Below are 57,671 nucleotides of genomic sequence, written 5' to 3'. Positions count from 1 at the left end.
GAGGAAACGCGCGATCGCTACAATGTAGAAACCTGCGATCGCATGGCTCCCTTACCTGTACTACAAGCTTTACGCTCAAGTGATGCCTTGATTTGGGGCGGCGGGAGTCTCATTCAAGATGTTACCAGCACTATCAGCCCATTATATTATGGGGGACTGATGGCATTGGCGCAAAAAATGGGTTTGAAAACTGTTGCTTGGGCGCAGGGTATTGGCCCGTTAGTGCGTCCGCAAACTCGTTGGTTGGCACGGCAAACCTTTGGTAATTGTACCAAAATTAGTGTCCGCGATCGCGCCAGTGCTGCTTTATTATTTGATTGGCAAATTCCTTGTATTATAGCTCCTGACCCGGTTTGGGCGTTGGAATCTAAACCAGTTCCAGGACTTTGGGATTTACCTGCGCCGAGAGTTGCACTAACGTTGCGATCGCATCCCCAACTTACAGAAACACGTTTAGCAAACTTAACTCGTGCTTTGGTTGACTTTCAAAAAGCTACGCGGGCTTTTATTTTACTACTGCCATTTCAAAAAAGTGAAGATTTAAGTATTGCCGAAGCCATCCAACCACACCTTAAAGATGTCAGCAAGATTTTATGTCTGGAAGATCCGCAACTTTTGAAAGGTGTGTTTCGCGGCGTGGAGATGGCAATTGGGATGCGCCTGCACAGCTTGATTATGGCAGCATCTGTTGGTTGTCGCTGCTTTGCTCTCAGTTATGATCCTAAGGTAAATCGTCTCATGGAAGACTTGGAAATGCCTGGATGGGATTTAGCTAGTTTACCAGATGACCCCAATTTGATTAGTCTGACTTGGATGGAGCATTACGCTAATGGTGATCCCTTATCACCAGAGCAAATACTATCTTTAGTAGATAGAGCATTAATGCACCGCGAGTTATTGAGCCAAGCTTTTTATAATAATTAAGACTAAAACCCCAATAAGCGGACGGATTGCACGCAACCGATAACCGCTATGGTAATCAATGGAAGCGGGGTTTTTGGTCAAAATTTTGTAAATTGATTCCGGTAAAAAATCAGTAATTTTCACAAGTTAATATACCAGTAAGATTGTGTAAAATATACAGACATAAATCTTGAGATTATTCCGATGATAAGCTTTGGCTTTTGGAACCTAATTATAGTAATCTTAGTTGCTTTAGTTCTCAAAAATAATTGGCGATTAGATGAAGAAAAGGCAGCCTGGAAAAATTCTTTATTCTTAAAATCTTCACTGATGCAACGGTTGATACAATTTTTTCGTCAACCAATTATTAACTTCCTCCTCCAAGCAGGTGTTGTATTAGTCGTTACAAGATTCCTCTGTTATACAGGTTGGCTAGTTTATTTTCTAAACCAGCCAGATCCACCTTTATGGGATTTTAAATGGTATTATGTGGCGAGTAAATTGGCTCATCAGCATTTGAGTCCTTTTAATTTAGAGATTTTTAATCAAAGTTTTTGTACCATAACTAAGGTGTGTGACTTTATTCCGCCGTTTGTCTATCCACCTAATGTTATTCCTCTCATCTGGTTTCTCGCTTATTTTTCGATCAATACTGCATTTACAATCTGGCTTGTAATGCATATATTAGCAATCGGTTTGGCTTTATGGGGGGCGAATATCCTGCTGGAGTCGAATTCGCTAGCTTTGAGAACTATTTGCACAATCTCGGTTGTCTTGATTTATGGCGTAGTTCGCGATCTTCAAGTTGGTAATGTTGCAATTTTTATTGCAGTTCTGATCTTATGGATGTTTATCTGGGCTAGAAAACATCAGGATATTCCAGCAGGAGTTTGCTTGGGGCTTGCCCTTTGTAAACCAACATTAGCTGCATTATTCGTTTTATATTTTCTACTTAAAAGACGGTTTTATCTAGTTTTTGTATCTGTTGTCACAGTAACTGTTCTAGCATTTTTAGGTCTAGCCTTGACAGGTAATTCTTTGACACAATTCCTGTCGGATGCATCTCGTGGATTTTCACTCTGGCAAAACGATCCCTCAGTTAGCCCTTATATTTCGATTAGTCGCCTGGATTTGATGGTTGTGGGCCCGAGATTACTTCCCAATAACCCATTCTTTGCCAAGCTTTTTTCAAACTTAATTGTTCTGATACTTGTTGGTTTTGCCGGTTGGTACTGGTATCTACAACAATCTCTCGCCGACTGGTCAAAAAATATATATTTAGCAGAAATGGTACTAGTTTGTTGCTTGAGTATTGGCATTAACTATTCACAGGAAACTAGTTCTGTGATGTTAATACCTGCTGTTATTTTTTTGCTAAATGATTTGCTCTATCAGATCAGGCATTGTAAATTCTCTAGGAGAAGAATGTCTATTTGGTTAGCAGGGGTTTGCTGTCTTGCAGTGCAAACAGCAGTTATTCATGGCTGGCTCATCGGCTCTCTAGCAAATCGCTGGAACGTGAAAGCAGGGGAATTGCCATACATTATGAAAGTAACTATTTTCGCCCTACCGAGTTATGCAGTTTTAGGTATCACCCTGAGTATTTTAGTCTTAGCAATTAGTTCCCTTCGTCAAAAACAGGTTATGAAATATGATTAGAGAAAATGCAATCTTTGGTGGATGGTGCTTTAATGCACTGTGAGTTGTTGAGTGAAGCCTTGAGTTAAGTTTTTGTCTAGATATGAACAGGGAAAATGGCATATAAAATATATGTGGATGGCTAACAGCTAAAAGTCTATTACCTTACTCAAACACAGCGCTAATGGTTTGAGTCATTAACAAACCGAAATGTTTATTAACCCTTAAGATATTGGTGAGCAGTTAAGTTCCCTAAACCAATTCAGTCAAGATTTAGCAAGAATATTTTCCATTCTCCAAGTTCCGATCTTAGATGAGAATCTAATTTGAAAATAGGGGTTACTGATTCGTTTTACCGCTAACAATTCCTGACCATTGAACTTTTTTCTCTTTCTCCCGGCGGTAAGAAAAGAAATGCTCTGGAGTTTGGAAAGTACAATAAGGTGCGATCGCAATTTGTTCTGCACTAATTCCCATGTTTTCCAGTTGTAAGGTATTCACTCGCCGCACATCAAGCCGTACCTTTCCAGGATTGGGATCTTCTAGTAAGGGTGAATTTGGTAGCTCATGTAATGCTTGAACAATTTTTTCTTCGTCGTTATATGGTATAATACTAGCTCCGATTTCAGCAGCCACTTCGATAGAGACTTGGTAAACCTCACCAGCGATCGCTGGCCCCATCGCAATACGTAAATTATCGAGTTTGCTGCCTTGAGATTGTAATCGAGCGATCGCCAATGGGACAATCTTCTTGGCAGTCCCTCGCCAGCCTGCGTGTAATGCTGCCACCCGTCCAGTTTGCACATCCCCAATCAACACGGGTGTACAATCTGCACTAGCTACCCAAACGGCTTGTAGAGACTGTTCGCTAACTAAACCATCTGCCGATGCTAAATCTTCCTCAACAGTGCCCAAGAAGCTTTCAACTTCTTGGGGGGTGAGAACAGTATTGCCATGAACCTGCTTTAAGCGATAGACTAATGCCTCTGGTTGCAATACTTCTGTGATAACTTGTGGCGATCGCGGCCAAAACTGCTGGGTAAAGAAGCCGTGATGCCAACGTTCCAGAAGACTACAAGTTAGATAGGGCAGTCCTTCCCAATTGCGCCAGTGCCAAGTGTGCATCTTCAACCAAACCTAAACAGAAATCACTCATTAGCCAATCAATGCTAACTTGAACAACGGAATTTGGGTTAACTGCTGTGGGATTTAATTTGCAAAACTTGGAAGCAGCCTTGAAAGCAGGGCGTAAGTATACATATTTACCATTTTCCCTCCACTTTTTTGAAAGTGTCTCTTCAACAAATCAAACCCTCTGGAACTTACTCAACCAAGGGGCCATTTCAGGAACAGTAGTAATCGCAACTGTGCAATCTGCTGGGCGGGGACAATGGGGACGCCAGTGGATTTCTCCTGTTGGCGGATTATATGTTTCCGTGGCGATTTCTTTAGACCACAAAATAGAGGCTACTGACAGCTACCAGCTAACTTTTGCTACTGCTTGGGGAATTGCGTCTCAATTGCGCCAATGCGGTGTAGATGTTGGGATAAAATGGCCCAATGATTTAGTTTTAAATGGTCGCAAACTAGGCGGCATTTTGACAGAAACCAAAGTAAACAAAGGACAAATCACCCAAGCAGTAATTGGTGTTGGTATTAACTGGACAAACCCAGTACCCGAAACTGGAATAAATCTGGAATCGTGGCAAGCTTCCCAAGATTTCAGACCAATTTCTTGTCTGGAAATGCTAACCTCTACAGTCTTGCTGGGAATAGAATCCGGTATGGAGTGCCTTTGCCGAGAAGGAGTAAAGGTACTCTTGTCTCGCTATTTAGATTTGCTTATAAATATGGGCGATCGCGTCTACGTCAACAATCTTTCAGGTAAAGTAGTTGGGGTGACTCTTCAAGGAAATTTACGAGTTGATTTAGAAACACATGAGACAAAGGAACTAATTACACCGGAAATTTATATTGAACCCGGTACAATCAGTTTGGGGTACCATAAATCTTCCGTTTAAATTTGAGGTTTGTTCAAAATTCCGCTCTTTGGGCAAGACAAACCACTAGCATCATCTCTTTAGGCTAATTACACACAACTGAGAGAACAAATGACGCAGCGCAATAATTCTGCCCCTCATCGTTTGCATTACTTATGGCAGCAAGGTTTGACGAAAAAACGCTTTGCCTCGACGCTACCAGCCCAGAGCCTCTGTTGGCTGAGTAGCGTTAGCCTCCTTAGCGGCGGCTTTGTGTTTGCCCAAACGGAAACACAAATAGACAACATAGTTCCCACAGTTGAAAGTTCCCAGCCAACAGCAGTTACAAATCCAGTTAAAGCCTCTCTGCCAGACGCTACGCGTAGCTTGCTTCCACGAAGTGGTACGACTCCGCTCGGCTTGAAAAAGCAGGCTGTTGCACCCGAAGCCGCTCAAGCGCAACCGGAATTTTCCCAACGGCGAGCCAGACTCAGAAAGAGATTAGGCAAGCCAGAGGTTGCTCAATCAAAAGAGCCAGTTAGGCAGTCTACACCCAAAATCGAAGCTGCCCAACCTGTTGTGATTATTAGACAGTCAAAACCCAAGGTAGAAGCCTCCCAGGTTACTCCTGCACGGGTAAGACAGGAAAAACCCAATACCCCTTTCCGCTCTTTACCTGAAAAACTTCCAGAAGTTGCTCAACCATCAAATAACTCGAACAGCCCTGTCAGTGCAACGGCGGAAAAAACCAAGGATTATAATAACGCCTATATTGATCCTAATAGTTATGACAGTGGTGCGACAGGTACTTATCAAGCACCAAATTCTGTAATTGTCACAGAACGCTCCAGTGGTTGTCGAGCCATTTTGCCATCAGGGCAAAGTGTATTAGGCGGCGTTTGCGCCAAAGTACCGCAAAGGAGTGTAGCTGATTCTAATAGGAAACCAGCACCTACTTGGCTTAGAAGAAGTCAAAATGCACAATTACCAGTAGTTCCACCTGTGCGGCAGATTGCATCTTCTACTGGCAACACTAGCAGATGGCGTGGTACTCCAACTCAAAGTGGTTCTAGCGGTGTCACCAAAAGCGGATTTAGCCCTAATCGGTTTATTCCGAGTCCTGCCGAGTTCAGCCCCACGAGAGTGAGTGCAACTCCCATCGCACCCAGTGGCGGTACTTTACCTCCACCAATGGCAGATGGCAACATTGCACCCCGTCCCAGCAACGTAGCTTACGACTTCTCACTAGCATCAGTATTGCCACAAATCCCCTACACGGGGAGAGTTGCATATAGTGGTACGGGAATGATGTATCCATTGTCTATACCCGCTACCATTACTTCTGTATTTGGTTGGCGAGTTCATCCAATCACAGGTAATCAACGTTTCCATGCTGGTACAGACATAGGTGCGCCTACGGGTACGCCAGTTTTGGCCGCCGCCGCCGGTCAAGTGGAAACTGCTAACTGGTTGGGCGGTTATGGTTTAACGGTTACCCTGAATCACAAATCGGCTGAACAAACTCTCTATGGTCACATGTCAGAAATCTTTGTTCAACCTGGTCAGTGGGTACAACCTGGAACTGTCATCGGGAGAGTTGGTAGTACCGGGAACTCCACAGGCCCTCATCTGCACTTTGAAGTTCGCCATTTGACACCGAGCGGGTGGGTTGCTACTGACCCAGGCGTGCAATTACAAAGCGCCCTCAGCCAGGTAGTACGAGGCTTGCAAACTGCTCAGGTAAGCCAGGAACCAGGAAGCTAGAAGAAAGTTAGGAGTGAGGAGTGAAGAGTTATGAATTTAAAATTCCTAACTTCTGTACAGACGCGATTAATCGCGTCTCTACTTCTAACTTCTAACTTTTTTAGTTACAAATACCCGTGTTCTGCTAGGAATGCGGGTGTAATGCCATCCATACTAATTTCATCAGGGGCTGTGGTCTGTGAGTTTCCAGGGTAAACGAATTTTTCGACGTATTTGCCGAGAATATCCCCTTCTAGATTCACCAAACTTCCAGAAACCAAATAGCGAAGATTTGTATCGGTGTATGTGAGGGGAATTACTGCCACCTTGAACTGGGAGATTTCTGGCTCATAAGCGGCTACTGTGAGACTGATGCCATTAACAGCTATGCTACCTTTGGGGACAATATACCGTGCGATCGCCTCGGATGCAATAAAGGTCATTTCCCAAGAACTAGCAGTTTGTTCTGCCACTAGCAATCGACCAATGCCGTCTACATGACCCATCACAAAATGACCGCCAACTTTACTGCCCACCCTTAGCGACGCTTCTAAATTGACATATCTCTGTTGCCTTCGCTCACCTCCCAAAGTTGTGCGGCGTAGCGTTTCCGGTGAAGCCGTGGCAATAAACCCATCTTTTAAAACTTTTTCTACTGTCAAGCAAACGCCATCTACTGCAACACTGTCACCATAAGCCAAATCTTGCATAATTACTTCACCCGAATGGCTTACACAAGTAATTTGCCAAGAATCGCCCCCTAAGGGTTCCATCGTTCCTAATGCCTGGATTAATCCTGTAAACACGGCTTTTTTGTCAAACTAACTCTATTTATTGCCTACTTTTGCTTGAAATCAATTGGTAATTGTCACATAAATCTTGAACGTCCAAGTATATTTTTTGACTTTTTTTGGTATAGGGATATTAACACATTAGCATCCTTCACAAGGCATACTTGGGTAAGAAGGTTATTGTCGAAGAAGACCAATTTGACTTACTCTGGTTTTCACCACAAGTTCGGAGTTTAATAGAAGCAATTATAGAGAACGAATGCTTATGTTTATTACTGTCGCAAAACCGCCAAAAAAGGGGTACTATTTGTTACACGGCATCCAAGGCTATCGAAGCATTGTAGAGGCTTAGGCAATGATTGAAATGAAAGTCGCTGGCATAGCATTAGATGCCATAACCCGCAGCCCGATCGTACTTTTGAAAGATTCTTCAGATCGGCGGGCTTTGCCAATTTACATCGGTCAGGAACAGGCTAGGGCAATTATGGGTGCGCTGGAGAATCAGAAGCCTCCCAGACCCTTAACCCACGACCTGATTGTGAATCTTCTAGAGACTTGGAATATGACTCTAGAAAAGGTAATTATTCATTCCCTGCAAAAGGATACATTTTATGCGGCTTTAATTGTCCAGCAAGGCGAGGTCAAAAAAGAAATTGATGCGCGTCCTAGCGATGCGATCGCCATTGCCCTCCGTACAAATACCCCCATTTGGGTAATGGAAGAAGTTATTGCCGATGCTTCTATCCCTGTTGATCGTGATGCAGATGAAGCCGAACAGCAAGCCTTCCGTGAATTTATTTCCAATCTCCGTCCTGAAGATTTGATTAAGCGCTTTGGTAATGGCGACAGTTAAAAAAGTTATGAGTTATGAGTTATGAGTTATGAGTTAGGAATTATGAGTGATTTTGCTTCAACTCCTAACTCCTAAGCAAAAAAAGCTAGGAGTTAAGAGTTATGAATTACTTCCTTCAACTCCTAACTCCTGTACAGACGCGATTAATCGCGTCTCTCCTAACTCCTGTACAGACGCGATTAATCGCGTCTCCTAACTCTTTGTTAAAGATGCAATACCGACGCTTTGGGAAAACGAATCTGCGCCTCTCGGTTTTTTCTCTGGGAACAATGCGCTACTTGGCTTCTTTTGAAAATGCTCACCAGACCATTGAACAAGCCTTAGCGCTAGGAATTAATCATCTAGAAACCGCCAGAGGTTACGGCAAAAGTGAGGAGTATCTTGGTAGGGCGCTAAAAGCTGGGTTGTCAGTACCCCGAACGAGGCTTTATATCACTACCAAAATCTCAGCCACAGCAGATGCTGATACCATGCGTCGGTGCATCGACGAATCCCTAGAACGATTACAGCTAGATTATTTAGATTGCTTAGGCGTTCATGGCTTGAACACTTGGCAACATTTAGAGTGGGTGCAAGCCAAAAATGGCTGTATGCAAGCCGTAGAAGAAGCTGTTGCTGATGGTCGAGTCCGACACGTTGGTTTTTCCAGCCACGGGTCATTAGAGGTAATTCAGGCAGCAATTAATACAGATTTTTTTGATTTTGTCAATCTGCATTATTACTATTTTTTCCAACGGCACGCACCAGCGATTCAACTAGCTGCCGAAAAGAACATGGGCATTTTCATTATTTCCCCTGCCGATAAGGGAGGACGCCTCTACACACCACCCCAAACTCTAAAAGACCTGTGTTCTCCGTATTTACCTTTAGAATTAAACTATCGCTTTTTACTTTCTGATAGCCGTATTACTACTTTGAGTATCGGCCCAGCGAACCCAGATGAATTAAGGGAACCTTTGCGAATCGCTGACGATGATGGAGAGTTAACATCAGCAGAAATTTCTGTTTTTGAGCGGTTAGAAAATCACCAAAAAGTTGCTTTAAAAACTGATAAGTGTAGCCAATGTTATGCTTGTTTGCCCTGTCCAGAAAATATCAATATTCCAGAAGTATTGCGGTTACGAAATCTTGCAGTGGCATACGATATGACTGACTATGGGCAATATCGTTACGGAATGTTTGAAAATGCCGGTCATTGGTTCCCTGGAATGAAAGGCAACCGTTGTACAGAATGCGGTGACTGTTTGCCTCGGTGTCCAGAAAAGTTAGATATTCCAGCTTTGTTGGAAGATGCTCACCAAAAATTAAGTGGGAAAGCAGGTAGAAGATTGTGGGGATAGGAATGTAAACAGAAATCAGGAGTCAGAATTCAGTAGTCAGAATATCCGTTAACCTCAGTATAGGATTCACCACCCAGTCGCACACTCGTCATTCTAGCTCCTGAGTTGTTTGTTGTTAAAATTATATAAAGATTAAAAGAATTAGAAAGATCCGCCCAAGCTGGGGTATCTCGCCCAACAAAAGATGAAGATTAAAAAAAAAGAAATATCCTGCGCCAATCACTGACGGTTTTCCGCTACAGTGGACGGGCTGTAAGCCTAGTATGGACTACTAGCCGATCGCTTACTATTCTTCTGGCTAGTTTAACTTTAGTGGCTGGTCTTTTACCGGCGGCAATATCCTACATCAGTAAGTTAATTGTTGATGCAGTGGTATTTGCCTCTCAAGTTAACTCAGAAAGCAATGGTTTTGTCAATATTTATCCCTCCCTATTTTATGTAGGATTAGAAGCGATCGCTGTAATTTTACTAGCAGGCAGTCAACGGGGAATCATCATTTGTCAGTCGTTATTGCGAGCGCTAATGGGTCAGCGAGTGAATGTACTCATCTTAGAAAAGGCGCTGACACTGGATCTTAGGCAGTTTGAAGACTCAGAATTTTATGACAAATTGACCAATGCCCGACGAGAAGCATCAGTTCGTCCCCTTTCCTTAGTAAACCGCACCTTTGGGTTAGTGCAAAATGCTCTTTCCCTGTTCACCTACGGTATTTTGCTAGTAAATTTCTCAGGTTGGGCGGTGGTGGTGTTGATTTTGGCAGCTATGCCTGTATTTATTGCCGAAACAAAGTTTGCTGGAGAAGGCTTTCGCTTGTTTAGTTGGCGTGCGGCAGAAACTCGTCAACAGCACTACTTAGAAAATCTGCTAGCAAGAGAAGATTTTGTCACAGAAGTCAAACTCTACCAACTGGGAGAGATGTTGCTAGGGCGTTACCGCAACCTATTCGATCAACTCTATGGCGAAGACCGCGATTTGACTCTGCGGCGAGGACTGTGGGGGTATCTCCTGGGTTTAGTCAGTACGGGTGCTTTTTACTTAGCTTATGCTTGGATTGTACTGGAAACAGTGCGAGGTAAGATTTCCTTGGGAGATATGACAATGTATCTCACTGTGTTTCGCCAAGGACAGTCTACTTTCTCCAATGCCCTCACTTCTATTGGAGGAATGTATGAAGACAACCTATATCTATCAAATCTTTATGATTTTCTGGAAGAAGAAGTACCAACATCTTGGGGTAAAGCAACCATTGGGTTAAATCCTCAAGATGGTATTCGTTTTGAGAACGTATCATTTACTTATCCAGGAAGTTCTAAGCCAGCGTTGACAAACATTTCGCTGCATTTAAAACCCAGAGAGAAACTGGCAATTGTCGGTGAAAACGGTTCTGGTAAGACTACCTTAATCAAACTACTTACCCGACTCTACACCCCTGACTCTGGGCGAATTTTCTTAGATGGCTTGGACTTGCAGGAATGGGATGTGGATGTGCTGCGGCGTCGCATTGGTGTAATTTTTCAGAACTTTGTCCGCTACCAGTTTAGTGTGGGTGAGAATATTGGCGTAGGTGATGTAGAACATCTCGAAAATAAAACCCGTTGGCAAACTGCTGCCCAAAAAGGCATGGCCCAATCTTTTATTAACCAATTACCCCAAAGCTTCCAGACTCAGCTTGGTCGTTGGTTTAAGGGAGGACAGGAACTTTCTGGGGGACAGTGGCAGAAAATTGCCCTCTCTCGTGCTTTTATGCGATCGCAAGCAGATATCTTGGTGTTAGATGAACCAACATCAGCAATAGATGCCCAAGCTGAGTTTGAGATTTTCAATCATTTTCGCGCTATTACTCAAAATCAGATGGTACTTTTGATTTCCCATCGCTTCTCAACGGTACGAATGGCTGACAAAATCGTAGTTATAGAAAACGGGGAAGTTATAGAACAGGGAACTCACGAAGAGTTGTTACAGCTAAAAGGACGTTATGCCAAGTTGTTTATGTTGCAAGCAGCCGGTTATCAATAGGAAAGGAAGCTAACAGATTTTGTGAATTGAGATAGCGATGCCTACGGCGGGCTGCGCCTACGCTCACTTTCTACAAAGCACATAGCACCTCTATCAAACCATGTTAACCTGTTCGGTAAACATGGGTCACTAGACGCTCCGTATCGTTAAACATTGCTACCTGATAAAATTATGCAAATCACAAAACAGCGATACTATACCCCAGAGGAATATTTAGAGCTAGAAGAAGCTGCTGACTACAAAAGTGAATACATTGATGGGCAAATAATTCCTATGGCGGGTGGAACAGTAAATCACAATCGGATAGCTGGTAATTTCTATGCTATGTTAAACTTCGCGTTCAGACAAGAAGAATACGAAGTGTTTAATAGCGATATGCGTCTGTGGATACATCAAAAGCGTATCTACACGTATCCAGATGTGACAGTAATAGCTGGTGAACCAGAATTTTTCAACAACCGTACAGATATTATTACAAATCCCCAAGTTATTGTTGAGGTTTTGTCTAAATCTACTAAAAACTACGATCGCGAAGATAAATTTCAGGCTTACCGAACAATTTCTACTTTCCAAGAATATTTATTAATTGACCAAACTCGGATTCATGTAGAGCAATTTTCCAAAACTGGGAAAAAGCAATGGGCGTTTCGTGAATATGACGAAGAAGATGAAGCGATCGCACTTGTAACCGTACCCTTTGAGATTTCACTACAGGATTTATACAACAAAGTGAAGTTTGAGCCGGTTGAGTCGGAAGGGGAAAGTGCTGATGTTGAGGGATTGGGGTAAGGTGCGTAGGCGTAGCCCGCCGTAGGCATCGCAATTTAACGTAAAGTAAATAAAGTAAATTATTCAGTATGTGTTTTCTGAAGACAGAACAGCAGTACTATAATTAAAACAAAATCATGCCTACAGGTAAGGAGTATGAAGCTAAAATTGCAAAATATAACTGGGATGATTTAATCCAACTGTGGTCAGAAATTGAGTCAGGTGATACTCCTGGTTGGGGTGCAGGTAAAGCATTAGAATATCTAGTTTTACGAGCCTTTGAACTGGATGCCGCTGAAGTAACCTGGCCTTATAGCGTAAGAGTCGATGGAGACGAATTAGAACAAATTGATGGGGTAGTTTATTCAGAAGGATTAGCTTATATTATAGAATGCAAAGATGAATGTGAACCGATTGATATTTCACCAATTGCAAAGCTAAGAAATCAACTACTACGCAGACCTGCAACAATTACTGATATTGTATTTAGTCGTAAGGGATTTACACCAAATGCTGTGAAGTTAGCGAGATTGGTTTCACCCCAAACTATACTTTTATGGGAAGGAGAATAAATTAAGTATTCGCTCCAAAATAAATGTATAAGTAGGTCGCTAGTCAAAAAATATCGACATTGTATTGAACATGGTTTTCCCGATTACAATATTAGAATTGAGGCTAAAATATGACACAAGCTTATATATTTACAGAAGGAAATCAAGACATACTAATTTTAAACCGATTGCTACCACAACGTATTATTCAAGAAATTAAATTTGTAAATGGTTCGGGTAAGTATGGAGCGCAATCACTAGCGAGTACACTTTTGGTTACTAGAGCAATTCCTGTTGCTTTGGTGACGGATGCAGATACAGAAGATGATTCACTTGTTAGCGAACAATTAGACACACTCAATTATTTACTCCGTCAAGCATCTCCTGGTATTCCTTTTAAAGTTTTACTGGCAGTTCCAGAAATAGAGATAGTCTTAGTACAAAATCGTCCGTTGATTGAAAAATTAGCTGAACGTAGCTTTACTGATTTAGAATGGCAACTTGCTCAGAGCAAGCCAAAAAGATTTTTAGAAGCAGTTTTCGGCAAAGATACGCCAGTTATTCAGAAAATACTAACTAGTGCTAGTGATGATGAAATACAGACATTGCAACAACATCCATTAATACAAGACCTGATTAATTTTTTATCATCAGTTGCTGCTACACCTACAGTTTAAATTGATTAATAAATAATCAAAGCGAAGATTTAAGCCACTTTTAACGGTTTCTGAGGAAAAGTAATTGGCTCTGGCAAAGGTTTTCCTTGCTCTTCATACCATTCAATCAGAGATTCAATCACCTCTTGTCCGTGTTTAGCGGCTTCTTCATAACTCTTACCATGAGTGTGGAATTGCTGCCAAGGGAATTCCGGTAAGTGTACTAAGTAGCAATTATCCTCATCTGACCATTGAATTACCATACTGTAGCGATCGCTCATTATTCTTCCTCTATTTCTCCTAGTTGTTTCAAAACACGATTGACTTGCTTTTCCAAGTATCGGGGTGCATCGTCTCCATCTTTTCCCGCAATGGTAACTGGTTCATCAGGTATCAATGGGTGAGTCCAGAAGGTATGACTACCTTTTGCAGGACGATACACAAACCCAGTTTTCAACAAAATAGCTTTTAACTCTCTAATTTTCTTGGGCATCTACCCTAAATTTAAATCCTTTGATATTTCCCTAATTAAGTTAACCAAACTCTCTAACTATCGTTGCTATCGGCAGAAATAGTGAGAGTTCATTGTCTTGAAAAGGAATAAACTCATACTTGAGATAAAATTCCTTTGCTTGCAAATCGATAGCATCAACTCTCACGGCGTACATACCAATTTCTTGAGAAACACGAACAGCACGATAGAGAGCATCAACTAACAATTCGCCTCCCAAACCTTGTCCTTTAACCGAATTATCTACAGCTAATCTCCCAATCAGCATTGCTGGAATTGGATAGGCTGGCATTCCACTCTGATAAGATTCTGGTAAGGATTCATACTCAATAACGCTACCACTGACAATATAATAGCCATCAATATTCAAGCTTCCTGATGCTGGAATTGCTACAAATGTTTTAGCAATTCCCCTATTATGATTTTGCCGTGCATATTTCTTAAGATAATCATTCAAAATTGCATAACCGCAATCAAAAGAATCTCTTTGATGCTTTTTATCAATTGGTACAAAATTCCATCTTGCCTCGCTATCACTTGTCATACTTCTGTCTATATTTGTGAATAGCAGATTTGAGTTTTCCCTTCAGTTCTGGCGGATTTTCCATTACTGACATAAACAAATCTCTATCAAGATTAGACAGCACCAGCCTTTCATTTGCATCTATATCTTGCTTGGCAACTGGCAAAACATGAAAAAGTGTATAAGCACTCAAAGAAATTCCTTTAAGACTCGCAGCCCGTTCTAATAGTTCTTTTTGCTCTTGCGTAACTCGTAAATCGATGCGGCAATCTTTTGCAGATGATGTTTCTGACATGGCTAATTCCCACCTTTAGCTGAGTCTCTATTTACAGCATAACTAATATTGGTGGACAATGTACACACACTATTTGGAAACAGGATCATTTTTCATCACCTCAAGGTGAATTAAAACACTAGCGTAGACGCGTTGGCGTAGCCTAAGAAGAGAAGCGGCTTGTCGTTAGACATCGCGCCATCCCCAACCATTCCCCACCAACTTAGATAAAATCACTATGGTGCTACTTAACCCTCCCTAAATCTGATGAAAAGCGATCGCTCCCCTTCCCAACCCTCCCTTCAACGTCCTGAAGTACTCGCGCCAGCAGGTAATTGGGACTGTGCTAAAGCTGCTGTGGAAAATGGGGCAGATGCGATTTACTTCGGTTTGGATCGCTTCAACGCCAGAATGCGGGCACAAAACTTTACTGAGGCAGACTTACCGCAATTGATGACATTCTTGCATCGTCGCGGCGTAAAGGGTTATGTCACTGTCAACACACTAATCTTTCCCAAAGAACTGGCAGAAGCACAGCAATATCTCCGCACAATTATTGCAGCAGGTGTGGATGCGGTGATTGTCCAGGATGTGGGTATATGCCGTCTCATCCGTCACCTCTCGCCCGATTTTCCCATCCATGCTTCCACGCAAATGACCATCACCAGTGCGGCTGGAGTGGAATTTGCCAAGTCCCTCGGTTGTCAGTTAGTGGTGCTGGCGCGTGAATGTTCTCTTCAGGAAATCAATAAAATTCAGCAGCAGATTGCCCAACAAGAAACTTCACTACCCTTGGAAGTCTTTGTTCACGGTGCTTTGTGCGTAGCGTATTCTGGTCAATGTTTGACTAGCGAGGCTTTAGGCGGACGTTCTGCCAACCGAGGTGAATGTGCCCAAGCTTGCCGGATGCCCTACGATTTAATCGCTGATGGGGAAGTTGTGAATTTAAAAGAACGCAAATATTTACTCAGTCCTCAAGACCTAGCAGGGTTAGATGTTTTGCCAGATTTGGTGAAATCTGGAGTAACTTGTCTCAAGATTGAAGGTCGTTTGAAAGCCCCAGAATATGTTGCTAATGTCACCCGTGTTTATCGACAAGCGCTAGATCGGGTGATGGAGGAGATCCCCTCTAGACCCCCTTCAAAAGGGGAGAACATAGCCCCCCTTTTGAAGGGGGGTTGGGGGGATCTTCCGCTTAATCAACAACGGGCAACAGATCAAGAACACTACAACCTAGAAATGGCATTTTCTCGCGGACTCTACACGGGTTGGTTTAGCGGAATTAATAATCAGGAACTAGTTCACGCCCGCTTTGGTAAAAAACGTGGGGTTTATTTAGGTGAAGTCAGTCGCATTCACAACGAACAAATAACAGTCAGACTGGAAGCGCCTGTAAAACCGGGAGATGGAATTGTATTTGACTGCGGACATCCAGAGGCGAAGGAAGAAGGCGGTCGGGTTTATGCTGTGGTGTCCAAAGGTAAAGAAACTTTGCTTACCTTTGGGCGAAATGACTTGAACCTGCGCCGAGTGCATATAGGCGATCGCATTTGGAAAACCAGCGATCCAGAATTAGATAAGCAAGTGCGTCAGAGTTTTGCTGGCGAGAACCCACAATTTCAGCGTCCGATTGACTTGGAGGTTTATGGAGAAGTTGGTCAGCCATTGATTGCGATCGCCCGCGATCGACTCGGTAATATTGTACAGGTAGAGTCAGCAATTTCACTAGTAGAAGCGCACACCAAACCCCTAGATACAGACCGTTTACAAGAACAATTCGGTCGTCTCGGCAACACACCTTTCTGTTTAGAAACACTAACCAACCACCTCATCGGTGCGATTATGCTACCCGTAAGTGAGTTAAACCGGATGCGGCGGGAAATCGTCGTGCAGTTGGAAGAATTGCGAAGTCAACCCAAACGCTGGGAATTACATTCTGATATCTCTTTGAAAGACTTACTCCCCTCCTCATCTCCCTCATCTCCCTCATCTCCCTCATCTCCCTCACTCATCGTCTTAGTACGAAACCTCAAACAACTCCAAGCTGCCCTCAAAGCTGGTATTGAAACCCTCTACTGTGAATTTGAAGATCCCCGCGCCTACCGAGACGCGGTGCAAATGGTACGCCAACAACAGCAGAAAAACAAAGCAGACAATTCTTCACTCCCCACTCCCAACTCCTGTACAGACGCGATTAATCGCGTCTCTACTCAATACTCCTGTACAGACGCGATTAATCGCGTCTCTACTCAATACTCCTGTACAGACGCGATTAATCGCGTCTCTACTCAATACTCCTGTACAGACGCGATTAATCGCGTCTCTCCCCACTCCCCACTCCCCACTATCTGGGTTGCACCACCCCGAATTACTAAATCGGGGGAAAATTGGATTTTGCAGCAAGTCCGTGCCTGTGAAGCAGATGGCTATCTAATACGGAATTATGACCAATTGCAATTCTTTGCTCAAGACCGTTGTATTGGAGATTTTTCGCTCAACGTTGCTAATCCCTTAACAGCAGACTACTTTCAGCAACGCTTTGGTTTAGAAAGGCTAACGGCATCCTACGACCTGAATATTACCCAACTGCAAGACCTGCTCACCAGTTGTCCACCCCAGTGGTTTGAGGTAACAATCCATCAACATGTACCGATGTTTCACATGGAGCATTGTGTCTTTTGTGCCTTTCTATCGACAGGTACAGACTACACTAACTGTGGACGACCTTGTGAAAAGCAGGAAGTGAAATTGCGCGATCGCGTTGGTAGCGAACATGTCCTCAAAGCGGATGTAGGTTGTCGCAATACTGTATTTAACGGCACTGCTCAAACGGGAGCCGAGTACGTACAGTGCCTCATAGAACTGGGATTACGTCGCTTTCGCATCGAGTTTGTCAATGAAACACCAGAACAAGTGAGTAAAACAATACATTGCTACAGTCAACTACTGGAAGGTGAGATTACAGGTTCTCAACTCTGGCGTGAGTTGAAACTGCAAAATCAATTAGGCGTGACTCGTGGCCCTATGGGAGTGTCAAAATAATTCGTAATTTATAATTCGTAATTCGTAATTATTACCCTACGGCTAAAGTCGGGGGCTAGAAATAAGGAATAAATTTATTTGTCTCCATAAACTTTAGTCAGTTGCTCTGTGCCTTTAATTACGAATTACGAATTACGAATTAGTAATTATTTGGTCTGCATTGCGGTCATAATTGATTTTGCGAACGCCCAGCTTGAAAAATCTGTTCGGCGGTCAAGTTTAATTCTGGGAATGTAGGGGATATGATGCAGTCATTTCCCCGAAACAGGTTAACCTCATACTCACCATCTACCAAATAGTAAATGGAAATAGTAGGTTGTTTGGGATTACCTATGTACCTACTACCGCCCAAAGCTAAATAATCAGTAATCCAGTATTCAGGAACGCCAAAAGTTTCGTAGTCAACCAGTTTGTGTGCATAATCATCTTTCCAATTAGTGCTGACGACTTCAATAACTAGGGGAACGGACGCAGCTTGAGTAACCGTTGATGACTTTTTCCACATCGGTTCTGATGAAAGATTCTTTTGATTTATCACTATCACATCAGGCGAATAACCAGATTCTTTGTCAGGAACTTTGACGAGTGCTTGCTTGGGTATAAGGTATGGGAGACTCAGCCGTTCAAATTCTACGTTTAGTTTTTTAGCTAAAAAACCATTAATCTCTTCATGATCTCCTACTGGCTGCATTTCAACAATTACCCCATCGTGTAGTTCATAGCGTCCGCCATCTGGCTTCCAATTCAGGAATTCTTCAAAAGCGATCGTTTTTGGTAAGGCTTGAAACATCACACTTACTCCTGATTCTGGTTTAGAGTTTAGCAAATTACTTGGTATCACATCACTGAGGAGAATCGTTATAATAACCAGATAGACGTGATTGTAGTCAATGAATGTCATGGAAATCAAAAATATCAAGGAAGAAGCACGACGGCTAATTGACAAATTGCCAGAAAATTTGACATGGGATGATTTAATGTATGAAATCTATGTAAGACAAGCAATAGAAGCGGGATTAAGTGATAGTGAAGCGGGAAGAGTTGTTTCTGTTGAAGAAGTACGTGCAAAATTTGGATTGCAACCGTGAAAGTTTTTTGGACAGAAACAGCCGTTAATCATTTATCCTCTATTTATACCTATATATCTCAAAATTCTCCTCACTATGCTCAAAGACTGGTTGAGCGATTAACTCAACGCTCTGAGCAAATTGCCCAATTTCCATTATCGGGTCGCATTGTCCCAGAATTTGAAACTAAGCAGATTAGAGAAGTTATTGAAGGCTCTTATCGCATTATTTATTATATTAAGTCTGACCAAATTGATGTTCTTGCTGTTCTTCATGGTTCTCAACAAATCGAATCTATCATTGATAAAACTTGATTCTTTGCCAGGAACTTTGACTAATGCTTGCTTGGGTATGAGGCATGGGAGTTTTAAACGTTTGAACTCTAAAGTTATTTCACCACCTAAAAAACCATTAATCTCTTCATGATCTCCTACTGGCTGCATTTCAACAATTGCTCCGTCGTGTAGTTCATAGCATCCGACATCTGGCTTCCAATTGAGGAGTTCTTCAAAAGCGATCGTTTTTGGTAAAGCTTGAAACATCACACTTACTCCTGATGATGATTCAAAGTTTAGCAAATTATTTGGTATTACTCACTTGACCCTCAGATCCCCGACTTCTTTAAGAAGTTGTGGAGTTAAATCGACATAAAACCTCACTAGATAACGCCAAAACAAGGAATCCAGAAGATTTGACAAAATTTTGTATCTATTTTGGTAACAATGTTATTTCAGATTGATGAACGTTATAAACTCAACATTGGAATCACAGAAAGATTCCTTAGAGGTTGTTTAAAAAGTCTTCTTGTCGGTAGCAAAAGGTTCTAGAACCCCTTAAATCACCCGATAAATTTGGGGACTTTGATTCCGGTTCCCCCCTTTTTAAGGGGGGTTAGGGGGGATCAATAAGTGCCTAAAATCACAGCCGACCACTTTTCAAACATCCTCTTAAGGAATTCAACCATAAATATCTAAACCCAACTAACTGAAAGGTTATTGAGGCTTCAGCATGAAGAAGAACGCTAAATTTGAGTGTAATTTTTGCTGCTCATTTTCTCATGTTTCTCGTTATAGTTTAACTGTATTACTGAGTGTGGTTTTTCTATCTGATGCGGTAGGTGCAACATCGATAAGTAGATGGTTGCAGATAAGACAACAGATGCAAGCTGACTCGCAAAAGTCAATTGATACTGCGGTAGAACAAGGGTATACAGATTCGTTTTCAGAAAAAATAGCGAAAAAAGTCTCTGCTAACGTCAAAATAGCGCAGTCGCCAGATGCGAAACCACAAAATACAAACCCTGCGCCAAGTGAAGCCGAGGCTAAAATTAAGCCACTTTGGGATAAAGCACACCAACTGTTAAAAGAAGGAGATCAACTACGGAATCAACCATCAGCAGCAGCACTACGACAGGCAATTACTAAATTTGAAGAAGCGTTGAAAATCTGGAGATTACCAGAAGTGCGTGCAGCAAAACCTCAAGAAGCACCTTTTGGGGAGGCTGTTACACTTTCTTTGATTGGTAGTACCTACACCACCCTAACAGAAAACACAAAAGCTGTGGGATATTTGGAGCAAGCATTAGCTATTGTGCAGGAATCACAGCAATCAGAGGCTCGTGAATGGAAAGCTTTAATATTAAAATCACTTGGTATTGTTTATCAACAATTAGGGGAAAAGCAAAAAGCGATTGATGCTTATAACCAAGCACAGTCACTATATCATGCTGACAAACAACCCAAAAAAGAGGCTGATGTACTGTGGAGCATTGCTGTAGTTTATAAAGTATTTGGCGAACCGAAAAAAGAGCGTGACTTTTTAGAAAGAGCTTTGGCAATTCAAAAGGCAAATGATGACTTACCAGGGCAAGCAAAGACGCTTGGGAGTATTGCTGTAAACTACGACCTATTGGGTGAAACAAATAAAGCCCTTGATTACTATCAGCAAGTGCTGAAAATATACAGCCAAACTAAAAATTTATTTGGACAGGCAGAGACATTTGCAAATATAGGTTTAGCCTACAGTTTCAGAGGCGATCGCTCTTCAGCCGAGAAATCTTTTCAGCAGGCATTAGAGTTACAAAAGACAAACGCAAGACAAATACAGCAGGACACAACAAATCCATTTGGTCGTATAGATTTTTTGAATAGCCAAATGAGGATTCTCGCTTTAATTGCCATTAGCTACTCTTCTCTGGGTGATCTACAGCAGCAGATTGTCTACTTCAATAAAGCAAGAACTATCGCTCATCAGCTAGGTAATTTCCAGATGGAAGCAAATTTTATTTCCAGTATTGGTGATGCGTACTATCTATTAGGTGAGACACAAAAAGCTCTTGAAAATCTCAATCAAGCCCTAAAGCTTCAACGCGACATTCATGATTCTCAAGGAGAGGCTGAAACACTTGTAAGCATTGCCTCTATTCATACAAAATCAACAGAATTTCAACAAGCCCTAGATATACTCTTTAACCAAGCACTAGAAATTTCTAAAAGACAGCAAAAGCCTAGTATAGAAGCAAAGACTCTCCATGAGATAGCTAAGGTGTACCAATATTTAGGAGCCTATGACTTAAGCATTGATAAATATAAGGAAGTTTTGAAGATATATCAGCAAAGCGATCCGAGTTTAATAGTAACTGGTTTTTATGCAATAGGCACTGTTTATCTAGAACTCTGCTTATATCAAAAAAAAGCAGAAGATTGCCATCAAGCATTGAAATATTTTGAGGATGCGTTAAAGTATGCCGGGGAACGATACTTGACGAAAAATTATATTCTTTTTTCTACTGCAAAGGCTTATGAGTTATTAAAGGAATATCCCAAAGCTATTGCTAAGGCTAAACAAGCTTTAGAACTGTCTCGAAAAAAGAATATCAAAGCAGCTGAAATTTATGCCCTTCGTGCTTTAAGCACCGCCTATGAAGGTGCAGGAGATTATCAAAATGCCCTTGATGCTAGCAAACAAAGTTTGTCGCTATCACAGCAGTTAGGAGATGTATCATCACAAGCTATCGCCTACAAAAACCGAGGTAAGATTTACATCTCTATGAAGCAGCCGCAGCAGGCGATAGAGGCTTACAACCAAGAACTGAAGCTAAGGCAGCATGATCAAATATCTTACCCAACTCATTCACTTTATAAAATAGCCATCATTGAGGGCGACAGAGGAAATCTCAACCAAGCCAAGACGCACATAGAAACTGTCATAAACATCATTGAGAATACGCGCAGCAAAGTCAACAGCGATGATTTACGTTCTTCCTACTTCGCCACAGTGCAAGATTATTACAAGTTCTACATTGACTTGTTGATGCAGTTGCACAAAAAAGACCCATCAAAAGGATACAACGCATTAGCATTGCACATTAGCGAACGTTCTCGCGCCAGGGTATTAGTCGAACTGTTAAAAGAAAGTAATGTCAATCTCCGTAAAGACATTGATCCGCAACTATTAGCAGAAGAACGCCGTTTAAATTTTAAATTGAATGCCAAAGATAAGTTTTTATCAGACTTATTCAGTCGAAAGGAACCACCCACCGAACTAATCACAAAAACCAAACAAGAAATTACAAATATTATCCAAGAATCGCAATCAATTTCTGAAAAAATCAGGGCAACTAACCCAGAACGTGCAGAATTAGTTGACCCAAAAGACGTACTGGAATTGTCAGCAATTCAACAACAACTAGATCAAGATACCGTAATGTTGCAATATTCCTTGGGTGAAAAACACAGTTATCTGTGGGTAGTCACTCCTAATTCTCTAGAAAGCTACGAACTTCCCGGACAAGAAAAGATAGCGAAAGCTGCAAATAAATTTAACAGTTTTGTAAAGCAGCCACTAAATCAGGGAGCAACCGCAGCAGACAACGCCGAAGCTGTTGCAAATACAGGGGAAGCAGCAGACGCACTCAGTCAAATTATCCTCGCACCTGTAGCTAGGAAGTTAGGAAATAAACGTTTAGTTATTGTTGCTGATGGGATTTTACATCAAGTACCATTCGCGGCTTTAAACGAACTGAGAAAATCGTCAGCCAGTGCAGAATATCAACCTTTAGTTGTGAATCATGAAATTGTCAACCTCCCTTCAATATCTAGCATTGCAACTCACAGAAAGAAACTAAAAGGACGCAAGATTGCACCCAAAACTCTAGCCGTTCTCGCTAATCCTGTGTTTACTGTTGATGATGCGCGGTTGAAGAATGATAAACCCTCAACTGTAGAAAACAACCTTGACCGTTCTGCTTTAGAAACGTCTTTGAGAAACATCAATCGGGACAAATTAGACCCACTCCCAGGTACAAAAGACGAAGGAGAGGCGATTCTTAGCTTGGTGAATTCTCCTGGTGAAAAGCTTTCTGCCTTTGACTTTGATGCCAACTACAACTTTGCAACTAGTAAACAGTTGAGCCAATATCGCCTGCTGCTGTTCGCCACTCACGGCATTTTCGACCCTGTGAACCCAGGCTTATCAGGTATCGTGCTGTCTCTCGTAGATAAACAAGGTAAACCCCAAACCAGAGGCTTCCTACGGCTCAACGATATTTTTAACCTCGATTTACCAGCAGAGTTGATAGTGCTAAGTGCTTGTGAAAGTGGTCGAGCGCAGGATGTCCAAGGTGAAGGACTGGTGGGCTTGACAAGAGGCTTTATGTATGCAGGTGCAGCTAGAGTTACCGTGTCTCTGTGGAACGTGAACGATCAATCTACCAAGGAGTTAATGATTGGATTCTACAAACAAATATTGGAACAAAAAAAATCTCCCGCCGCCGCCCTTAATGTCGCTCAACGCCAAATGTGGCAAGGGAAAGATTTTCAAGGAAAGGATTTGAAAAATCCAGCTTGGAAACATCCCCGTTATTGGGCGGCTTTCACCCTGCAAGGTGAGTGGCGGTGAATTACTTAATTGACCTTCTCCTAAAAGGCTACCGTGTACACACAAGTCTTTTAGAGTGGCTCCACAGACTTTTAACATTTTTGAGGGGTCTAATATCAAGTACGTCGGATTACTTATAATAAAATCTATCAATGTAGGTTGGGTTGAACGGGAGTGAAACCCAACATGAACAAGGATAAAATGTTGGGTTTCGTTCCTCAACCCAACCTACAAATATTATAAGTGTTTAACCGAACCTGATATAAGTCCCTCGCTTCTAACAAACGACAAGTTTTGCGGTGGGGTTAAAATCCCCAGACGCTCTCGAAGAGACGCTAAAAGCGAACGCGGACTCGAAGAGAGCAACTCTTGGAGACGCACTCGCGTTCGCTAATGCAAAACAAAATTTACGAAAGCGTTGCGTTAGCGAGTCCGCGAGCGTCATTACGAATTACGAATTACGAATTATTTTAATCCCCCAACCCCTCTTGAAAAGCAAAGCTGTTTCATTCCCTCAAAAGCTCAAAAAAGACTTGTGTTCTGAACGAAAGTACTTGTGTTCTGAACGAAAGTCCTTGTGTTCTGAACGAAAGTCCTTGTGTTCTGAACGAAAGTCCTCGTGTTCTGAACGAAAGTCCTCGTGTTCTGAACGAAAGTCCTCGTGTTCTGAACGAAAGTCCTCGTGTTCTGAACGAAAGTCCTTGTGTTCTGAACGAAAGTCGTTGTGTTCTGAACGAAAGTCCTTGTGTTCTGAACGAAAGTACTTGTGTGTACACCGTAGCCTAAAAGGAGAGAGAACTGGAAGAAAACGCAATTTAAAGCCTATCTCCTCCCAGGAGAGAGGTCTAGGGGACTTCCAAATAAAAAATATCCGATTATTTCTTGTGGGGTGGGCGTCTCGCCCGCCCGTAATCAAGGGCGGGCAAGATGCCCACCCCACAAGTAGTAGCTATTTCTTGGAAATCCCTAATCTCAAATTTTCACTTTTAACTCAGGAGTAAAATCAATGCGTAAACCGTCTATTTACAAACAACTGCTTGCTTTCTTTATCGCCGGAATTGTCGGTTTTACCACTTTAGGTGGTTGGATATCAGTCCAAGCAGAAACAGAATCACCGATATCGCCAAATACAGAACAGCTGAATTTGGTAGGGAATGGTAAACCCTTCAAACCAGATGATCTCGAACAGTCGGACAAACCTTATGAAGGCGATCGCGGTATCCCCACAGGTATAGATAACCGTATCCCCATGTTGAGTAGAAATTATCCTTGGTCAACTATCGGACGAGTGCAAGGCACAGCAGCCGATGCTAAAAGCTATTATTGTACAGGCACACTGGTTGCTAGTGATATAGTTTTGACAAACGCCCACTGTGTAATTGACCCTGAGACTCATCAACTCAGTAAAGAACTTCGGTTTATACCCAATGCTATTAATGGCAAGTCCCAAAGTTCTAAAGATATTGCTACAGTACAAAATATTGCGAAAAACGTACTTTATGGTACAGACTTCAAGAATGGCGGCTTTGATAACGTCCAAAATCAAAGCAATGATTGGGCATTGATCAGAATTAATCAGCCATTGGGTCGTAAATATGGTTATTTAGGATGGCAATCTGTGTCTGCTTCCACTTTGATTAAGCAGAAGCGAAAACAACTTTTCTTTGTTGGTTACTCTAGTGATTACCCAGACCCCAGCAAAGAAGGCTATGAATTCTTGACTGCCGGCAAAGGCTGGACAGCTGGTTATGAAAATGGTTGTAGCATTGTTGGCGATGAGTCAAACCTTTTTTATCATGATTGCGCCACCGCAGCCGGTGCTTCCGGTGGGCCAATTATTGATGTAATTGATGGTCTGCCATATATTGTTGCCCTGAATAACGGTGAGATTACAATTCCTCGCACAGGCCAAGATGTTATCAACTTTGCGGTGAAAATGGATTTCTTGGATAAGTTGACCAAATAATTACTAATTCGTAATTCGTAATGACGCTCGAGGACTCGCTCTAAGCGAAGCTATGCCGAAGGCTTTACGCTGCGCTAACGTAATTCGTAATTAATTAGTCAAGTTAGTCATTAATTAATAATTAATTAATTCCGGGTACAGAGCAACTAACTTCAGAATATTCGTAGGTTGGGTTGAGGCAATGGGTTACCCAACAAACCCCGCTCTTAGGTTGGGTTTCGTTCCTCAACCCAACCTACACATTTTTATTTTTTAGGCAAAACCTACGCAGTATTGATATTCCACCACAACAAAAAGGTTTTATTACATTCAATTAGGAACCACCATAGTTATTTATGAATAATATTTCGACAAGCAATAATTGGGACACTTCCCTTTATGAAGATAAACACGCTTTCGTATGGCAGTATGGTGAGGACTTGTTACAATTACTTAACCCTAAGCTAGGGGAATCGATTTTGGATCTCGGCTGTGGTACTGGACAACTCACAGAAAAAATTGCCCAAGCTGGTGCTGAAGTAATGGGAGTTGATCATGCACCCGCGATGATCGAAAAGGCCAGACAAAACTATCCCCATATCCACTTTGATGTTGCTGATGCTAGAAACTTTCAAGTAGATAAGCCATTGGATGCTGTGTTTTCCAACGCTGTATTACATTGGGTGAAAGAAGCAGATAGTGCGATCGCTTCCATACATCAATCCCTAAAACCCGGAGGCCGTTTTGTGGCAGAATTTGGTGGTAAGGGAAATGTGCAGGCGATCGCCACAGTTTTGGAAAGCGCCTTAGAAGCAATTAATATCTCCGCACAAGCCCTAAATCCGTGGTATTTCCCTAGTATTGGTGAATACGCCACCTTACTAGAACAGCAAGGCTTTGATGTCATTCATGCCATGCTTTTTGCTCGTCCAACTCCTTTAGCAGACGCAGAAGCAGGTATGGCAAACTGGATTCAGATGTTCGCCAGCAGTTTTTTAACAGGACTTTCTAGTGAGCAACAAATACAAATAATTCGCGTCGTCGAAGAATATCTTAAGCCAACACTGTATCAACAAGGAACTTGGTTAGCAGACTATCGAAGAATTCGCATCGTTGCCATTAAACTTTAAATTGTGCGAATTTTGACTTATGCCTTAATTACGAATTACGAATTACGAATTACGAATTAGTTATGCATATACCTAAATTGTGCGTTCGCCAGACATGGTTTTCATTACTACTAACCATTAGCCTCACTAATTTACTAGTCCCGCCCTCGCTAGCGCAAACCCCCGCAATACCATCGCCTTCTAATGCGCCTCTGGAACTAGACTTATTGACCAAACCAAAAGATTATGTAATCACAGCTAACACCATAAACCCAGAACGATTAACCGTTCCTAGTTTATGGTGGGCACAACAAAACTCTGAGAGAAAGCTATTGGATAATTGGATAGCATATCCACCTTCTGAAAAAGAACCTGCACGAGTAGACTTGATCGTGAATGAGCAAATTTGGAGCTTACTAGACTCTATACAGCGCTACGACTTCGTAAATCGCTTGGGTAGCGCTGCACGTAACTTTGGTTACAACGTCCGGGTATTTAATTATCAAAAAGAACCCTTAGCAACCTACACTTGCAACTTTAGTACAAGTCCAGCTTTATGCAGTATTCAAACGAGTGTTAAGAACAAGATAGGGTTACAGCGTTCTTTGTAGAAAAAAGAGAGTGGTAGAGACGCGATTAATCGCGTCTGAGTTGGGAAGGGCACAAGGGGAACAGGAGAATCACCTATGCCCAATCCCCAATTAAATTTTAATTTTGGCGAATAAAGACTCGTATTGTTTTATTGTTGATGGGGGTAAGGGAAGCAAAAATTCGCTTTTATCAAAAACTTCGCGTAGGCGTAGCCCGTCGTAGACATCGCTCTGTAAAATACTCCGTAATGGTTCTTGGATATCGGAAGCGACAATATTTGTAGAAATTGGCGAATTACTTTTGGTCAGCACCGAAATTTGTTTAGCTGTGCTTGGTTGCCAACAAAAGTCAATCCATTGATCTGATAAAGTACCCTTAGTAGTAATACCTGCGGGACGTACCCACAAGTCTGCCCAGATTGCTGTTCCTGACTGGGGGATAACTGCACCAAGTTGCGGATAACGTCCCAGAACTTGCACTACATCGCTTGACCAACCAACCGCTAGCCAAGTGTCTCCCATAATTAGAGGTTCTAAGTAGTTATTGGAGCTGTAGAACTTTACCTGTTGGTTTAATGCCTGTAATTCCTTTTCCAAGTCTGGTACTTGGTCAAGATTCTCTGTATTATAAGATTTTCCTAGCTTCTTTAAGACCAAACCAATAACTTCTCGTGGTTGATTGAGTAGGGAAATCTGCTGCCGCACTCCCTCTCGCCACAAATCACTCCAATCTTTGGGCATCCATCCCAATTTTTGCAACTTGTCACGGTTATAAACAATCACTGTGCTACCCCACCGATAAGGCGCACCCCACACCTTCCCTTGAGTATCCAAGTTACCTTGGTCGTTGCGCGTTACCAGTTGTTTCCACCTTTCATCTAAAGCAGACCACTGCTTTAATTGGTTTCCCTGTACCTCTTGGAGTGGTTGAATCAGTTTCTGCTCGATAGCTGCTTTTAACCAGTAATCTCCCAATGTCACTAGGTCTGCATCGGCTGTTTTTTGATCTTGCCTAAAGGGTATAAAGCGTCTCCATCCCTGCTCATCTGTGGCTTTGGGTTTCTGCTGCCAATTTTGTAATTGCTGAAATAAACCTTGTATCTGCTCAACTGGAGCAAACTTTAACTGCACCTCTTGCTGCAAACCTTTGTGGAACTGATTAACTACCTGACCAGGTATAGAACCTTTTAATAACTGTACTTTTAGTTGCGTCTGGTTGTTTCCACCACAGCCAAAAAGCAGTTGTGAAAGTGCCAATGTGCTTGTACTTAGCAAAAAAGACCGTCGATCCATTGATTTTGGATTTGAGATTTTTGATTATACCTAATATTAAGCAGAGATATCACCAGAGGCTGACTAACTGAAAAAGTGTAGTTAGAAAATTAGCGGTATTTTTTCTTGTTAATAGCGCTAATTTTGAATATCTGACTTAAATTAGCGATTTTTTAGGCAAATAGCTACCTAAAGATTAATTTTTCTCCATAAATTTCCTCATTAGTACTTATGTCCAAATTTTACTTATGTTTAGAAGTAATGATTTAAATGTCACATTTGCACCAAAAATTATCAATACTTAAATAATCCCTAAGTATAGTTAATGTTGAGAGTAAATTGAATAACATATAGAAAATGTACGGATGAGGGTATTAAATGGAGCCATTACAGAAGCAAATCCTGACTTTAAGCCAAAAACTGGATGCCCTCTGCCAAGTGATTGAGCAGCTTGATTGTAAAGTTTCTCAAGCTTTCTCAGAGTGTTCTCTAGCGAATACACAAGCAAAGCATAATGAGCAGGAAAATGGCGCGGCTGGAGGCTACCAGTTCAAAGGACGTAACAATTTAAATCCAGAAATGGAACACAAGGATGTATTGACAGATGGCATTTATCTAGACATGCATCGTCAAGCTGGAGATAATATAACACCAGAAATTCAAATACAACGACTGACAGCGCAATTAACAGCAGCATACAATCGCATTGCGGCCTTGGAAGAACAATTACTTAGAGAGAGAATTCATTAAATAATTCGTAATTCGTAATGACGCTCGTTCCTCGCTACCGCTACGCTAACGTAATTCGTAATTCGTAATGGGCGCAGAGCCTTGCTAAATTTAATTCGCTACGAATTAATGAGATGCTGTACTTAGCCGTTCAAGTTGGGCTTCAATGGCTGCCAAAAGTTGGTTTTGCTGCCAATTTTGGCTAAGATGGGCGGCTATGCAAGCTGCTCCAGCGCCCATACCTTCTTTTACAAAGCCCTGCTCATAAGCTCTGAGTTGGGGATAACGAGAATCAGCAAAGCTCAGATGAGTTGCCAATAGGGGAGGGATTCTTCCACTCTTAATTAAGCTGGCTTTTTCTAAGCTGAGGGCTAAGTCAACTGTAGCTCCAGTAGGATCTTCTGCCACCCAGCGAGTTGTGCCTACAACTACTTCTTGTGGTTGCCATGATAAGGCGTAAGTTTGAGCGATCGCACTGATCAACGCATAAACCGCCAGCATTTGCGTCCCACCAGCAAGCATTACACCACAACTCCGACTAGCAGCGATCGCCATCCCAGCTACCACCACTTGCATCGGATCACCCACAGCAGCGACGAGTTGCAAGGGGTTAACTAGGGAAGATGAGGACAAAGTAAAATTTTCTCCCCTTGCTCCCCCTGCTCCCGTTCGGCTACGCTCACGGCAAGCCTGCTCCCTGCTCCCCCTCATCTTCTCCAGCCCAGCTTGCACTAGTGCCCACTTTTGCGCGTGGTTACAAATAGGGTGGCTACTATTAACTTTTCCGGCAGCATCTATACCCAAACCAGTTAAGATTGCCAGGGCAGTTGTAGTGCCTCCAACGACGCACTCACCGAGAATCACATACTTATGTTGGTTATTGGCAGCAAGGCGTTCTCCCCAAAGTAGCCCTTGTTTAAACAAGTGGTATACCGTTGTGTTTTCCATAGCAGCACCACTACTTAAACACTTAGCAGCCGTGCCCCCCAAATCAATTACTGGCACAGCCGGAGGCTGGGATAAACCAGCATTAAACAAATGAACTGGTATCTTTAGTGACTCAAAGACAGCGCGAGAAATCAGCACAGGTGAAGCCCCAGCCGCTAATGGTGGTAAGGGATATTGGGCTTTATGTTCTGGGCCATAATACAAAAACTCGGCATCGGCACAAGCAGTATATTTCCGATCTTCTGGAGTGCGACCGGCTGCTGAAATCCCTGGAATTAAACCAGTTTCAGTAAATCCTAAAACACAGGCAAATACGGGTAGACAGCCACGATACCGTCGTAGCCATTCTTCACCCTGTTCTTTTTGCGTATAAATGCGAATTTGGGAATTGGGCATTGGGTATTAGTTAGGACTTATCATTTAACCAAAGACAAATGACAAATGACTAATGACAAATGACTAATAACTATCCTTCATAATCCATGAGGACTTGCACCCAGCGTGGTGGACGGGGAATGGGGTTGCCCAGGCGATCAAAAAGCAACCATGCTGCCAGGTGTACCACAAAAAGGTAGATAAAGTTGTTGAGTACAATTAAAGCGATCGCTCCCACTTGAATCAAAAACACACTGGGACTCGCCAACAAACTCAAGTTAAAAAATACCCACTCTATGAACTCAGTCACCTGGGTAATTACATAAATCCACAGGTCTTCACCTGACAACACAGACAGCAACCACAGCCGAAAAAAGAATCCCAAAGTACCCAACAGCGTACCCAAGGTTATAGAAACAATCCAGGGAACACGACGACGATACCACGTCGCTCCTAAAAGCACGCCCATAAACCCGTAGGGCATGACAAACAGCAAACTGCGGGCTGGCCCCATTAGTACTGTCAGCAGTAACCCGGAGGTGAGTGCTGCCATCCATGCCGCACGCCTACCCCAACGCAGATAAACTAGAGCGATCGGTACCGGAAAAAATATCCGCAGAACTGGCCCCAAGGGAAAGTAGAAATTAATAAACCAAATCAAGCTAGCGGCACTGGCTAAAAACGCCGTTTCCACCATCCTCAAGGGCGCATCAGCCTTGAGTTGAGGAGGCATTAACTGCTGTTCTTTGTCTAACCAATGATTGTGGGGAGTTGGAGATCCAGGGGATGGATCTTTCTCCGGCTCATCTGGGAGAGAATCTAAAATACTCATATCTGACAAGTTTTTAACAGATTGCAAAAGTCCCCACCTTCTCTGCGTCCCTTGCGCGTGTCGCAGACAGACGCTAACGCGAACAATTTACTCATAAGGTAGGGATTGTCAGGGGGTGATAACAATTGCATCGAATATTGATTTTTTGCTGACTAAAAAATCAATATTCGATGTATGATAGCAAAGCGCTAGCGAGTCATCGAGCGTCGGAATCACCAATTTTTCGGGTATTATAGTTAGTGTCTTGACCATCAATGCCATAAGCGAAAACCAAGCTAATAGGTATATGTTGCAAGAAAAAGATTTGGGTCTTGGGAACCAGGACTTCTGCCCTTGGAGGGAATGTCAGACCAATAGAACTACGGAGACAAGAGAGGCTATTCCCGATGAATTGGGAAGCCTCGTCCGTCTATAGGTTGAGGTAGTTCACACGATCATTCTTTCCAAGGCTGACAAATCGGGAATGCAAATAGTGTCTTGATCCCGTTTAATCAAGCCTTTTTTTTCTAGCCTTGTCAACACTCTTGTCACAGTTTCCCGCGCCAGTCCACTCAAACTACTCAATTCCCGATGAGGTAAATTCGGGATTTCGGTTCCTGTTTGCCCTTTTTTTCCCTGTCCTTCTGCCAAAAATACCAACGTATCTGCCACCCGTGACTGGCTATCAGATTCCCGCAACCGCAATCGGCGATTTACTTGCCGCAAACGTCGTGCCATTAGTTGCGCCAATCGAACTCCTGCTAAGGGTTCTACCTGAAGTAACTTGACAAAATCCTGAGCAGGCATACTACCAATTACCGTCGGGGCTAAGGTAATCACATCTGTGGAGCGAGGCACTTCATCTAGCGCCGCCATTTCACCAAACAATTCCCCTTTGCCGAGAATATTCAGCGTTATCTCTTTTCCTTCCAGATTGTAGGTGCGAATTTTTACCCATCCGTCCAGAATAAAATACACAGAACCGCCCCAGTCATTTTCCAGCAGAATTACCTGATTGGCTGGGTGAGTGCGGGTAACAAGATGGATGAGGGCTGATTCTACAGCAGTTTGTGGCAACCCTTGAAAAAAGGGAGCCGACGACGTGATCATCCAGGAATTAGCCTGTGCTTGCAAGCTATATCGATCTTCCATTACGACATCTTTATTCAAGCGGCTATATACACACAACAAACAAGAGCGCCATTTTTCAGCCTAAGCTATCATTGCACAGCTCCCTTTCAAAAAGAAAACTAAACTATGCTACATAAGAAAGCGACAAGAAGGTTTTTCTAAATAATCTTTACCTATAAGTTTAAACGGGTTAAAAGTTTTGCAAAAAGTAGTTTATAGCCGGCGGTTGTATTGCTTAGGGGCTAGCTGCACTGCAAACTTGATTAGTTCAGAATATAGGCAAACAACACCAATGATACTAAAGGGAGTAAATTATTGCTCGTAACCGCTCAATAATCTGGGGTAAATCGTTCAGTGACAAGCCTCAAATGGCGTAAAATCGTTCCTGAACTGGTAGTTCGCCCCGATTTATTGAGCGGATACTATTGCTCAGGTATTTTAGCGATTTTCAAAAATAGGCAATTAATGATCTGTAAAACTAAGCTTCTCACACAAACGCTGACTGAAGATTGCCACGACTCGCAGTAATCCATAACATAATGACAGTCACAAGTCCAAGCAGGGGCTTTTGCCACTCAAAACTTTTCCTATGGGCGACGCTTGCTTCCCCATAGGGATACGGTGATTGTAAAGTAATTGTCAGATTAGTTGACATATATTTCTAGGTAAGGTATTAAAAGTGACTTCCAGTGCAGACGAAATTCAAAAGCTGATCGCAGACATTGACAACTTACTTGCCAGTGGTGGCAAGCGCGTGTCTAGATTTCTGTCTGGTCAGGCGCAAGAGCCTAAAGAAGTTTTAGAACGAATTCGCAACTTCTTGGTGAGGCTACAAGAAAAAAGAGCATTAGAGAACGGCATCCCAAACCAGTCTTCTGAAGAACCGCGTTCGCCCTTGGCGATGGCTCCGCCATCGCCTTTATTAACAAAATTTATTGATCAAGGTAATAACCAGTATCCACTACCCCGCCCCGAATCCAATCAGGAACAGAGTACTGTTGGGGCAGGACTATTAAAAAGTGAATTTTCGAGCTTGATCCAGCCATTGCGATCGGAATTAGAATTGCTCTTGCAAGAGCGAGCCGCTCTCATACATGAAATTAGGCAGCTAGAGCAGAGGCGATTGCAAAATTACTCCTTAGCGCAGCAGTTGACAAACCAAGAGCAGATGATTACCGAGTTTTTACAGGTACTCATGAGTCGTCTTGTGCCAACTTTAACGCCACTTTTAGCACAGAGGCGGGAAAATTCCGCCAGTTCTTCAGGAGCAAATAGTGGAAACTCAGAACCAGCAACCTCTGCAACTCAACCGTTACTAGAATCACCAGACCCTGCGGAGCGTTTAACTCACCTGGCGAGGGAGTTGGATCAACGTTTATTATCACTAGATGGGACTGTAAATGTAGTATTTGAGGCACTACAGCGCAACATTAATACTTATCACGAGTCCCTGTCGCAAGCATTGGCAAGAATGCATAGTCAGGGGATGCAAGGCGAACAGTTGATGGCCAGCTTTCTCAACAATTTGACTCAGCATTTGCAGCAGCAATCCCCTATCCTTGAGGTCGAATCTGATACACCAGCATCATTGGCTGATCCAGCCGAGATTACTGCTGGAGTTGCACCCCAACCCTTGGAGCTTATACAGCCAGAAACATCTTCACTCACAATTGATCAGCAACAGGATACTACGATCGCAGAAGATTTAGATGCAGTACTGTTGCAGCTTGGTATGGACTCGTCTCAATCTTCTCACCAGACCGAATTACCGCAAGATATTTCTGCGTTAATTGGTGATGAAGTAGACCAACTTTACGCCAGTTTGTTTGGTACTGGTAATGTTAATAATCCAAGTCTTGAGGTTTCCACAGCCTCAGAATCAACGTTGAACATCGCTGAGGGCGCATCTGTGCCTCCAACTGGAGATTTTGAGGCTGTGACAGCAGATACGACGGATCTGTTCGATCTGAGCAACGTTCACCCGCAAACAACCCAACAGACTCCAGTAGAAACTACAGCATCATTAGATTCACAGGAAGAATTATTTTTTGAAGAAGATACAGACCTAGAGCTTGTTAGTTTCTCTACGCCCCAAGCAGTTTCCGCAACAGACAGCTTGCCGCTCGGCAATCAGCCAGCTAGCGCTGATACAATTAATACTCTAACTGAGCTATTGCCTGATACAAGTAATGATCAGGAACTGCTGGAAGTATCATTTTCTGTGGATAATGGCACAACTACAGCACCAGTTACACCAGAAGTAGCAGAAATTGCGGAAATTGCGATCGCCACACCAGAAGTATTAATTAACGATGATCAGCCAGAACTGTCTTCAGATAACTACATTGCTGCTTCGCCACAAGAAAACTTGCTTTCTGTTGAGTCAAACCAGGCTCCAGCCCTACTTGATATTTCTTTAGATGAAGAACAATTGCAGCAATTAGATCGGGATTTGGCTAATTTTGATCGGCAGCTAAATTCTGAGTGGCAGCTAGCTACCAACTTGAATATTTTCTCAGAACCACTTGATCAAAATCAAGACATAATTTCCACAACTTCCCCTGAGCCGCCAACAGAAAATCTCCAAATAGTAGAAGAAAATAACTCAACTGCTGCTTTCTCCAGTTTGGCAGTTCCCCAGGTAGAAACTGAACAAGAAAATGAAGTCACAACTCCTGATGAAGAAAGTTCTTTACCTCCAATTTCCAACTCCATCAACAATCCAGAAGTTTCGCTCAATGTTCTAGAATCAGTCTGGTATTTAGGAATTGATTTAGGTACAACAGGAATTTCTGCCGCATTATTAAATAGCTCTACTTTTGTTGTACATCCTATCTATTGGTCAGCAGAAAATCCGCCGGGAAGAACTTCTTTCCAGGAATCATTTCGTTTACCAACAGAGGTTTATCTGCCTAGAGCTTCTGTACCCCACGGAGAAAACGAAAGTATCCAAGTACATGAGCGGACTGCACCTGCGGCTGTTGCCCAAGATAAAGTACCCGATCGCTCGGCCAACACTCCTGCAACACGGACAACAACAGATCCGACGACAAATAATCTCTACTCGGCGCAGTTGAAGCCTTATTTACAAGTAGCCATTCCCTACAAGAGTGAACGGCAGAAATGGGAACCTGTTTTGCAATTAAATGAATTTTCGGCAGGCCCTTTGATTTGGGTTGTGCGATCGCTCTCTAAGCTACTATTAACCCTCAAATCCGAAAAAACTTGTACCACCCCTAGTTTAATGGCTGCTGCTATGGGGATCAGCGAACAAGATTTCCCCAAAATTATCAATAATATTGCTGGTGTAATTTGCACCTGTCCATCTAGTTGGTCGGAACAATACCGCTTTAACGTGCGGGAAGCTTTACTCACCAGTAAACTCATCCAACATCCGCAGCAAGTCTTTTTTGTCGAAGAAGCGATCGCTAGTTTACTCCCAGAACTCGATGCTGCTAACGGTGAGCAAGTAAAATTAAGCCAACATCAGGGTTCTCATCCGGCAAAAACCAGCGAACATCCCATTGTTGGCAATACCCTTGTGATTAACATTGGAACAACTGCCACAGAAATGTTGCTGGTCAATCTCCCAGAAACATTGCAGCAATTGACATACAATGATTTCATGCTCCACAGTTTTGCTTATGCTGGTAAGGCAATTGAACAAGATATAATCTGCCAGCTGCTATTACCACCTAAATCTCGGCAATCACGAAAAGAAACACAAAGCGATGCCTGCGGCGGGCTACGCCTACGCAAAACTATCACCAATAATCCTTGGCAATGGCAACCGTCAATTCCCGGTTTAGACCAAATGCGTTGGCAGAGTTTAGGGTTGGAAGAATTAGAGCTACCCAGAGTCGGAGAGCCAGATATCACCGCTCGGATTCGCCTCCAGCAGCGTCTAGAAAGTTCTCTACTGGGACAGGCGGTATTAGATGCCGCACTAGCTCTAAAGCTGATTTTGCAACACCAAGACTCTTTTACCTTAGAATTGGCCGATCAGCAGTGGATTTTGCAGCGACGAGATTTAGAAAGCCAGGTATTTATCCCCTTTGTGCGTCGCCTGAACCGAGAACTCAACAAGTTATTGGTAGCCCGTGGCATTCCTACAGAATCCATTAATCAAGCTATCCTGACTGGTGGGGTGGCTTGTGTCGGGACGGTGAATCGTTGGCTACGGCAAAAACTCCCCAGCGCTAAGATTATTCAAGATTTATATCTCGGCGAAAACGGCGCTCCTAATTGCAGTCGCGTTGCTTATGGTTTGGCGATGCTGCCTCTGCATCCCCAGATATTAGATATACCCAGGCAACAATACACTGATTATTTCCTATTTACAGAATTGCTGCGGCTGCTACCAGACCGATCCTTATCTTTCGGTGAAGTTATCCAGTTATTTGAGGGTCGTGGAATTAATACTCGCACTTGTCAGCAACGCCTGCTGGCTTTTTTGGAAGGTGAACTGCCTTCGGGTTTGATACCTTCAGTTACAGATTCGGCTTGGCTGACTCAGAGTTCGCAAGAAAATCCTGACTATCAGGCGATCGCTACAGCACCACTTTTTGAAAAACAAGGCAGTCTCACATATCGCCCCAATTCCCAACAACTGTTGTCCTTGCGTCGCTATCTAGATGCAATCAAGGCTAGTAATCAGCAATCACTGGAGGAAGCATACTTAGTGAATTTCGCTTTAGAGGTTAATCATTGAGATTAGTAAGTAAGTCGGTGCGAATAAATTGAAATATGTTTAGTAATGTAAAATTATTGTAATCGATTTCGTAGTAAGGACTTTAGTCCTAAAAGAAGGACTAAAGTCCTTACTACAAACCTTTAATTATTTACGCCGTTTTACTTACATCACGGATGTGTCTTTCTAAGTCGCGAAGATCCTGATGGGCTTTCTGCTCTCAACACTGTAATATTTTGGATGTGTACCAATCACACTATTTTTTTTATTGGATGCTATGAAATACTGGAATTTTACAATTTTCCACCTTAATTAAAAGATTCTGTAAACTTTAGGTTTTCGGTTTTTATATTGCTTGTTTTTTGTGTATCTTAGCACTCAGTAGTATTGACAAAATCAATAAAAATTGCCTAAAAATTATGTTCATGTCTACACTACTGATTCAAAAAGTCCTGTTGTAGATAAGTTAGTCCTTGTGAACCATCTTTATCTTTATTCAGTTAATTGCTCGCAACAGCCTTTCCACCCGTCAACCTTAAGCGTGAGAAAACGATTAATTGACATTGTTGGAGCCATTGTGGGGCTGATAATTACATTTATGATAGCAATTCCCGTAGCAATTGTTACCTTTATAGATGCTCCAAGTCCAATATTTTATTCCCAAATTCGCTGTGGTTTAAACGGAAAAACTTTCCGCATCTGGAAATTCCGTTCGATGATCGTCGATGCCGATAAATTCAAGCATTTAGTTGAAAACCAAGCCAAAGGTCACATCTTTAAATCTGTTGACGATCCTCGCATTACTCCTGTGGGTAAATTTTTGCGGCGTACTAGTTTAGACGAATTTCCCCAATTTTGGAATGTTCTGGTAGGGGACATGAGTTTAGTTGGTACTCGTCCACCCACTCCTGATGAAGTCAGCAATTACGATCCACACCACTGGGATAGATTGCGAGTCAAACCAGGCATTACTGGAGAATGGCAGGCTAATGGGCGCTCTATTATTACAGACTTTGAAACCATTGTCAAGATGGATATAGATTATCAACGTAAGTGGTCTGTAACTTATGACCTGAGTTTGATTGTTAAAACTATCTGGGTAGTCTTGAAAAAGACTGGGGCTTATTGAATTGGGCATTGGTCATTTGTCATTGGTCATTTGTCATTTCTCCCCCTGCTTCCCCCGCCTCCTCATCTCCCCCTGCTCCCTCATCTCCCTCATCTCCACTTTCTTCTTCAACCTTTGACCCCGCTACCAGCTTCTGTGGGTACAATGTAACGTTGTAAAAATAAAAATAGTAATAATACTGGGGCGATCGCAATTATTGAACCAGCAGCTACTAACCGCCAGTCAAGGGAAAATGTACCTGCTAGCTTTGCGACTCCCAAGGGAAGAGTGTATAAATTTTCGTCTTGGATGACAATTAAAGGCCACAAAAAGTCACTCCAAGCACCAATAAATACAAAAATAGCTAAAGTTACCAATGCTGGGCGAACTGCTGGTAACATCACATGCCACCACAAACCTAACTCCGAACTGCCATCCATCCGAGCGGCTTCTTCTATCTCTTTGGGGACACTCATGAAAGCTTGGCGCAACAGAAAAATGCCAAAGGCAGAAGCTAAACTCGGAAAAATCATCCCTAAATAACTATTTCTCAAACCCAACTGGACTGTCAAAATATAAAGGGGAATCATCACGATTTGGAAGGGAATCATAATCGTAGAGACGATCGCCACAAAAATCCAGTCTCGCCCGACAAATGATAATCTTGCCAACGGATAGGCAGCTAAAGCGCAAAACAGCAGATTTAAGCCCACAGTCAGCACTGACACCAAAGTACTGTTATACAGATATTGTCCAAAAGGTAAAGAGTTCCAGACACTAAAGAAGTTATCTAGTGTAGGTGAGGCAGGCAATAACTGTGGCGGCGACTGCAAAATATTTTCTGTAGGCGATTTCAAGGCTGTACTAACTAGCCACAGTAAAGGAAAGAGCATCACCAGTGCGATCGCTCCCAATAGCGCATACATTAGCAGAATTTGCGATCGTTTTTTTTTCCAGTTCAGCATTTTATTTTGCAAATTTTATTTTGTAATTCAACAGGAATGTAAACACTCACGCTTCTTGCTGTTTATTTTGAAAAATATTTAATGTATATCTAGCTCTAGTTTTAACAATATTTAATTGGTCAACTTGTACCAACAACCTGTCTAAAGTTTCAGCTTCTTGATTTGATAAATTAGTTTCAGAATTTTTAATTAACAACTCCTGTAATTGTGTCTGAGTTTTAGGAAATAAAGAACTTTCTGCTAAAGCTTGCAACTCATCTAGACTTAAACCAATCAATAATTCAGAATCTATAGATAAGTTAGTTAGCTGCTGGTAAGTTTCTAAGTCTAACAATACCCCAACTTTCTCTCCCTGTGCGTTAGTGACATACTGAACTGAGTCAGACATGGCTTTACTTAAGAATTTGATTAATTTTATCGTAATCTATCATCAAAAATATTGTTAAAGCAATTCAATAGCAGAATTAGGGCTATTTCATTCTATACATAAACCGCCCAGAACTAAAGTTCTTTGGCTTTTAGCTAAAGTCCGTTAAAACGGACTAGAACCTTTTCTCAGTCATCTTTAGATGACTTTCGCTATTAGACTCAGAATTCATTCTGAGGCGGGCTTTTCGGAGAATGAAATAGCCCTGATAGCAGAATATAGTTTCGTTAAGCATTGATTGTAAATTAAAGGATTTAATACCCCAACCATAAACGTAGCTCTGAGAAGGAGTGGCTCCGACTTGGCTCGTTTCCAGTAGGGGTTTAAATCCCCGCCTGAAAATGTCTTTAATGCAAGGATTTTGAATTGTTAACTGGTAGTTTGAAGCCAATTCACAGTAGTTAATCTTCAACCGCTACATAAGGCTGTGGTTCCCGCAAACGTTGGGCAATTTGTTCTCGTCGATACTTTGCAAGTTCGCTGTAAAGTCTCTTGCGAGAGAGATTCACGCTGCCAACAGGCTCATGCTCTAGCAGTGTATGCCAAGGGGAAAACAGCGAACCCTCATCTAATCTTTTGCGTTCTTCAAAGTCAAATTTCTGACTAGGAATGCGGACAGTTGCAACTTTGATAAACGGTGAATCTGTTTCTTGCCATTCCTGAACGTGGTCTTCAATCGGCGTTTTTTCATCGTCTACATAAAACTGAATTAAAAAGTCAAAAGACGCTTCTCTCCCTTCTTCAGTCAAATATTTGACCAGTGTTTCTCGGAGGTAATTTTCTGATTCTGGAAGTGTTTCTGGTGGTTGTTCCGGCTGTTGAGATTTGAGAGACAATTTTACAAGGCGATTACCAAACTTAAACGGAGCCATGCTCCAATATTGAATCAAAAGCGGATTTCCTACCTTCTGGCTGCCAATTTTTTGCAAGATAGCAAAGGCGTAACCAAGTTCCTGCAGCCGTTCTGGGGTAAGTTCTCCACTACCTGCTCTGGAGATATCAGCATAATCACGAACGTCTTTAGTAAAGAAAGTAGGATAATTGTTGAGTATAAAATCTTGAGTTTTTTCTTCATCATCCAGCACTTTTTGCCCGTCCACATTCATCACCTTGATGGCGATACCGCGAACATCAGGCTGGCTATCGGAGCGGAATTTACCACGTTTTTCAGGCGAACCACCACTAGAGAAACGAATCCACACAGGATAGGTTTGGGGCGTTTTGAACAAACCTACTCTCAGGTCTTCAGGAAGATTGGGTTCAATAATAAACTCTCCTGAAAGAAGTCCATGACTTTTGCTATGAATTTGGCGGAGGTCTGGGCCGGTTTTTTGTTGAGCTTGCAAGCTAGTTGCGATAATCTCGTCGATTGTTGCTTCCTGCTCAGTGGTAGATGACGTTGGGTTAGTCATAAAACATTTGATAATGTGTCTTCATTATCCTGAATCCTTCAGCCTTTCTGAGTCAATCCGGTTTCCGTAGAAACAGCTTGTAGTGGTTTATCCCAAGGATCAATAGGTATTTGGCACAAATAGGCAAACTCAAAGACAATTCCGATAGTCGGCTTTGTCTGCCACTGCGGTAAACTGAGCAAGCGATCGTAATATCCACCGCCATAGCCCAGGCGATATCCTTGATAGTCGCAAGCGACACTAGGGACAAGAATCAAATCTACTTCAGCCGGATGTAATATTGGAGCGTCGGGGTGTGGTTCAGTAATGCCATAAGCGCCACGTTGGATAGAATCACTCGGTGTCCAAATATGCCAAGATAGGGATTTATCAATGCAGCGAGGAAATCCCCAACGGTATTTGGTGTTTGCAAATAGTGGACTGAGATCAAGTTCTTGGCGAAAGCTGAAATAAGCAAGTATTGTTTTTGCTTGGGTGAACAAAGTAGAGTTTTGTAAATGGGAGCATAAGCGATCGCTTTTTTCTCTCCATTCTCCAACGGACATTGATTGACGTGTTTTGAGTAGAGTGCGGCGCAGTTCTGCTTTATTTAGTTGATGATTAACTTTGTCCATAAAATATAGTCAAAAAAATAAGCTGGGCGATGCCCAGCTTATATCACTCTACATTCACCAGAACATTGTTATGCAGCGTGTTGACGATACCACTCAATGGTATTCTTTAGCCCTTGCTCAAAGCTCACCTGAGCCGTGAAATTAAAGGCTTGCTTTGCCCGTTCAGTATCTAAACATCGGCGGGGTTGACCATTAGGCTTATCAGTTTGCCACACAATTTCACCCTTAAACTCCATCAACTCGCAGATTAAAGTTACTAAATCGAGGATGGAGATTTCATAACCGGTTCCCAAGTTAACTGGTTCCGATTCGTTATACAATTGAGTCCCCATGACAATCCCCCGCGCTGCATCTTCTGAATACAGAAATTCACGGGTGGGACTGCCATCACCCCAAACTGCAAGTTGCTTTTCTGCCTTAATTTGGGCTTCGTGAACTTTGCGAACTAATGCTGGAATGACGTGGGAACTTCCGGGGTCAAAGTTATCTTCTGGGCCATATAAATTTACTGGCAGTAGGTAAATCCCATTAAAACCGTACTGCTGACGGTAAGATTGCAATTGAACTAAAAGCGCTTTTTTTGCAATTCCGTAAGGGGCGTTGGTTTCCTCTGGGTAGCCATTCCAAAGATCGTCTTCTTTGAATGGCACTGGAGTGAATTTAGGATAGGCGCAGATTGTGCCAACACAAACGAATTTTTCTACTCCAGCTTGATAGGCAGCGTGAATTAGCTGCGTTCCCATGATCAAATTATCGTAGAACAACTCTGCGGGTTTTTCACGGTTCAGACCGATACCCCCAACATGAGCTGCTAGGTGGATAATTACGTCTTGCTGGTCAACTGCACGTTGGCTATTTTCCCAAACACGCAAATCAGAATCGCGCGATCGCGTTACTGTAATCTTCTCACGATCGGCTCCTGCTTTACACAGTTGATCGATCACCTGACGACCTAGAAACCCCGACCCACCAGTGACAAGAATGCGTTTATTTTTTAATTCTAAGGCGGTCATATTTTTATCCTCTGTGGTGCGAATCAGAAGTGCAAAGCGCCCAGTTGTTGACGAATAGTCGCTATATCTAATGGAAATTGCGAACCATTTCCATTGGGTGAAGTATGACCCAATGCTTGTAAATCTGCTTCTACCATTAAAGAAACTAGTTCTTCAAAGGTTACGGATGGTGTCCAGCCCAACTTCTGGCGTGCTTTGGTAGAATCGCCAATCAACAACTCTACCTCAGATGGACGGAGGTAACGCTCATCAAACTCTACATAATCTTCCCAATTGAGATTTACATAACTAAATGCTAGTTCCAAAAACTCGCGCACCGAGTGGGTTTCACCAGTAGCAATTACGTAATCATCTGGCTGGTCTTTCTGCAACATCAACCACATTGCTTTCACGTAATCCTTCGCATAGCCCCAATCTCGCTTTGCGTCTAGATTACCCATGTAAATCTTTTTCTGCTTATCAGCAACGATACCAGCCACTGCTCTAGTGATTTTACGGGTTACAAAGGTTTCACCCCGTCGTGGTGACTCGTGGTTAAAAAGTATGCCATTACAAGCAAACAAATCATAAGATTCACGATAATTTACAGTTTGCCAGTGAGCGTAAACTTTGGCACAGGCATAGGGACTGCGGGGATAAAAGGGCGTTGTCTCAGTTTGAGGTATTGCTTGTACTAAACCGTACATTTCTGAAGAACCCGCCTGGTAAAATCGCACCTGAATTCCGGTACGCTGTTGGTAGTCCCGAATTGCTTCCAACAGACGCAACGTTCCCATTCCGACAGCATCCACCGTGTATTCTGGTGAATCAAAGCTTACTCTGACATGGGATTGAGCGCCCAGGTTGTAAATCTCTACTGGCTGGACTTCTTCTAAAATACGTCGCAGCGTCGTACCATCTGTCAAGTCACCATAGTGAAGAAACAACCGCACTCCCTCTTTGTGGGGGTCTTCGTAAATGTGATCGATGCGGTCTGTGTTAAAGGTAGAAGTCCGGCGAATAATGCCATGAACCTCATAACCTTGTTCCAACAAAAACTCACTTAGATATGAACCATCTTGACCAGTAATACCAGTAATCAACGCTCGCTTCTGTTGCGTCATGCTTAATTATCCCTTATTGTCTTTGATTAAAAAGTTACAGCCAATCTGATACAACCTAGCAGCTAATTGCTCAATTGCCTAATGGGAAACCTACGAGTTCTTATTCTTAACAGACTTTATCCGTAAATAAATATACTTAATAACGAAGTAATTTAACACGTCAGTTTTCTTAGATATATCAAGATTGTTTAATTATGTATATTTCTTTTATTAAATAGATAAAGATTCTTTTTGTGTACGTTATTTTTTTGTCAAAACTTCATATATCTCTGGTTTGGTGAAGACTGATTGAAGAAGAATTCAGGAGTCAGAATTCAGGAGCAAAGCCGGAGACGTTTCCGTTAGCTCCGGTCAGCAATCTTGACGCTCTCTACAGCGCAAGGGATGCGGATTCGCTCTAAGCGAACGCGAGTGCGTCTCTAAGAGTTGCTATGCCGTTGGCGTACCCCTACTCTTAAGCAAGCTAAATGTAGTGTGTCGCAGACAAGCCCAAGCTACGCGCAGCAGCGACCATAGGAGAAGGAGAAGAGAAGGCTTTACGTTTCGCTATCGGCTCTTTCGGTCAGAATTCATTCTAAATTCTGACTCCTGAATTCTGTTTCGATAAAATAAATATTTTAAATTAAACTTTTGGCAAAAATTAGAATAAGAGCAAAGATGAACAATCGTTTAGTCTTAGGGAAAGAATTGCTATTTAGGGGCATTAATTGCCCCACAGAATCGACCCTAAGTAGTTACTCAGTATGCTCCGTTATTTTTGGGCAGAATGACCACATCAACAGTTTTCAAGATGATCCATAAATCAAGCCATAAATTCCTAAACCTAGCATAATGCAGGTCTATTTGGACTCGCCGAGGGTAGGGAATATCATTACGCCCAGATACCTGCCACAAACCAGTAATTCCTGGACGGATTGTTAAAATCTCATCAATGTGACAACCGTATTTTGGCAGTTCTTCTGCTACTAGGGGTCGTGGACCGACTACACTCATGTCCCCTTTTAAAACGTTCCAGAACTGGGGAAATTCGTCTAAGCTAGTAATTCGCAAAAATCGACCAATTTTGGTAATCCGGGGGTCTTGTTTCAGCTTAAAACTGCTTTCAAATTCTTGTCGCAACTCGGGCGATGTTTCCATCATTTGCATGAGGATTTCGTCCGCATTGCTTACCATTGTTCGGAACTTAATACAATTAAACGGTTTGTAATTTTTCCCTACCCGTTCCTGGACATAAAAAATTGGCCCTTCTGAGCTGAAAGCAATCAGCAAAGTCAAAATTAAGTAGACGGGGAAGAACAAAATTAATACCGACAGCGAAAACACTATATCGAACAGTCGTTTGACAAACTCTCCGTTTAAACCCTGAAAAGATAAACCTTTGGGCTTAACTTTTGGCGTCCTTGTTTTTTGACCGCGTTTTAAGAAACGCGTAGACGCTCTAGTGTCTTGCCTTACGCCTCGCTTGCCGGAGAGGAGTGAGCTCTGGGCAGTCATCATACTCCTTAATAATCCACACCACACATAGTCCCAATATTAAAGCCAAAATGAGGTGCTTCTGGGGGAAATTGCCAAAAGCCTAAAAAAATAAGATGTTATTCAAGACCATCATTGCTAAAATGGTCTTTTTTCGTTGCATTTGTTTACAAAATCTAAATAACGATCTGCAAAAATTTGCGGTGAGAACTGCGCGGCGTGCGATCGCATATACTCGGAACTGAACGAACCCTCATACACTTCAAACTTTTCTACTGCCTCCACTAAAGCCGCCTCTGTTTGCGTCCTGAAGAATATACCTGTCCCTGTATCCACTCCAGAGCGGATATCCCGTACTGTTTCTAAAGCACCCCCTGCACCGTAGGCAATCACTGGCGTGCCACAGGCTTGTGCTTCCACTAAGGCAATACCAAAATCTTCACAAGCTGCATACACAAACGCCTTAGCGCTAGACATATATTTTTTTACCACATTATCGGGTTGCCATCCCAGTATTTGGATATTAGAGTTTGCCATCTCGCGAATCTTGTTCATTTCATCTCCTGTACCAATGATTACTAATGGTCGTTTGAGTTGATTAAAAGCCTTGACAATCAACGATATTTGCTTATAACTCACTAAGCGGGAAACTGTCAGGTAAAAGTCCTCTTTCTCAGACAGAAACGGAAATTCCGCAATATTCACTGGTGGGTAAATGACTGTTGCTTCTCGTCGATAGCAACGCCAAATCCGCCGAGCTGTATGTTGCGAGTTAGCAATGAAGTAATCAACGCGATTGGCACTCAATACATCCCACTGGCGCAAACGATGTAATAAATATCGTGTTACCCATCCAGGTAAACCACTACCCAGTTTGCTGTGGCGCAGATAATCAAAAGTTAAGTCCCAGGCATAGCGCATAGGACTGTGACAGTAGCAAATATGCATCTGTTCGGGAGTGGTAAGAATTCCTTTGGCAACAGCGTGGGATGAAGACAGAATTACGTCATAATGCCGTAAATCAAGTTGTTCAATTGCCAAAGGCCACAAAGGCAAGTATTTTTGTACACCGTTGCGGGCATAGGGAAAGTTCTGGAGAAACGTCTTGCCAATTTGACGCTTGTATAAATAACTTTCAGGATTGCTGGATTCAAAATCTATGAGAGCATACAAATCAGCATCAATATGATTCAAAATTTCTCGTACAACGAGTTCTGAACCACCGGTGGCTTTGGGTGTCAGCCACTCATGAACCAGAGCATATTTCAAGGGCACAGCTAAACAATTCAAAATTCAAAATTCACGCATTCAAAATTGAAGATAGTTTTCTTAGACTCCGACTGAAAAGTTTTCCTTTGTGATTAATTAACGGGAAGCGCCCCAGATTAGCAAATGGGACGGAATCTTTTCCTTAGAGGTTCCAGATGGATGCTGCAACCTGATAATCTCAGAATGGGGAGTGGGGAGTGGGGAGTGGGGAGTGGGGAATGGGGAATGGGGAATGGGGAATAACCAATAGTTTTCTTCCCCTGCTTCCCCTGCTTCCCCTGCTCCCCCTGCCTCCCCTGCTTTTCCCCTACTCCCTATTCCCCACTCCCTACTCCCTTAACGCAACTGATATATAAATGGTGAATTTATGCGAATTCTAATTATGGGTGGTACTCGGTTCATTGGTGTCTATTTGACTCAACTACTAGTGGAACAAGGACATGAGGTGGTGCTGTTCAATCGGGGAAATCGGCCAGCACCTTCTTTAGAGGGAGTAGGACAAATTATAGGCGATCGCACTGATGCTACTCAATTAAAGGCAAAGTTATCACAAGAAAACTTTGATGTCATTTTTGACAATAACGGGCGGGAACTTACTGATACTCAACCACTTGCAGAAATTTTTCAAGACCGAGTGCAACATTTTGTCTATATGAGTTCTGCGGGGGTGTATCTCAAATCTGACCAATTGCCCCATGTAGAAGGCGATCCAGTAGATCCTAAAAGTCGCCATAAGGGTAAACATGAAACAGAAGCTTATCTGACTCAATTGGGATTACCTTTTACTTCCATTCGTCCTACTTATATTTACGGGCCTCGTAATTATAATGAGTTGGAAGGCTGGTTTTTTGACAGAATTGTGCGCGATCGCCCCATTCCCATCCCCGGAAATGGGTTGCATATCACCCAGTTTGGTCATGTAAAAGACTTGGCAAAAGCTTTGACTCAGGTTTTGGGCAATGAACAAGCCATAGAGCAAATTTATAATATCTCTGGCGATCGCTTTGTCACTTTTGATGGTTTAGCCCGTGCTAGCGCTGTAGCGGCTGGCAAATCACCCGATGCTGTAAAAATCGTCCATTATGACCCGAAAAAGTTTGATTTTGGCAAACGCAAAGCTTTTCCGATGCGAGTGCAGCATTTCTTTGCTTCGGTGAATAAAGCGCAAACAGAATTAAATTGGCATCCTGAATATGATTTGATTTCTGGGTTACAAGATTCTCTGGAAAATGATTATTTGGTTAATGCAAAAGATAAAGCTGATGTTGATTTCTCTGTAGATGAGGAGATTTTACAAGCGTTGTGAGTAAAGATATTTAGGGGCGCATCGCTGTGCATTGGTGTCAACTTAAACCCTGGCGAATAGAATTCGCACGCCAGTTGCTCATGGGGGAAACCCCCATCGCCCTTGGCGTCTCCCCTTGGGAGAAGACCGCACTGGCTTGGCTACACAGGCTTTCGTCTGCCTCCGCAGACTAAGGTCAAATTAACGGTTTGAAACCCACGGAGGTGGGTTTTGTTTGTGTAGACGCGGTTTCTAACCGCCCGTTTCGCGTTAAGTTGACACCTATGATCGCTGTGTGCATATACTGATGCTTTTCGCACCTTCACAACTCATCAGGGTTAACGCCTAACTCTCGCAGTTGTGCTGCTAATCTGTTAGCACGTTGACTTTCTCGTTCGAGGGGCGTGGGAAGGCAATTCCCAGATGCATCATACCAACGTAGCCACAACCGCTCAATTCCTTGGTAAGAACCTTGCCAAAGTCCTAAGCCCAGTTCCAAACTCGGCATCCACACCCGTGGGGTAGTCAAGTCCAATTCGCTGTAGCGGTCTGCAACCAATTGGAATGCTTGGAGTTTGTCAGTGTAGCGGTCAAACACAATGTAGTAAGGAACTCGCAAAATCCGCTCATAAACTTCCCATTTGGTCGGCGGTTGTTTAATCTCCCGCAGAGTTTGTCCTAAGTCTTCTTTTTCAGTGCCAGGAGAAAGCAATTCTACCACTACAAAAGGAGCAACCCCTTCTTGCCAGATGACATAACTCAGACGCAAGTTTTGCTGTTCGTAGAGACGCGAAACTCCCACGGCAGCAAACCAGTCCGGGCGTTTGTACCATAGTGTATGCCGGAGGTCATAGTAAAGGTTTAAGTCAGTGGCAACAAATACCTCCTCTGCTGGATAGTTAGGTGGACAGAAGGTTTCGCGCAGAAGTTGGGGTTGAAAAAGGTGAAATTCGTCAGGCAAACCAGAGTCCTCCGGGTATTCACTGGGAAGATCATACATAGTGGGTAGAGTTTCTTTTGGAGGGCGCGGCGGGTCTGTTTGGTACATAAGGGGAATCCTGACCGACTAATTTTAAGTTAACGGATCACGATAAAGGTTTGACCAAAGTCAAAAAAAATATTTTTTCTTATACCTGGGAAAGATGCAATTTATCGCGTCTTTAGTTTTTACTGGAACAGGAATTCGGAAATGGTATACAAACCCTGAACTTGAATAAAAAGGAAGAAGTGTTGTAAATATGTCGCAAATGTTTTACCTAATGAAAGTAACCATTTAGGTATATACTTTTGAATATTTAATATTTAAATTAACTGCTTATGGGACAATATCCACTCCACAATGTTCTAGGAGCCAGGGCCCGCTTGGGTGAAGGCCCCATCTGGGACTCAACTCAAAACCTACTGTACTGGGTCGATATTTTTAACCATCGGGTGCATCAGTTCAATCCTGCCACGGGGAAAAACAGCTTTTTTGATGTGGGAGATGTAGTAGGTGCGATCGCAACAGCAGGTGCAGATAGATTAATTATGTTACTGCGCCATCACCTGGCATTCCTCAACACCCAGACAGGTGTAGTTACCCCCATTTTAGAAATTGAAGGAAATCTACCAGATAACCGTCTCAATGATGGTAAATGTGACCCTCAAGGACGTTTTTGGTTTGGCTCAATGTGTTCTTTGGAAAAACCACAGGCTAGCCTCTATCGCTATGACAATGATGGTTTATTACATGTAATGGAAACAGGATTGACTATTTCTAATGGTTTAGGGTGGAGTCCCGATCAAAAAACATTTTACTTAACAGATTCTCCTCAGCAAAAAATATATGCTTACGACTTTAATTCAGTAACAGGAAACATTACTAATCGTCGAATTTTTATTGATTTAACTCATGAATCCTTCCATCCAGATGGGTTGACAATAGACAGTGAAGGACATATTTGGTCAGCTATGTGGGATGGATGGTGTGTGATTCGTTTCAATCCCAAGGGTGAAGAGATATTGCGGATAAAGCTACCTGTGCAATTGCCAACTAGCTGTACTTTTGGGGGCGAAGATTTGCAAACACTTTATATTACCACTGCTTCAGTTGGACTCAGCCAAGCAGAGATCGAAAAAAGCTTCTACTCTGGTGATTTGTTTGCTCTCCAAACTGATGTTACTGGATTACCTACTTATGATTTTTAATAATTATCGCAATTTACAGGTAATTAAACTATTGTGCTATGTTTTCTTCTCTCCACAGTGCTACTTGCTGTTTAAGTTCTTTCATATCTAAATAATCGCTAGCAAAAGCTTTTCGTAAAAGTGGATGAGGAATAAATTGATCATACTTTTGAATTTCCGGTGCTTCTGAAGTACTGAGTAAATCTTCTGAGGTAATTCTTTGCTCACACAATGAAGCAATTTCATGATAAAGATATTTAAATTTATCTTTGCCTAATTTAATTGTTAAATAATAAGGATTTACTCCGCCAATACTTGTAATTTCCAACGATTCTCGACAGTAGGAGTTGAGTAATCTTTCTAAGGTGCGATAAGCAACCGTACCCATCCAGGGAAAAATGCAGCATTTACCTTTTTCTAATTGCAAGATATTTTGTTTATCTAATCCAACTTGCTGCACCAATTGGCGAACTTTACTTAAACGTTGCAAAGCATTTTTTTGCAAGTAGCTGTACTCGACATTCTCAAAGAGAACCTGTTGCATTCGTTGTAAAACTTTGGTGTGAATAGTACTACCACTACCACACCAATAAATACTAGCTTTACCCTCGGCTTGTTTAACAAAAATAGCCTTCTTTTTAAAGTCAACTTCTACGACTTCCCAAGTTCTCCCAGCTAAAGCAAATTGATTTCCAACAGCAGGCGGCGTGACGATACTGCCAATTTGCGTTGCACCTTGCTTAACAATATATTCTTGCTGTTCAGCAAAGACAGCATAAAACTGGAATTTTCTCACAATCTTTTCTCCTGCCAAACCCAGGATTAATTTACCTTGCTCAGTATGCTGAATATGACCAATATCAATTAAATAGCGGAGCAATAGTTGAAAATCTTCTTTTAAAATAGCAGCAAAGGGCGGCAAGCTAAAAATTTGTTTAGCTAAAGCATTAGGTGAAATTTCCCCTGCTGCTGTTAAAATACTCATTGTTTGGTGATAAAGCAAACTCAAAGGATATTTAATCGGTCTGATTGGTTCAATCCATTGTTCCTCTAAATAAAGTTGAATGATAGCAATAGACTGCAAAAGTTGCCAGGGTATTTGTTCTGGTAGAGAAGCTTCTAGTAATGGTTCCTCTTCAGCGCAAATTAAGCGCATATCGGCAGCTTCACCTCTTCTGCCGCTACGTCCTAAACGCTGTAAAAAGCTAGCTACAGACAAGGGTGATTCTAACTGAATAACTCGCTCTAAATGACCGATATCTATGCCTAATTCTAAAGTCAGAGTGGCGGCGGTAACTGCTGGATTGTTGGGTTCACGCATCGCATTTTCAGCTGCTTGCCGCAAACTAGCAGATATACTCCCATGATGCACATGATATATATCTGGTAGCCTTTGTTCTGTGGCAATTTGTCGCAAAGATGCTATTACAGATTCAGTTTGTGTGCGATTATTAGCAAATATCAGACATTTGCGAGATTTGCTGAGGTTGAAAATATATTGTTCATAAGCTGTTGCCTCTGATTCATCTACTTCATCAGTAATATAAAAATGTTCTACAGCTAATTTTAGTTGGCGTTTTATCCCGTCAGGTTCCGGTGTAATCACTGGCTTTTCTGTTCCAGAACGTAACCAATTTTCTGCTATTGAGTAATCACCAAGAGTTGCTGATAAACCAATACGGCGCGGTTGTTTTTGCGTCAATTTTGCTAAACGTTGTAATTGGCAAATAATTTGACAACCGCGTTCGGAACCCATAAAAGCGTGAATTTCATCAATAATAACAAACCTTAAATCACCAAATAAGCGAACTAAGTCGTTATTTTTGTTAATTAACAAACTTTCTAGAGATTCTGGTGTAATTTGTAGAATGCCTTGAGGTTTTTTTAAAAGTTTGTTTTTTCGACTTTGAGAAACATCACCGTGCCAGTGCCAAACTGGAATATCTGCTTCTTTGAGTAAGTCGTTGAGACGCTCAAATTGATCATTAATTAAAGCTTTGATTGGACTAATATATAATGCCCCTATAGTTGCAGCAGGGTTGGCATGTAATAGAGTCAAAACTGGTAGAAAGGCTGCTTCTGTTTTACCCGCAGCAGTTGCAGCAGTAACTAGCAAATGAGCATCGGTGTCAAATATAACTTGACAAGCGGCAATTTGAACTGGTCGTAATTCAGTCCACTGGTGATGATAAATATATTCTTGGATGAAGGGTGCAAGTCGGTTAAAGGCATCGCTCATATTTTTTATGGATGAAAAGTGTTAGTAAAACTACTCCTTGGTATTTCAGAACCCTCGAATCATGGATCGACGAGTTCCATACTTGGAATTACCGATTACTAAAAGCGATCGCTACCCTTAAATTTCTGCCGTAGATATTCTACGACAAGAGCATTGGTGGCAGAAGTTCCACCTACTATGTCATATATGAAGATTGTTGCTTAATTGTTTTATGTCTATTCAAGTCTACGGAATTCCCAATTGCAGCACTTGCAAAAAAGCTTTGACGTGGCTCCAACATAACAACATTGACCATGAGTTTATCAACACCAAAGATACTCCGCCGACTCGTGAGATGATTCAAAACTGGGTAAAGTCTTTGGGTTTTGCTCCCATGCGAAACACCTCTGGTCAATCCTACCGCGCTTTAGGAGATGAAAAGAAGACTTGGGCTGACGAACAGTGGGTTGATGCATTTACTCACGACGCAATGCTGCTCAAACGTCCACTTTTCGTTAAAGATGGAATAGCTGTGCTGGTTGGCTTTAGAGATGAGGGAATAGTTCGAGAAAAATTAGATTTAGCTTCAGGAGTGCTGAGTTCTGAGTGCTGAGTTTCCCCATAGTTAAAACTAGAGGAAACTACATTCTTATTGGCGTTATTATAGCGTTTCCTAATCATACAAGTTACACATCATAGCCCCCTCCACTAACCAGCGGGGAGGGGGTTGGGTTCTTGTACCTCACTTAACCGAGAACCGGTATAGCGCGATCGCCTTTTTAGATTTGGCTCGATCGGAAGCCGATAGGCCCTTCACCAGCATAGGTCGTGGTTCCAGTTAGGGTCTTCCCACCATCACTAGATGTGACGTTGAGCGCTACTACATTCTGTCCCACACGACCACCGATTAGCCAAGTCCCACCAGGATTCCACGGCGCTGTATTACCACCCCACTGGTTTTCTACTGTGTAGTTGTTGCTGCTGACAATGTTACCTTTAAAGCCGATGGGGCCTTCACCAGCATAAGTGATAGTTCCAGTCAGGGTTTTACCGCCGTCGCTCGATGTAATATCGATCGCAACAACATTTTGATTTGCCCGAGAGCCAAGTACCCAAGTCCCACCAGGATTCCACGGAGCAGATGAGCCTCCCCATTGGTTTTCCACATTATAGACACGGCCATCAACAGCAACACTCTTAAAACCGATGGGGCCTTCACCAGAATATGTGATAGTTCCAGTCAGGGTTTTACCGCCGTCGCTGGATGTAATATCGATCGCAACAACATTTTGATTTCCCCGCGAGCCGAGTATCCAAGTCCCGCCGGGATTCCACGGAGCAGATGAGCCTCCCCACTGGTTTTCTACGTTGTAGGTGTCGCTCCCAGTTAAGTTAGCCTTAAAACCGATGGGGCCTTCACCAGAATATGTCGTGGTTCCAGTAAGTGTCTTGCCGTTGTCACTGGATGAAACTTTGAGTTCGACAATGCGCTGAGAGGCTCTAGCTCCAATTACCCATGTTCCACCAGGATTCCACGGAGCAGAAGCGCCACCCCACTGATTTTGTACATTGTATAGATTATTAGTATTGGTTGTTGTTGTTGCTGTCATTTTTTTCTCCGAAGTTTTGATCGTTTAGTCAAAGTGAATCTATAACAATCCGATTTGATTGCGGAAAAAAGTACGCACAATTAATTAACAATACCTTTGCCAATTTACAAGGCTTGACATAGAAAAAACCTAAGATTTTACACGCTTCTTTTTGCCATCTAACAAAAAATTCAGTCAAGAATATTCTGTTCTGTATGGTTTTGTAGAAGTAGTTTTAACTGTCGTGTACGTCTGAGCGCAGGTTCTACGTTTTGCCTCATAGTTAAGCAAATACTTGGCAAAAGTCTTGTTAAGCAGCAAATATTAGTCTTTTAGGCTGCCGTTATTATACTAGTACAATCGTAGTTAAGATTACAAGCAGATTTAATAAATTTTTAATAAAAATGTGTTTTGCTTTACCAAGCGAGCCGTGACGTACTTAGTAAATCAATCTTTGAGTACAGTCCGGTGCATCAGTTATACTTATACTTGCAATCGCTTTTGTAAGTACTTTGGAAAATTTTGTCGATTTTTACTCCTATTGACTCAATGCAGATTAGCATCCATCAGTCAAACTGAAGTAATAGAGACAAGTATATAATCAGGCAAAACCCATGAATAAGTATAAGGAAGTCTTACGTGTCATCCTTGCTATATGCATCATTGTGGTTGGAGTGACACACTTTCTTGTTCCAGAAGAATATGTCAAAATTGTGCCGCCGCAACTACCTTACCCTTTAGGATTAGTTTATCTCAGTGGCTTTTATGAAATTTTGGGTGGTATCGGCTTGTTAGTCCCGCCTGTAAGTCAAGCTGCTGCTTGGGGACTTCTTGCTCTTTTTATTGCTGTTTACCCTGCCAATATTAATATGGCGGTTAATCTTATTAAGATTGAACATATACCAAATTCACCTTGGGTACACGTAGTCAGGCTTCCCCTTCAAGCAGTTTTAATTGCTTGGGCTTGGTGGTATACGAAATCTTCTGATAGGGAAAAACAAGCTTCTATTATTCCCAAGTCGCTCATTCCCAAAGAATTAGAATTGGAATGAGTGCGTTTTTTTATATCTGAATTATGCGCGTTGCAACTTTGTTTGGGATAACACTCTCGTTAGCCATAAGTATTGGAGGAGTTGCTGTTCCGGTGATTCAAGCGGTGCAGCTTAGAGATGGCACTGTTTACTTTGTCCAACCGCCGGAACTTGTTAACGCGACGACTACTTATAAAGATGTAAATGTTTGGGGCGCAACTTACTATTTTACGATTAACGTGCCGGAAAATGCTGGAGAATCCCTTCAGAAGGTAACGATCGCACAGAGGGAGGGAGCAGAAAACATCCGCTATGATCTTAATGATACTCGCGCATTTGTGGGAACTAGCGATGCCTGCGGCGGGCTACGCCTACGCAAAGAATCTCGGCTAACACTAGGCGCAGTCACAGCAGAACGCAAGACACGAACAGTTTCTGTGAACTTTAATCCGCCTGTCACTCCGGGACAGACAGTTACAATCGCCCTCCGCCCTGTGAAGAATCCCAGCTTTTCTGGTGTCTACTTACTGGGTGTGACAGCGTTTCCGGTGGGTGAGAAATCCCACGGACAATTTCTCGGCTTTGGACGGTTTCAATTTTACAGCAATAGAAGTAACTGGTGGTTTCCATAGGGTGCATTACGTCAATATCGAAAAAGTAGAATTAGTGAACGTATAAGGAAAGTGTTTTTATGAGCATCCCACTTGTAGAGCAGCCCACAGAAGAAAAACTAGTAACTCTCAAGAATGTTTCTTGGGATCAATTTAAAGGTATTGAAACACAACTTCAGGAAAACCGCAATGTCAGACTATCTTATTTGTCAGGAATATTAGAAATTATGTCACCCATTGGAGATAAACATGAGAAAGTGAAAAGAACTCTCGGCTTGCTACTAGAAGCTTACATGAAAAAGTTGGGCATCCGGTTCTACTGTCGTGGTGGTTTTACTTTGGAAGAACCTGGCTATGCTTCTGGTACGCCAGATGAATCTTACAGCATTGGCACAGAAAAAGAAGTTCCTGACATTGTGATTGAAATTATTGTTACTAGTGGAAGCATTAACAGGAAGGAGTTATACAAGCCTAAAAAAGTGCCGGAAGTTTGGTTTTGGAAATCTAACTCGATACAAATATTCCGTCTTAGCGAGAGTGGCGAGTATGAAGAAGTAAACCGGAGTGGGTTTTTTCCAAATTTAGACCCTGCTTTACTGCTGCATTATATCGCAATGCCTGACCAGTACGATGCTCTTATTGAATTTGAGCAGGTGATCCGAAATCAATAAATATTTATCCCCAAATTATTTGCAAATTTAAAATAAATCCTGGTAAAACATCTTCTCCTGATAATTCTTGTGAAAATGCTAATATTTGTATTGGTTTACCAATCCGAGAGATTTCTACCTGACGCATTTTCGGATTAATTAACCAACCTAATTTAACTCCGTTATCAATATATTCCTGCATTTTGGCTTGCGTTTCTCGCAAACTATCGCTTGGTGACATTAACTCTAAAACAAAATCTGGTGCGATCGGCGGAAACTTTTCTTGTTCTTCGGGTGTGAGTGCATTCCATCTCTCTTTTGTTATCGGATTTGCTCGTGCGACTACCCCTTGATTTACAAACAAATTTATATTCGTTGTTTGACAATCATTTGGCCAAAGAGTATGCCAATTTCCTTCAAGACCTGGTAAGGGCATAGCAATGCCCATTGGTGTCAACTTAAGCTAAAAGTAGCTTAACTGTTAGCTTCCTCACCCGCCTCGAACTAAAGTTCAAGGCTGATAGCTAAAGTCTACTGAAGTAGACTAAAGATTTTTGGCTATATTTAGTCATCAACAGAAGACTTCCGCTAAAAGCCAAGGAAGTTCAGTTCCTTGCGGGACATAGCTTTTACGTTAAGTTGACACCTATGAGCAATGCCATGCCCCTACGAGAAATCTATATGTCTTAGGATTTTCGTGGATTGGTATAACACAAAACAAGGGGCTTAATAACTTGTTGAAACCCAGGTTAGTAGTTTTTGTTTGTGTAGACGAGGTTTCTAACTGCCCATTTCATGTTAAGTTGACTTGTCGGTAGACATCGCTTGCAGAAGTTTGGGATAATCTAGAGGATATTAAGTCGGTAGCTTGAAATACCTATGACTAGTAAGGAAGAATTAAGAAGTGTTGCCTCAGAAATTCCATTATTTAATAATCTTGAGCAAAAAGAAACATTTTTGTTTGTGATAGGGGCGTTATTTTCGAGAGTTATTAGTTTGAAAAAAGCCGCAAAAATCATGGAAATGGAGCCTGATGTATTTCTTAAACTATTAGATTTGATGGGGCTGGAATTTTCCTACTTGACTGAACAAGATATCGCTATAGAAAAGGATTGGTAGGGTGTGTGAAGGTTGTTTTTAACTCTTCTCCATTAATCTTTTTATCGCGTCTGAAATTTCTCGATATTTTTCTAGATTCTGACGATGACTTTTATTTGCCGATTTTTGTTGCAGAAGAAATCAGTGCTAAATCTGATGCAGCTAGTCAGCAGGTAAAAGCTTTAATTGATGTCGATAAAATATTAGTCAAAGAAATTCAATTATTTTCCTTAGCCAATCGTCTAAATATTCGACTAGGGAGAGGAGAATCGGAGGCTATTGCTTTAGGCACTGAATTACAAACAGATTACATAATTTTAGATGACTTTGCAGCCAGAAAAGAAGCAACTCGACTGGGATTAAATGTTAAGGGAACCTTAGAGGCTGTTTGAAAAGTCGGAGAGATGGTAAAAAAGCTCTCTCAGTATACGCTGTGAATAGATAGTAGACAGCACTGAGAGAGCAACATGAGTAAAGCATACCCCAGCAATCTGACCCGTGCTCAA

50 protein-coding genes and 1 pseudogene (1 of these 51 running past the window's edge) are annotated in these 57,671 nt (G+C 42.2%); 28 read left to right on the top strand and 23 right to left on the bottom strand.

All coding sequences use genetic code 11. The annotated features are described in order from the left end of the window. Nucleotides 1-924, top strand: partial view of a polysaccharide pyruvyl transferase CsaB gene (gene csaB, locus LC653_RS19195; RefSeq protein ID WP_229496183.1) — the 3' portion only. The gene continues 120 nt to the left of window position 1, outside the view; only the last 924 of its 1,044 coding nucleotides appear in the window; the start codon falls outside the window, past its left edge; the stop codon is at nt 922-924. A gap of 480 nt (nt 925-1,404) precedes the next feature. Then, nucleotides 1,405-2,562: a glycosyltransferase family 87 protein gene (locus LC653_RS19190; RefSeq protein WP_229496181.1), complete on the top strand. Its 1,158-nt coding sequence runs from the start codon at nt 1,405-1,407 to the stop codon at nt 2,560-2,562. A gap of 318 nt (nt 2,563-2,880) precedes the next feature. On the opposite strand, the gene pgeF is transcribed toward LC653_RS19190, so the two are convergent. Next, entirely contained in the window at nt 2,881-3,666 is a 786-nt protein-coding gene (gene pgeF, locus LC653_RS19185) for a peptidoglycan editing factor PgeF (protein ID WP_229496179.1), read from the bottom strand. Between the two features lie 77 nt (nt 3,667-3,743). On the opposite strand from pgeF, the gene LC653_RS19180 reads away from it, so the two are divergent. Next, on the top strand, nt 3,744-4,562 hold the full coding sequence (locus LC653_RS19180; RefSeq protein WP_229496177.1) for a biotin--[acetyl-CoA-carboxylase] ligase: 819 nt from the start codon (nt 3,744-3,746) through the stop codon (nt 4,560-4,562). Nucleotides 4,563-4,652: 90 nt separating this feature from the next. Then, nucleotides 4,653-6,284 (top strand): M23 family metallopeptidase, encoded by a 1,632-nt coding sequence (locus tag LC653_RS19175; protein ID WP_229496175.1) that lies wholly within the window; start codon nt 4,653-4,655, stop codon nt 6,282-6,284. A gap of 104 nt (nt 6,285-6,388) precedes the next feature. Here the strand turns inward: LC653_RS19175 and LC653_RS19170 are convergent, their stop codons facing one another. Then, the gene (locus tag LC653_RS19170) at nt 6,389-7,069 is read right to left on the bottom strand and encodes a riboflavin synthase (protein WP_229496173.1); all 681 of its coding nucleotides are present in this window, start codon (nt 7,067-7,069) and stop codon (nt 6,389-6,391) included. Nucleotides 7,070-7,409: 340 nt separating this feature from the next. Between LC653_RS19170 and LC653_RS19165 the strand changes: the two genes are divergently transcribed. From LC653_RS19165 to LC653_RS19140, 6 genes are all read left to right on the top strand, one after another. After that, nucleotides 7,410-7,907, top strand: a complete 498-nt coding sequence (locus tag LC653_RS19165; protein WP_012406891.1) for a bifunctional nuclease family protein — start codon at nt 7,410-7,412, stop codon at nt 7,905-7,907. A 209-nt stretch (nt 7,908-8,116) separates the two neighbouring features. Then, complete coding sequence (locus LC653_RS19160) at nt 8,117-9,247, top strand: aldo/keto reductase (RefSeq protein WP_229496241.1); 1,131 nt, start codon at nt 8,117-8,119, stop codon at nt 9,245-9,247. 207 nt (nt 9,248-9,454) lie between these two features. Beyond that, complete coding sequence (locus LC653_RS19155) at nt 9,455-11,263, top strand: ABC transporter ATP-binding protein (protein ID WP_229496239.1); 1,809 nt, start codon at nt 9,455-9,457, stop codon at nt 11,261-11,263. A 171-nt stretch (nt 11,264-11,434) separates the two neighbouring features. Beyond that, nucleotides 11,435-12,052 carry a Uma2 family endonuclease gene (locus LC653_RS19150; protein ID WP_229496171.1) on the top strand — a complete coding sequence of 206 codons (618 nt, stop codon included), beginning with the start codon at nt 11,435-11,437 and terminating at the stop codon, nt 12,050-12,052. A gap of 116 nt (nt 12,053-12,168) precedes the next feature. After that, complete coding sequence (locus LC653_RS19145; RefSeq protein WP_229496169.1) at nt 12,169-12,603, top strand: restriction endonuclease; 435 nt, start codon at nt 12,169-12,171, stop codon at nt 12,601-12,603. A 110-nt stretch (nt 12,604-12,713) separates the two neighbouring features. Next, nucleotides 12,714-13,259, top strand: a complete 546-nt coding sequence (locus LC653_RS19140) for a hypothetical protein (RefSeq protein ID WP_229496167.1) — start codon at nt 12,714-12,716, stop codon at nt 13,257-13,259. Nucleotides 13,260-13,288: 29 nt separating this feature from the next. Here the strand turns inward: LC653_RS19140 and LC653_RS19135 are convergent, their stop codons facing one another. Genes LC653_RS19135 through LC653_RS19120 form a run of 4 tightly spaced genes read right to left on the bottom strand, consistent with a single transcriptional unit; the run spans nt 13,289 to nt 14,567 of the window. Then, nucleotides 13,289-13,519: a type II toxin-antitoxin system HicB family antitoxin gene (locus LC653_RS19135; protein ID WP_109012102.1), complete on the bottom strand. Its 231-nt coding sequence runs from the start codon at nt 13,517-13,519 to the stop codon at nt 13,289-13,291. After that, entirely contained in the window at nt 13,519-13,731 is a 213-nt protein-coding gene (locus LC653_RS19130; protein WP_229496165.1) for a type II toxin-antitoxin system HicA family toxin, read from the bottom strand. Before LC653_RS19130 ends, LC653_RS19135 begins: the two co-directional genes overlap by 1 nt. Before the next feature lie 40 nt (nt 13,732-13,771). Continuing rightward, nucleotides 13,772-14,293, bottom strand: coding sequence for a GNAT family N-acetyltransferase (locus LC653_RS19125; RefSeq protein ID WP_229496163.1), 522 nt, complete (start codon nt 14,291-14,293; stop codon nt 13,772-13,774). Further along, complete coding sequence (locus tag LC653_RS19120; RefSeq protein ID WP_229496161.1) at nt 14,283-14,567, bottom strand: type II toxin-antitoxin system TacA family antitoxin; 285 nt, start codon at nt 14,565-14,567, stop codon at nt 14,283-14,285. The genes LC653_RS19125 and LC653_RS19120 overlap by 11 nt, the downstream gene beginning before the upstream one ends. Before the next feature lie 246 nt (nt 14,568-14,813). On the opposite strand from LC653_RS19120, the gene LC653_RS19115 reads away from it, so the two are divergent. After that, nucleotides 14,814-17,588: a U32 family peptidase gene (locus LC653_RS19115; protein ID WP_229496159.1), complete on the top strand. Its 2,775-nt coding sequence runs from the start codon at nt 14,814-14,816 to the stop codon at nt 17,586-17,588. 166 nt (nt 17,589-17,754) lie between these two features. Here the strand turns inward: LC653_RS19115 and LC653_RS19110 are convergent, their stop codons facing one another. Further along, nucleotides 17,755-18,378 carry a Uma2 family endonuclease gene (locus LC653_RS19110; protein WP_229496157.1) on the bottom strand — a complete coding sequence of 208 codons (624 nt, stop codon included), beginning with the start codon at nt 18,376-18,378 and terminating at the stop codon, nt 17,755-17,757. A 109-nt stretch (nt 18,379-18,487) separates the two neighbouring features. Here LC653_RS19110 and LC653_RS19105 point away from each other — a divergent pair, with 109 nt between their 5' ends. The 6 genes from LC653_RS19105 (at nt 18,488) to LC653_RS19075 (ending at nt 27,198) form a co-directional block, all read left to right on the top strand. Continuing rightward, a complete protein-coding gene (locus LC653_RS19105) occupies nt 18,488-18,676 on the top strand; it encodes a hypothetical protein (protein WP_229496155.1) in 189 nt (62 codons plus the stop codon). After that, the gene (locus LC653_RS19100; protein ID WP_229496153.1) at nt 18,673-18,969 is read left to right on the top strand and encodes a type II toxin-antitoxin system RelE/ParE family toxin; all 297 of its coding nucleotides are present in this window, start codon (nt 18,673-18,675) and stop codon (nt 18,967-18,969) included. The genes LC653_RS19105 and LC653_RS19100 overlap by 4 nt, the downstream gene beginning before the upstream one ends. Before the next feature lie 694 nt (nt 18,970-19,663). After that, nucleotides 19,664-23,554 carry a CHAT domain-containing protein gene (locus LC653_RS19090; RefSeq protein ID WP_229496151.1) on the top strand — a complete coding sequence of 1,297 codons (3,891 nt, stop codon included), beginning with the start codon at nt 19,664-19,666 and terminating at the stop codon, nt 23,552-23,554. A gap of 985 nt (nt 23,555-24,539) precedes the next feature. Then, complete coding sequence (locus LC653_RS19085; protein WP_229496149.1) at nt 24,540-25,499, top strand: trypsin-like serine peptidase; 960 nt, start codon at nt 24,540-24,542, stop codon at nt 25,497-25,499. A gap of 335 nt (nt 25,500-25,834) precedes the next feature. Beyond that, a complete protein-coding gene (locus LC653_RS19080; protein WP_229496147.1) occupies nt 25,835-26,608 on the top strand; it encodes a class I SAM-dependent methyltransferase in 774 nt (257 codons plus the stop codon). 62 nt (nt 26,609-26,670) lie between these two features. Next, a complete protein-coding gene (locus LC653_RS19075) occupies nt 26,671-27,198 on the top strand; it encodes a hypothetical protein (protein ID WP_229496146.1) in 528 nt (175 codons plus the stop codon). A 90-nt stretch (nt 27,199-27,288) separates the two neighbouring features. Here the strand turns inward: LC653_RS19075 and LC653_RS19070 are convergent, their stop codons facing one another. Then, a complete protein-coding gene (locus tag LC653_RS19070; protein ID WP_229496144.1) occupies nt 27,289-28,470 on the bottom strand; it encodes an extracellular solute-binding protein in 1,182 nt (393 codons plus the stop codon). A gap of 357 nt (nt 28,471-28,827) precedes the next feature. On the opposite strand from LC653_RS19070, the gene LC653_RS19065 reads away from it, so the two are divergent. Beyond that, nucleotides 28,828-29,199: a hypothetical protein gene (locus tag LC653_RS19065; protein ID WP_229496143.1), complete on the top strand. Its 372-nt coding sequence runs from the start codon at nt 28,828-28,830 to the stop codon at nt 29,197-29,199. Between the two features lie 105 nt (nt 29,200-29,304). Here the strand turns inward: LC653_RS19065 and LC653_RS19060 are convergent, their stop codons facing one another. The 3 genes from LC653_RS19060 to LC653_RS19050 form a co-directional block, all read right to left on the bottom strand. Further along, nucleotides 29,305-30,522 carry a nicotinate-nucleotide--dimethylbenzimidazole phosphoribosyltransferase gene (locus tag LC653_RS19060; RefSeq protein ID WP_229496142.1) on the bottom strand — a complete coding sequence of 406 codons (1,218 nt, stop codon included), beginning with the start codon at nt 30,520-30,522 and terminating at the stop codon, nt 29,305-29,307. Nucleotides 30,523-30,592: 70 nt separating this feature from the next. Then, on the bottom strand, nt 30,593-31,333 hold the full coding sequence (locus LC653_RS19055) for a DUF2232 domain-containing protein (RefSeq protein ID WP_229488231.1): 741 nt from the start codon (nt 31,331-31,333) through the stop codon (nt 30,593-30,595). Nucleotides 31,334-31,759: 426 nt separating this feature from the next. Beyond that, nucleotides 31,760-32,464, bottom strand: coding sequence for a Crp/Fnr family transcriptional regulator (locus tag LC653_RS19050; protein WP_229496141.1), 705 nt, complete (start codon nt 32,462-32,464; stop codon nt 31,760-31,762). Nucleotides 32,465-33,122: 658 nt separating this feature from the next. Here LC653_RS19050 and LC653_RS19045 point away from each other — a divergent pair. Then, nucleotides 33,123-37,154: a hypothetical protein gene (locus LC653_RS19045; RefSeq protein ID WP_229496140.1), complete on the top strand. Its 4,032-nt coding sequence runs from the start codon at nt 33,123-33,125 to the stop codon at nt 37,152-37,154. Between the two features lie 454 nt (nt 37,155-37,608). Beyond that, nucleotides 37,609-38,262, top strand: a complete 654-nt coding sequence (locus LC653_RS19040; RefSeq protein ID WP_229496139.1) for a sugar transferase — start codon at nt 37,609-37,611, stop codon at nt 38,260-38,262. Between the two features lie 107 nt (nt 38,263-38,369). Here LC653_RS19040 and LC653_RS19035 read toward each other — a convergent pair whose 3' ends face one another. From LC653_RS19035 to LC653_RS19000, 8 genes are all read right to left on the bottom strand, one after another. Continuing rightward, nucleotides 38,370-39,206: a carbohydrate ABC transporter permease gene (locus LC653_RS19035; protein WP_229496138.1), complete on the bottom strand. Its 837-nt coding sequence runs from the start codon at nt 39,204-39,206 to the stop codon at nt 38,370-38,372. Between the two features lie 46 nt (nt 39,207-39,252). After that, nucleotides 39,253-39,594 (bottom strand): hypothetical protein, encoded by a 342-nt coding sequence (locus tag LC653_RS19030; RefSeq protein ID WP_229496137.1) that lies wholly within the window; start codon nt 39,592-39,594, stop codon nt 39,253-39,255. A gap of 440 nt (nt 39,595-40,034) precedes the next feature. After that, on the bottom strand, nt 40,035-41,045 hold the full coding sequence (locus LC653_RS19025; RefSeq protein ID WP_229496136.1) for a catalase family protein: 1,011 nt from the start codon (nt 41,043-41,045) through the stop codon (nt 40,035-40,037). Nucleotides 41,046-41,083: 38 nt separating this feature from the next. Next, a complete protein-coding gene (locus LC653_RS19020) occupies nt 41,084-41,659 on the bottom strand; it encodes a 5-formyltetrahydrofolate cyclo-ligase (RefSeq protein ID WP_229496134.1) in 576 nt (191 codons plus the stop codon). Nucleotides 41,660-41,727: 68 nt separating this feature from the next. Continuing rightward, on the bottom strand, nt 41,728-42,672 hold the full coding sequence (locus tag LC653_RS19015; protein WP_229496132.1) for a GDP-L-fucose synthase family protein: 945 nt from the start codon (nt 42,670-42,672) through the stop codon (nt 41,728-41,730). A 23-nt stretch (nt 42,673-42,695) separates the two neighbouring features. Continuing rightward, entirely contained in the window at nt 42,696-43,775 is a 1,080-nt protein-coding gene (gene gmd / locus LC653_RS19010) for a GDP-mannose 4,6-dehydratase (protein WP_229496130.1), read from the bottom strand. Nucleotides 43,776-44,513: 738 nt separating this feature from the next. Further along, a complete protein-coding gene (locus tag LC653_RS19005) occupies nt 44,514-45,269 on the bottom strand; it encodes an undecaprenyl-phosphate galactose phosphotransferase family protein (RefSeq protein WP_229496237.1) in 756 nt (251 codons plus the stop codon). Between the two features lie 117 nt (nt 45,270-45,386). Continuing rightward, on the bottom strand, nt 45,387-46,523 hold the full coding sequence (locus LC653_RS19000; RefSeq protein WP_229496235.1) for a glycosyltransferase: 1,137 nt from the start codon (nt 46,521-46,523) through the stop codon (nt 45,387-45,389). Nucleotides 46,524-46,884: 361 nt separating this feature from the next. Here LC653_RS19000 and LC653_RS18995 point away from each other — a divergent pair, with 361 nt between their 5' ends. Then, nucleotides 46,885-47,823, top strand: a complete 939-nt coding sequence (locus LC653_RS18995) for an NAD-dependent epimerase/dehydratase family protein (RefSeq protein WP_229496128.1) — start codon at nt 46,885-46,887, stop codon at nt 47,821-47,823. 301 nt (nt 47,824-48,124) lie between these two features. Here the strand turns inward: LC653_RS18995 and LC653_RS18990 are convergent, their stop codons facing one another. After that, entirely contained in the window at nt 48,125-48,850 is a 726-nt protein-coding gene (locus LC653_RS18990; RefSeq protein WP_229496126.1) for a Uma2 family endonuclease, read from the bottom strand. A 269-nt stretch (nt 48,851-49,119) separates the two neighbouring features. On the opposite strand from LC653_RS18990, the gene LC653_RS18985 reads away from it, so the two are divergent. Continuing rightward, nucleotides 49,120-49,989 carry an SMP-30/gluconolactonase/LRE family protein gene (locus tag LC653_RS18985; protein ID WP_229496124.1) on the top strand — a complete coding sequence of 290 codons (870 nt, stop codon included), beginning with the start codon at nt 49,120-49,122 and terminating at the stop codon, nt 49,987-49,989. Nucleotides 49,990-50,017: 28 nt separating this feature from the next. On the opposite strand, the gene LC653_RS18980 is transcribed toward LC653_RS18985, so the two are convergent. Beyond that, nucleotides 50,018-52,207 carry a DEAD/DEAH box helicase gene (locus tag LC653_RS18980; protein ID WP_229496123.1) on the bottom strand — a complete coding sequence of 730 codons (2,190 nt, stop codon included), beginning with the start codon at nt 52,205-52,207 and terminating at the stop codon, nt 50,018-50,020. A gap of 211 nt (nt 52,208-52,418) precedes the next feature. On the opposite strand from LC653_RS18980, the gene LC653_RS18975 reads away from it, so the two are divergent. Next, nucleotides 52,419-52,799, top strand: coding sequence for a Spx/MgsR family RNA polymerase-binding regulatory protein (locus LC653_RS18975; RefSeq protein ID WP_229496122.1), 381 nt, complete (start codon nt 52,419-52,421; stop codon nt 52,797-52,799). A 166-nt stretch (nt 52,800-52,965) separates the two neighbouring features. On the opposite strand, the gene LC653_RS18970 is transcribed toward LC653_RS18975, so the two are convergent. After that, a complete protein-coding gene (locus tag LC653_RS18970) occupies nt 52,966-53,796 on the bottom strand; it encodes a lectin OAA family protein (RefSeq protein ID WP_229496121.1) in 831 nt (276 codons plus the stop codon). A gap of 593 nt (nt 53,797-54,389) precedes the next feature. On the opposite strand from LC653_RS18970, the gene LC653_RS18965 reads away from it, so the two are divergent. The 3 genes from LC653_RS18965 to LC653_RS18955 are packed head-to-tail and all read left to right on the top strand — an operon-like array spanning nt 54,390 to nt 56,088. Beyond that, the gene (locus LC653_RS18965) at nt 54,390-54,827 is read left to right on the top strand and encodes a DoxX family protein (protein WP_229496120.1); all 438 of its coding nucleotides are present in this window, start codon (nt 54,390-54,392) and stop codon (nt 54,825-54,827) included. Between the two features lie 23 nt (nt 54,828-54,850). Beyond that, nucleotides 54,851-55,438, top strand: a complete 588-nt coding sequence (locus LC653_RS18960) for a DUF2808 domain-containing protein (RefSeq protein WP_229496119.1) — start codon at nt 54,851-54,853, stop codon at nt 55,436-55,438. A 59-nt stretch (nt 55,439-55,497) separates the two neighbouring features. Beyond that, nucleotides 55,498-56,088, top strand: a complete 591-nt coding sequence (locus LC653_RS18955; protein ID WP_229496118.1) for a Uma2 family endonuclease — start codon at nt 55,498-55,500, stop codon at nt 56,086-56,088. A 4-nt stretch (nt 56,089-56,092) separates the two neighbouring features. Here the strand turns inward: LC653_RS18955 and LC653_RS18950 are convergent. Further along, nucleotides 56,093-56,392: pseudogene (locus LC653_RS18950) on the bottom strand (Uma2 family endonuclease); the annotation flags it as partial. Between the two features lie 554 nt (nt 56,393-56,946). Here LC653_RS18950 and LC653_RS18945 point away from each other — a divergent pair. Beyond that, nucleotides 56,947-57,186, top strand: coding sequence for a hypothetical protein (locus tag LC653_RS18945; RefSeq protein ID WP_229496117.1), 240 nt, complete (start codon nt 56,947-56,949; stop codon nt 57,184-57,186). A 5-nt stretch (nt 57,187-57,191) separates the two neighbouring features. Further along, on the top strand, nt 57,192-57,557 hold the full coding sequence (locus LC653_RS18940; protein ID WP_229496116.1) for a PIN domain-containing protein: 366 nt from the start codon (nt 57,192-57,194) through the stop codon (nt 57,555-57,557). Nucleotides 57,558-57,671 lie beyond the last annotated feature (114 nt).

The sequence above is a fragment of the Nostoc mirabile CHAB5784 genome, assembly GCF_020829645.1.
Classification (GTDB): Bacteria; Cyanobacteriota; Cyanobacteriia; order Cyanobacteriales; family Nostocaceae; genus Nostoc; species Nostoc mirabile.
The sequence above is the reverse complement of the archived record's forward strand: the minus strand, read 5'-3'. Positions and strand labels throughout refer to the sequence as shown.

What these genes read in the sequence shown, in the direction of transcription:
- pgeF (WP_229496179.1), bottom strand. Translation starts at nt 3,666, where the DNA reads ATGCACACTTGGCACTGGCGCAATTGGGAAGGACTGCCCTATCTAACT.
- LC653_RS19175 (WP_229496175.1), top strand. Translation starts at nt 4,653, where the DNA reads ATGACGCAGCGCAATAATTCTGCCCCTCATCGTTTGCATTACTTATGG.
- LC653_RS19165 (WP_012406891.1), top strand. Translation starts at nt 7,410, where the DNA reads ATGATTGAAATGAAAGTCGCTGGCATAGCATTAGATGCCATAACCCGC.
- LC653_RS19160 (WP_229496241.1), top strand. Translation starts at nt 8,117, where the DNA reads ATGCAATACCGACGCTTTGGGAAAACGAATCTGCGCCTCTCGGTTTTT.
- LC653_RS19150 (WP_229496171.1), top strand. Translation starts at nt 11,435, where the DNA reads ATGCAAATCACAAAACAGCGATACTATACCCCAGAGGAATATTTAGAG.
- LC653_RS19145 (WP_229496169.1), top strand. Translation starts at nt 12,169, where the DNA reads ATGCCTACAGGTAAGGAGTATGAAGCTAAAATTGCAAAATATAACTGG.
- LC653_RS19140 (WP_229496167.1), top strand. Translation starts at nt 12,714, where the DNA reads ATGACACAAGCTTATATATTTACAGAAGGAAATCAAGACATACTAATT.
- LC653_RS19135 (WP_109012102.1), bottom strand. Translation starts at nt 13,519, where the DNA reads ATGAGCGATCGCTACAGTATGGTAATTCAATGGTCAGATGAGGATAAT.
- LC653_RS19130 (WP_229496165.1), bottom strand. Translation starts at nt 13,731, where the DNA reads ATGCCCAAGAAAATTAGAGAGTTAAAAGCTATTTTGTTGAAAACTGGG.
- LC653_RS19125 (WP_229496163.1), bottom strand. Translation starts at nt 14,293, where the DNA reads ATGACAAGTGATAGCGAGGCAAGATGGAATTTTGTACCAATTGATAAA.
- LC653_RS19120 (WP_229496161.1), bottom strand. Translation starts at nt 14,567, where the DNA reads ATGTCAGAAACATCATCTGCAAAAGATTGCCGCATCGATTTACGAGTT.
- LC653_RS19115 (WP_229496159.1), top strand. Translation starts at nt 14,814, where the DNA reads ATGAAAAGCGATCGCTCCCCTTCCCAACCCTCCCTTCAACGTCCTGAA.
- LC653_RS19110 (WP_229496157.1), bottom strand. Translation starts at nt 18,378, where the DNA reads ATGTTTCAAGCCTTACCAAAAACGATCGCTTTTGAAGAATTCCTGAAT.
- LC653_RS19105 (WP_229496155.1), top strand. Translation starts at nt 18,488, where the DNA reads ATGGAAATCAAAAATATCAAGGAAGAAGCACGACGGCTAATTGACAAA.
- LC653_RS19090 (WP_229496151.1), top strand. Translation starts at nt 19,664, where the DNA reads ATGAAGAAGAACGCTAAATTTGAGTGTAATTTTTGCTGCTCATTTTCT.
- LC653_RS19085 (WP_229496149.1), top strand. Translation starts at nt 24,540, where the DNA reads ATGCGTAAACCGTCTATTTACAAACAACTGCTTGCTTTCTTTATCGCC.
- LC653_RS19080 (WP_229496147.1), top strand. Translation starts at nt 25,835, where the DNA reads ATGAATAATATTTCGACAAGCAATAATTGGGACACTTCCCTTTATGAA.
- LC653_RS19075 (WP_229496146.1), top strand. Translation starts at nt 26,671, where the DNA reads ATGCATATACCTAAATTGTGCGTTCGCCAGACATGGTTTTCATTACTA.
- LC653_RS19070 (WP_229496144.1), bottom strand. Translation starts at nt 28,470, where the DNA reads ATGGATCGACGGTCTTTTTTGCTAAGTACAAGCACATTGGCACTTTCA.
- LC653_RS19065 (WP_229496143.1), top strand. Translation starts at nt 28,828, where the DNA reads ATGGAGCCATTACAGAAGCAAATCCTGACTTTAAGCCAAAAACTGGAT.
- LC653_RS19060 (WP_229496142.1), bottom strand. Translation starts at nt 30,522, where the DNA reads ATGCCCAATTCCCAAATTCGCATTTATACGCAAAAAGAACAGGGTGAA.
- LC653_RS19055 (WP_229488231.1), bottom strand. Translation starts at nt 31,333, where the DNA reads ATGAGTATTTTAGATTCTCTCCCAGATGAGCCGGAGAAAGATCCATCC.
- LC653_RS19050 (WP_229496141.1), bottom strand. Translation starts at nt 32,464, where the DNA reads ATGGAAGATCGATATAGCTTGCAAGCACAGGCTAATTCCTGGATGATC.
- LC653_RS19035 (WP_229496138.1), bottom strand. Translation starts at nt 39,206, where the DNA reads ATGCTGAACTGGAAAAAAAAACGATCGCAAATTCTGCTAATGTATGCG.
- LC653_RS19030 (WP_229496137.1), bottom strand. Translation starts at nt 39,594, where the DNA reads ATGTCTGACTCAGTTCAGTATGTCACTAACGCACAGGGAGAGAAAGTT.
- LC653_RS19025 (WP_229496136.1), bottom strand. Translation starts at nt 41,045, where the DNA reads ATGACTAACCCAACGTCATCTACCACTGAGCAGGAAGCAACAATCGAC.
- LC653_RS19020 (WP_229496134.1), bottom strand. Translation starts at nt 41,659, where the DNA reads ATGGACAAAGTTAATCATCAACTAAATAAAGCAGAACTGCGCCGCACT.
- LC653_RS19015 (WP_229496132.1), bottom strand. Translation starts at nt 42,672, where the DNA reads ATGACCGCCTTAGAATTAAAAAATAAACGCATTCTTGTCACTGGTGGG.
- gmd (WP_229496130.1), bottom strand. Translation starts at nt 43,775, where the DNA reads ATGACGCAACAGAAGCGAGCGTTGATTACTGGTATTACTGGTCAAGAT.
- LC653_RS19005 (WP_229496237.1), bottom strand. Translation starts at nt 45,269, where the DNA reads ATGACTGCCCAGAGCTCACTCCTCTCCGGCAAGCGAGGCGTAAGGCAA.
- LC653_RS18995 (WP_229496128.1), top strand. Translation starts at nt 46,885, where the DNA reads ATGCGAATTCTAATTATGGGTGGTACTCGGTTCATTGGTGTCTATTTG.
- LC653_RS18990 (WP_229496126.1), bottom strand. Translation starts at nt 48,850, where the DNA reads ATGTACCAAACAGACCCGCCGCGCCCTCCAAAAGAAACTCTACCCACT.
- LC653_RS18985 (WP_229496124.1), top strand. Translation starts at nt 49,120, where the DNA reads ATGGGACAATATCCACTCCACAATGTTCTAGGAGCCAGGGCCCGCTTG.
- LC653_RS18980 (WP_229496123.1), bottom strand. Translation starts at nt 52,207, where the DNA reads ATGAGCGATGCCTTTAACCGACTTGCACCCTTCATCCAAGAATATATT.
- LC653_RS18975 (WP_229496122.1), top strand. Translation starts at nt 52,419, where the DNA reads ATGTCTATTCAAGTCTACGGAATTCCCAATTGCAGCACTTGCAAAAAA.
- LC653_RS18970 (WP_229496121.1), bottom strand. Translation starts at nt 53,796, where the DNA reads ATGACAGCAACAACAACAACCAATACTAATAATCTATACAATGTACAA.
- LC653_RS18965 (WP_229496120.1), top strand. Translation starts at nt 54,390, where the DNA reads ATGAATAAGTATAAGGAAGTCTTACGTGTCATCCTTGCTATATGCATC.
- LC653_RS18960 (WP_229496119.1), top strand. Translation starts at nt 54,851, where the DNA reads ATGCGCGTTGCAACTTTGTTTGGGATAACACTCTCGTTAGCCATAAGT.
- LC653_RS18955 (WP_229496118.1), top strand. Translation starts at nt 55,498, where the DNA reads ATGAGCATCCCACTTGTAGAGCAGCCCACAGAAGAAAAACTAGTAACT.
- LC653_RS18945 (WP_229496117.1), top strand. Translation starts at nt 56,947, where the DNA reads ATGACTAGTAAGGAAGAATTAAGAAGTGTTGCCTCAGAAATTCCATTA.